Source organism: Paraburkholderia madseniana (assembly GCF_009690905.1).
GTDB classification, from domain to species: Bacteria; Pseudomonadota; Gammaproteobacteria; order Burkholderiales; family Burkholderiaceae; genus Paraburkholderia; species Paraburkholderia madseniana.
This window is the reverse complement of sequence record NZ_VOSW01000078.1, coordinates 1-43,490: the sequence shown is the minus strand read 5'-3', so window position 1 is coordinate 43,490 and position 43,490 is coordinate 1. Positions and strand designations below refer to the sequence as shown.

General features: G+C 62.8%; 40 protein-coding genes. 29 read left to right on the top strand and 11 right to left on the bottom strand.

Features of this window, described 5'->3' with window-relative positions; genetic code table 11:
- Positions 1-48 precede the first annotated feature (48 nt).
- Entirely contained in the window at positions 49-633 is a 585-nt protein-coding gene (locus FSO04_RS32365; RefSeq protein ID WP_154565661.1) for a GNAT family N-acetyltransferase, read from the bottom strand.
- Positions 634-760: 127 nt separating this feature from the next.
- Positions 761-2,206, bottom strand: coding sequence for an NAD-dependent succinate-semialdehyde dehydrogenase (locus FSO04_RS32360; protein WP_154565660.1), 1,446 nt, complete (start codon positions 2,204-2,206; stop codon positions 761-763).
- A gap of 311 nt (positions 2,207-2,517) precedes the next feature.
- Here FSO04_RS32360 and FSO04_RS32355 point away from each other — a divergent pair, with 311 nt between their 5' ends.
- Entirely contained in the window at positions 2,518-2,721 is a 204-nt protein-coding gene (locus FSO04_RS32355; RefSeq protein WP_007181784.1) for a cold-shock protein, read from the top strand.
- Between the two features lie 100 nt (positions 2,722-2,821).
- Here the strand turns inward: FSO04_RS32355 and FSO04_RS32350 are convergent, their stop codons facing one another.
- From FSO04_RS32350 to FSO04_RS32340, 3 genes are all read right to left on the bottom strand, one after another.
- Positions 2,822-3,547: an ABC transporter ATP-binding protein gene (locus tag FSO04_RS32350; RefSeq protein ID WP_233465047.1), complete on the bottom strand. Its 726-nt coding sequence runs from the start codon at positions 3,545-3,547 to the stop codon at positions 2,822-2,824.
- A 47-nt stretch (positions 3,548-3,594) separates the two neighbouring features.
- On the bottom strand, positions 3,595-4,434 hold the full coding sequence (locus FSO04_RS32345; protein WP_154565664.1) for an ABC transporter permease: 840 nt from the start codon (positions 4,432-4,434) through the stop codon (positions 3,595-3,597).
- Between the two features lie 101 nt (positions 4,435-4,535).
- Positions 4,536-5,597, bottom strand: coding sequence for an aliphatic sulfonate ABC transporter substrate-binding protein (locus FSO04_RS32340; protein ID WP_154565658.1), 1,062 nt, complete (start codon positions 5,595-5,597; stop codon positions 4,536-4,538).
- A 415-nt stretch (positions 5,598-6,012) separates the two neighbouring features.
- Between FSO04_RS32340 and hpnJ the strand changes: the two genes are divergently transcribed.
- The 3 genes from hpnJ to FSO04_RS32325 all read left to right on the top strand — a co-directional run bounded on the left by hpnJ (position 6,013) and on the right by FSO04_RS32325 (position 9,718).
- Positions 6,013-7,434: a hopanoid biosynthesis associated radical SAM protein HpnJ gene (hpnJ, locus tag FSO04_RS32335; RefSeq protein WP_154565657.1), complete on the top strand. Its 1,422-nt coding sequence runs from the start codon at positions 6,013-6,015 to the stop codon at positions 7,432-7,434.
- Positions 7,431-8,615, top strand: a complete 1,185-nt coding sequence (gene hpnI / locus FSO04_RS32330) for a bacteriohopanetetrol glucosamine biosynthesis glycosyltransferase HpnI (protein WP_168435923.1) — start codon at positions 7,431-7,433, stop codon at positions 8,613-8,615. Before hpnJ ends, hpnI (FSO04_RS32330) begins: the two co-directional genes overlap by 4 nt.
- A gap of 77 nt (positions 8,616-8,692) precedes the next feature.
- Positions 8,693-9,718 (top strand): flippase-like domain-containing protein, encoded by a 1,026-nt coding sequence (locus FSO04_RS32325; RefSeq protein ID WP_154565662.1) that lies wholly within the window; start codon positions 8,693-8,695, stop codon positions 9,716-9,718.
- A 10-nt stretch (positions 9,719-9,728) separates the two neighbouring features.
- Here the strand turns inward: FSO04_RS32325 and FSO04_RS32320 are convergent, their stop codons facing one another.
- Together FSO04_RS32320 and FSO04_RS32315 are read right to left on the bottom strand one after the other, a co-directional pair.
- Positions 9,729-11,132: an ATP-binding protein gene (locus FSO04_RS32320; protein ID WP_154565656.1), complete on the bottom strand. Its 1,404-nt coding sequence runs from the start codon at positions 11,130-11,132 to the stop codon at positions 9,729-9,731.
- Positions 11,132-11,791, bottom strand: a complete 660-nt coding sequence (locus FSO04_RS32315; protein WP_154565655.1) for a response regulator — start codon at positions 11,789-11,791, stop codon at positions 11,132-11,134. The genes FSO04_RS32320 and FSO04_RS32315 overlap by 1 nt, the downstream gene beginning before the upstream one ends.
- Before the next feature lie 354 nt (positions 11,792-12,145).
- On the opposite strand from FSO04_RS32315, the gene FSO04_RS32310 reads away from it, so the two are divergent.
- Genes FSO04_RS32310 through hpnK form a run of 3 tightly spaced genes read left to right on the top strand, consistent with a single transcriptional unit; the run spans position 12,146 to position 14,603 of the window.
- Positions 12,146-12,487, top strand: coding sequence for a hypothetical protein (locus FSO04_RS32310; RefSeq protein ID WP_154565654.1), 342 nt, complete (start codon positions 12,146-12,148; stop codon positions 12,485-12,487).
- A 12-nt stretch (positions 12,488-12,499) separates the two neighbouring features.
- The gene (hpnI, locus tag FSO04_RS32305) at positions 12,500-13,789 is read left to right on the top strand and encodes a bacteriohopanetetrol glucosamine biosynthesis glycosyltransferase HpnI (RefSeq protein ID WP_154565653.1); all 1,290 of its coding nucleotides are present in this window, start codon (positions 12,500-12,502) and stop codon (positions 13,787-13,789) included.
- Entirely contained in the window at positions 13,779-14,603 is an 825-nt protein-coding gene (gene hpnK / locus FSO04_RS32300) for a hopanoid biosynthesis-associated protein HpnK (RefSeq protein ID WP_154565652.1), read from the top strand. Before hpnI (FSO04_RS32305) ends, hpnK begins: the two co-directional genes overlap by 11 nt.
- A 785-nt stretch (positions 14,604-15,388) precedes the next feature.
- On the opposite strand, the gene FSO04_RS32295 is transcribed toward hpnK, so the two are convergent.
- Genes FSO04_RS32295 through FSO04_RS32285 form a run of 3 tightly spaced genes read right to left on the bottom strand, consistent with a single transcriptional unit; the run spans position 15,389 to position 20,959 of the window.
- Positions 15,389-18,439, bottom strand: a complete 3,051-nt coding sequence (locus FSO04_RS32295; RefSeq protein ID WP_154565651.1) for an efflux RND transporter permease subunit — start codon at positions 18,437-18,439, stop codon at positions 15,389-15,391.
- Positions 18,436-19,563 (bottom strand): efflux RND transporter periplasmic adaptor subunit, encoded by a 1,128-nt coding sequence (locus tag FSO04_RS32290; RefSeq protein WP_154565650.1) that lies wholly within the window; start codon positions 19,561-19,563, stop codon positions 18,436-18,438. Before FSO04_RS32290 ends, FSO04_RS32295 begins: the two co-directional genes overlap by 4 nt.
- The gene (locus FSO04_RS32285; RefSeq protein ID WP_154565649.1) at positions 19,553-20,959 is read right to left on the bottom strand and encodes a TolC family protein; all 1,407 of its coding nucleotides are present in this window, start codon (positions 20,957-20,959) and stop codon (positions 19,553-19,555) included. Before FSO04_RS32285 ends, FSO04_RS32290 begins: the two co-directional genes overlap by 11 nt.
- Before the next feature lie 214 nt (positions 20,960-21,173).
- On the opposite strand from FSO04_RS32285, the gene FSO04_RS32280 reads away from it, so the two are divergent.
- The 3 genes from FSO04_RS32280 (at position 21,174) to FSO04_RS32270 (ending at position 24,010) form a co-directional block, all read left to right on the top strand.
- Positions 21,174-21,833, top strand: a complete 660-nt coding sequence (locus tag FSO04_RS32280) for a response regulator (protein WP_154565648.1) — start codon at positions 21,174-21,176, stop codon at positions 21,831-21,833.
- Entirely contained in the window at positions 21,833-23,197 is a 1,365-nt protein-coding gene (locus FSO04_RS32275; protein ID WP_154565647.1) for an ATP-binding protein, read from the top strand. The genes FSO04_RS32280 and FSO04_RS32275 overlap by 1 nt, the downstream gene beginning before the upstream one ends.
- Before the next feature lie 96 nt (positions 23,198-23,293).
- Positions 23,294-24,010, top strand: coding sequence for a ProQ/FinO family protein (locus FSO04_RS32270; RefSeq protein ID WP_154565646.1), 717 nt, complete (start codon positions 23,294-23,296; stop codon positions 24,008-24,010).
- An 18-nt stretch (positions 24,011-24,028) separates the two neighbouring features.
- On the opposite strand, the gene FSO04_RS32265 is transcribed toward FSO04_RS32270, so the two are convergent.
- On the bottom strand, positions 24,029-25,372 hold the full coding sequence (locus FSO04_RS32265; protein ID WP_154565645.1) for a TAXI family TRAP transporter solute-binding subunit: 1,344 nt from the start codon (positions 25,370-25,372) through the stop codon (positions 24,029-24,031).
- Positions 25,373-25,525: 153 nt separating this feature from the next.
- Between FSO04_RS32265 and FSO04_RS32260 the strand changes: the two genes are divergently transcribed.
- The 19 genes from FSO04_RS32260 to hypB all read left to right on the top strand — a co-directional run bounded on the left by FSO04_RS32260 (position 25,526) and on the right by hypB (position 43,323).
- Positions 25,526-25,960: a DUF2946 domain-containing protein gene (locus tag FSO04_RS32260; RefSeq protein ID WP_154565644.1), complete on the top strand. Its 435-nt coding sequence runs from the start codon at positions 25,526-25,528 to the stop codon at positions 25,958-25,960.
- A 105-nt stretch (positions 25,961-26,065) separates the two neighbouring features.
- A complete protein-coding gene (locus FSO04_RS32255; RefSeq protein ID WP_154565643.1) occupies positions 26,066-26,962 on the top strand; it encodes a hypothetical protein in 897 nt (298 codons plus the stop codon).
- A 30-nt stretch (positions 26,963-26,992) separates the two neighbouring features.
- A complete protein-coding gene (locus FSO04_RS32250) occupies positions 26,993-27,373 on the top strand; it encodes a copper resistance CopC family protein (RefSeq protein WP_154565642.1) in 381 nt (126 codons plus the stop codon).
- 159 nt (positions 27,374-27,532) lie between these two features.
- Positions 27,533-28,588 (top strand): HoxN/HupN/NixA family nickel/cobalt transporter, encoded by a 1,056-nt coding sequence (locus FSO04_RS32245; RefSeq protein ID WP_154565641.1) that lies wholly within the window; start codon positions 27,533-27,535, stop codon positions 28,586-28,588.
- A 374-nt stretch (positions 28,589-28,962) separates the two neighbouring features.
- Positions 28,963-30,021 carry an NADH-quinone oxidoreductase subunit B family protein gene (locus FSO04_RS32240; protein WP_154565640.1) on the top strand — a complete coding sequence of 353 codons (1,059 nt, stop codon included), beginning with the start codon at positions 28,963-28,965 and terminating at the stop codon, positions 30,019-30,021.
- 48 nt (positions 30,022-30,069) lie between these two features.
- On the top strand, positions 30,070-31,884 hold the full coding sequence (locus tag FSO04_RS32235) for a nickel-dependent hydrogenase large subunit (RefSeq protein ID WP_154565639.1): 1,815 nt from the start codon (positions 30,070-30,072) through the stop codon (positions 31,882-31,884).
- Positions 31,881-32,483 (top strand): NifU family protein, encoded by a 603-nt coding sequence (locus FSO04_RS32230; RefSeq protein WP_154565638.1) that lies wholly within the window; start codon positions 31,881-31,883, stop codon positions 32,481-32,483. Before FSO04_RS32235 ends, FSO04_RS32230 begins: the two co-directional genes overlap by 4 nt.
- Positions 32,480-33,115: a DUF5947 family protein gene (locus tag FSO04_RS32225; RefSeq protein WP_154565637.1), complete on the top strand. Its 636-nt coding sequence runs from the start codon at positions 32,480-32,482 to the stop codon at positions 33,113-33,115. The genes FSO04_RS32230 and FSO04_RS32225 overlap by 4 nt, the downstream gene beginning before the upstream one ends.
- A complete protein-coding gene (locus tag FSO04_RS32220) occupies positions 33,108-33,755 on the top strand; it encodes a DUF6084 family protein (RefSeq protein ID WP_154565636.1) in 648 nt (215 codons plus the stop codon). Before FSO04_RS32225 ends, FSO04_RS32220 begins: the two co-directional genes overlap by 8 nt.
- Positions 33,752-35,200 (top strand): hypothetical protein, encoded by a 1,449-nt coding sequence (locus tag FSO04_RS32215; RefSeq protein WP_154565635.1) that lies wholly within the window; start codon positions 33,752-33,754, stop codon positions 35,198-35,200. Before FSO04_RS32220 ends, FSO04_RS32215 begins: the two co-directional genes overlap by 4 nt.
- On the top strand, positions 35,197-35,748 hold the full coding sequence (locus tag FSO04_RS32210; RefSeq protein WP_154565634.1) for a hydrogenase maturation protease: 552 nt from the start codon (positions 35,197-35,199) through the stop codon (positions 35,746-35,748). Before FSO04_RS32215 ends, FSO04_RS32210 begins: the two co-directional genes overlap by 4 nt.
- A 111-nt stretch (positions 35,749-35,859) precedes the next feature.
- Positions 35,860-35,961, top strand: a complete 102-nt coding sequence (locus tag FSO04_RS48835; RefSeq protein ID WP_372342547.1) for a DUF6893 family small protein — start codon at positions 35,860-35,862, stop codon at positions 35,959-35,961.
- A gap of 24 nt (positions 35,962-35,985) precedes the next feature.
- A complete protein-coding gene (gene hypF / locus FSO04_RS32205; protein WP_154565633.1) occupies positions 35,986-38,397 on the top strand; it encodes a carbamoyltransferase HypF in 2,412 nt (803 codons plus the stop codon).
- A gap of 129 nt (positions 38,398-38,526) precedes the next feature.
- On the top strand, positions 38,527-38,856 hold the full coding sequence (locus FSO04_RS32200) for a HypC/HybG/HupF family hydrogenase formation chaperone (RefSeq protein WP_154565632.1): 330 nt from the start codon (positions 38,527-38,529) through the stop codon (positions 38,854-38,856).
- Between the two features lie 30 nt (positions 38,857-38,886).
- Complete coding sequence (locus tag FSO04_RS32195; protein ID WP_154565631.1) at positions 38,887-39,603, top strand: D-sedoheptulose-7-phosphate isomerase; 717 nt, start codon at positions 38,887-38,889, stop codon at positions 39,601-39,603.
- Positions 39,600-40,871: a hydrogenase formation protein HypD gene (gene hypD / locus FSO04_RS32190; protein ID WP_154565630.1), complete on the top strand. Its 1,272-nt coding sequence runs from the start codon at positions 39,600-39,602 to the stop codon at positions 40,869-40,871. The genes FSO04_RS32195 and hypD overlap by 4 nt, the downstream gene beginning before the upstream one ends.
- Positions 40,868-41,959, top strand: a complete 1,092-nt coding sequence (gene hypE / locus FSO04_RS32185; protein WP_154565629.1) for a hydrogenase expression/formation protein HypE — start codon at positions 40,868-40,870, stop codon at positions 41,957-41,959. The genes hypD and hypE overlap by 4 nt, the downstream gene beginning before the upstream one ends.
- Positions 41,960-41,977: 18 nt before the next feature.
- Complete coding sequence (gene hypA / locus FSO04_RS32180; RefSeq protein WP_097392783.1) at positions 41,978-42,307, top strand: hydrogenase maturation nickel metallochaperone HypA; 330 nt, start codon at positions 41,978-41,980, stop codon at positions 42,305-42,307.
- Positions 42,307-43,323: a hydrogenase nickel incorporation protein HypB gene (gene hypB, locus FSO04_RS48370; RefSeq protein ID WP_154565628.1), complete on the top strand. Its 1,017-nt coding sequence runs from the start codon at positions 42,307-42,309 to the stop codon at positions 43,321-43,323. The genes hypA and hypB overlap by 1 nt, the downstream gene beginning before the upstream one ends.
- The last annotated feature ends 167 nt before the right edge of the window (positions 43,324-43,490 follow it).

Sequence of the window (43,490 nt, the reverse complement as noted above, 5' to 3'; positions counted from 1 at the left end):
TGTCTGGTCAATCCATCTTCCCTCCTCCACATGTAGCACTCTTAACTACTATATCATAATTGACTTCTGGTTTTTAGATTGGGTTGATTGTTTTTTCTTGTTTTTTTTTTTAGATGTGTATAAGAGACAGGAATTGCGCTTGCGCCCATCCGGCATGATCCGCTCGTGCCGGACAATCCCTTCCTGTTTCGCGCCGATCCGCAGAATCGCCGCTCTTGATTTCTCGTTGAGCTCGTCGGTAGTGAACTGCACGCGCACGCACTGCATCGCTTCGAACGCTTGACTCAGCAGAAGGTACTTGGCCTCGGTGTTCACCGCCGAGCGCTGTACCGATTCGCCCAGCCACGTGTGGCCGATTTCCAGCTTCCGGTTCATCCGATCGATCTTCCAGAACCGCGTGCTGCCGACAATCGCCCCGGTGTCGCGCCTCACGATCACAAACGGCATCACCGTGCCGGCCGCGCGCCCGTCGAGCGCGGTCGCGATATAGCTGCCGATGGTTTCAGGACCCGGCACGACAGTCAGCTTCATATTCCACAATTGCCCGTCCACGGCTGCGTCGAGCAGTGCCTGGGCGTGTTCCTGTTGAAGTGGCCTGAGTTCGACGGCCTGTCCGATCAGTGTGGGTTGCATGACGTGAGGGAAGTTGCAATAAACAAAAAAGTCCGCGAACGAGCGCTCGCGGACCTGGCACAGCAATCAATCAGGCGGGCGAAGTCAGAAACCTCGCCCTGAAAGCCTGATGACGGCCTTCGGCGTTTTAAGCCGCCGTCACCGAAACCGCCTTGGTAACCAGATAACCTTCCATCGCCTCCGGACCGCCTTCCGACCCATAGCCCGAATCCTTCACGCCGCCAAACGGCATTTCCGGCCAGGGCGTGGCAGGCTGGTTGATCCACAGCATGCCGACTTCCATCTGTTGCGACAGCAGATGCACGTTGCGGAACGACTTCGTGAACGCATAACCCGCGAGACCAAACGGCAGACGGTTCGCCTCGGCGATCGCTTCTTCGAGCGTGTCGAAACCGCGGATCGCGGCGATCGGGCCGAACGGCTCGTTGTTGAACACGTCCGATTCGAGCGACACGTTGGTCAGCACGGTTGGCGCGAAGAAGTTGCCTTCCGAACCCACGCGTTCACCGCCCGTCTCGACCTTCGCGCCGGTCTTGCGCGCGTCGTCGAGCACCTTGCTCATCGCGGTGAGACGGCGCGCATTGGCGAGCGGCCCGATGGTCGTGCCTTCCGCCAGACCGTCGCCGAGCTTGAGGCCTTCAGCATGCTTGACGAGCGCCGCGGCGAATTCTTCGCGAATGCTGTTGTGCACCAGAAAGCGCGTCGGCGAGATGCAGACCTGGCCGGCATTGCGGAACTTCGCGGCACCCGCGGCCTTGATGGCCAGCGCCACGTCGGCGTCTTCGGCCACGATGACAGGCGCATGACCGCCCAGCTCCATCGTCGCGCGCTTCATGTGCGTGCCGGCCAGCGCGGCCAGTTGCTTGCCGACCGGCGTCGAGCCGGTGAACGTGACCTTGCGGATCACCGGATGCGGAATCAGATAGCTGGAAATCTCCGCCGGATCGCCGAACACGAGGCCGACCGTACCGGCCGGCACGCCGGCTTCGACGAACGCCTGCAGCAGCGCCGCCGGCGACGCCGGGGTTTCTTCCGGCGCCTTGACGAGGAACGAGCAGCCGCACGCGAGCGCCGCGCTCAGCTTGCGCACGACCTGATTGACCGGGAAATTCCACGGCGTGAAGGCCGCCACCGGGCCGATCGGCTCCTTGAGCACAGTTTGCTGCACCGCCAGATTGCGCGGCGGCACGACCCGGCCGTAGACGCGGCGGCCTTCGTCGGCGAACCACTCGATGATGTCCGCCGCCGACAGCACTTCGACGCGCGCCTCGGCGAACGGCTTGCCCTGTTCCTGCGTCATCAGGCGGGCGATGTCGGAAGCGCGCTCGCGCACCAGGGCCGCGGCCTTGCGCATGGTGGTGGCGCGTTCGTTGGCCGGGATCTTGCGCCAGGCTTCGAAGCCGCGCTGCGCGGCGGCCAGCGCGCGATCCAGATCAGGGATGCCGGCGTGAGCCACCTTGCCGATGGCCTTGCCGGTGGCGGGGTTGATGACGTCGAGAGTTTTGCCGCTGGCGGCGTCGCACCACTCGCCGTTGATCAGAAGACGGGTGTCGGTATAGCTCGAGGTGGCCATGCTGGGTTCCTGTAAGTGGGGAGAACGATAGCTCGCGCGGTCGTGATGCATTGGGCTGACCCTGCGCGGCCAAGGATGGACTGCCGATACCAATCATCTTATCTGATTGCGCGCGATCGCATCGGCGCTGAGCCCACGGGCGGCGGGCGGCACGGGCTTTGCTACTCCGGTTGCCGCGGCGCAGAAACGGGTACCTGAGGGCTACCTGAGCGGTGCCGCGCAAACAGGCGTAAAGTCAAGCAGCAGTAGCACGAACCGGCGGGAGCCGGTGAATGCAACCCAATCAACCAAGGTGCAAACGAGGAATCGACATGCCAACCGGTACAGTGAAGTGGTTCAATGACGCAAAGGGCTTTGGCTTTATCACACCGGACGACGGTGGGGAGGATCTGTTTGCCCATTTCTCGGAAATTCGCAGCGAAGGGTTCAAATCGCTGCAGGAAAACCAGAAGGTCAGCTTCGAAATCAAGCAGGGACCGAAGGGCAAGCAGGCGGCGGACATCAAGCCGGTGTAAAAGCAGTGACCGGTCCGCACGCGCAGGCGGGCGGACCGGCAGTGGTTTTTCGCGTCCAGGCGCGATTCGCTCGCGCTTCTAACGCAAAACGCGAGTCGGGTTACGCGTAGGCGTTTCGCGCCTCACCCATCCCATCGAGCAATTCGTTTCGCACGCCGGCGAGCGCCGTGTCGCGCCGGTCACGCGGATACGGTGCGGCAACGTCGATGTCGCACACCAGCCGTCCGGCGCCACGCTGTCCCTCAGTGTTGAGCAGCAGGACGCGATCGGACAGATACAGCGCCTCATCCAGATCATGCGTGACGATCAGCGCCGCCGTGCCGTGCGCGCGCGTTAGCGACAGCAAGAGGTCCTGCAGGCGCATGCGGGTCATCGCGTCGACGGCGCTGAACGGCTCGTCGAGCAGCAACAGGTCGGGCTGGGAGAAGAGGCCGCGCGCGAGCGCCACGCGTTGCGCCATGCCACCCGAAAGCTGCTTGGGCAATGCCGCGCCGGTGCCGGCCAGACCGACCTCATCGAGCAGTTGGCCCACACGCGGGTCCGCGCCTCGCCGTGGACCGGCGGAAAACGCGATGTTGTCGGCCACGCTCAGCCATGGCAGCAGGCGGGGCTCCTGAAAGATCACGCCGAGGCGCGGCGACGGGCCGTGTTGAGCCAGCCCGTCGAGCAAAATCTCCCCCTCGAAGCCGCGATCCAGGCCCGCCAGCACGCGCAGCAGTGTGCTCTTGCCGCACCCGCTAGGGCCGACCAGACTGACGATCTCCCCGCGCCCGATACCGAACGTCACGCGTTCAAGCACTGTGCGCGCTTCGTAGCGCTTGCTCACGGCACGAACCTGGAGCAGCGGCGGCTGATTTAAGAGATCTGCCGCGTTCAACGCGCACCTCGTGAGGAAGACGGGTCGTTCGCGGTATCGCGCCATGACAGCACACGCGCTTCGATCGTTTTAAGGATGCTGTCGCTGAGCTTGCCGAGCAGGGCGAGCAGCAGAATTGCGCCGAACACGAGATCGGGCCGGCCGGTTTCCCGGCCATCGCTCAGCAGATAGCCGAGGCCGCGGGTGGCGGCGATCAGTTCGGCGGCGACCATGAACATCCACGCGAGACTCAAGCCCGTGCGCAGTCCGGTGAAGATCTGCGGCAATGACGCGGGTAACAGGATGCGCGTGAATAGCGCCCGCGGACTCAATCGGTTGACTTCGCCGAGTTCGATCAGTTTCCTGTCGACGCCACGAATGCCGGCCACGACGCTCAATTGCACCGGAAAAAACGCGCCGATGGCAACGAGCGTGATTTTCGGCGCTTCGTCAATGCCCATCCACAGCAGCAGAATCGGCACCCAGGCGAGCGACGGAATCGCGCGCAGTGCCTGAAACGCAGGGTCGAGAAGGGCGTCGAGGCGGCGGCTCAAGCCCATTGCCGCGCCGAGCAGAAGGGCGAGTGCGAAGCCGATGCCGAAACCCGCGAGTACGCGCATCGAGCTGGCGCCGATGTGGCGGCTGAGACGCTCGCCGCCCAGTTGCCACAGCGTTTCAGCAATCGTGCTCGGCGCCGGCACGAGGTGCTCCGGCAACACCGAAGCGCGCACCAGCACTTCGATCACGGCAAGAAAGGCAAGCGGCAGGATCAATCCGGCCATGCGCCAGCGCTTGAGCGGGTCGCGCGGCCGCGGCGCGGCGCGTGTTGCATCGGCGGCTTGCGGCGCGCGATGCATCGCGCGTTCATCCGTTGTGTGCGATCGGTGCTGAAGTCCGAGCGATTCGTCGGTAGCCATGGGAGTCGGTCGGAGGGTCCTCGGGCAGTGGGCGCGCCGGCTCACTGGCCGCTGTTCGCGGCGATAACAGGCTGCGCCGTCTTCACGTCGATCAAGGCGTCGATGACCTGATTCAGATCCGTGCCCGGTTTCACCAGTTGCTCCTGCGCGAGAATCGGCGCGGCCGCTTTGAGTGCGGCAAGTTGCTGCGTGCCCGGCTGCGGATGGCCGAAATCGTTGCGGCTCAGTTGCAGTCTGGCGACCGGCAGCGACAGCTTCGATTCTTCCGAGATGATCTTCGCGGTTTCCTCTGGATGCGCGGCGATCCACAGGCGCGCTTTCTCGTACACCTTGAGCACCTGCGCGAGCGTCTCGGGATGGTCGCGAATGAAATCCTCGCGGGCGTCGAGCAAGCCCCACGTATTGAAGTCGACGTTGCGATACAGCAGCTTCGCGCCGTCGTCGATTTGCGCGGCGGCCATGTGCGGGTCGAGGCCGGCCCAGGCGTCTACCTGGCCGTTGGCGAGTGCGGTGCGCCCGTCCGGGTGCTGAAGGTTGACGATCTCCACGTCGTCGCGCGAGAGGCCTGCGGTATGCAGTGCGCGTAAGGTGAAGAGGAACGGGTCCGTGCCCTTGGTGGCGGCGATCTTCTTGCCCTTCAGGTCCGCGAGGGTTTTGATCGGCGAGTCCTTGCGTACCACGAGCGCGGTCCATTCGGGGCGCGAGAAAACGTATACGGCGCGAATCGGATTGCCGTTGGCTTTGGCGAGCACGGCTGCAAGACCCGCCGTTGAACCAATGTCGATCGCGCCGCTGTTCAGATATTCGAGCGCGCGATTGCTGCCGAGGCTCAGCACCCATTTGACCTGAGTGTGCTGTGGCGCGAGTTCCTGCTCAAGCCAGCCATTGCGCTTGATGACGAGGCTTTCCGGTGAATAGTAGGCGTAGTCGAGTTTCAGTTCGGCAGGCGGCGCGGCGCGTGCGATACCCGGTGCAAGGACGGCGAGCGCGGCCGTTGCCGCGATCAGCAACGCGCTCAGGCCGGCTTGCAGACGTTTCGCATGCTGCGGGTGTGAGGAAATCGAAGAAAGCGAAAAGCGCGCCGTGCCCCGCGGGATTTTCATTGACTGGTCCTGTGATGGTCGTTTAGTTGTGACCGGTCAATGTAGTCAATGCGCATGCTGAACTGAACCAATAAAAACTCACAATCAAAGCAGATCGGCCGCTATGGCGGATGTAGGCCGCTCATTTTTCGTCCTCGGCTGGCTCGACTGGGTGAGACATGTTTCGCGCTGACAGGCAGCGGCACTGCAATTAATGTGTTTCGCCTATAAAATACGAAAGCGCATGCGGGGCGGAGCCCGGTATGAACCACTTAGAACAATGTGGGCCGGGAGTATTTTTCTTAAGGTTTCCTTCAGCTTTGCTCCGTAGTATTTGCGCGATTCGCTGTGCCCGCGCGCATCCCCACGGGCAATAGTTCCGATAGTTTTCCGACAGAAAACTGAAAGCGCCGATCAAAGGCTTGCTGGAGCATTAATGAAAACCCTCTTCTTGCAAGCGCCGTCGTACGACGGCTTCGATGGTGGCGCGGGTTCGCGCTATCAGGCCAAGCGTGAAGTGCGCTCGTTCTGGTATCCGACGTGGCTCGCGCAGCCCGCCGCGCTCGTCCCCGATAGCCGCGTACTCGACGCCCCCGCCGACGGCCTGTCCGTCGACGCATCGCTCGACATAGCACAGCAATATGACCTGGTGGTGATCCACACCAGCACACCGTCCTTTCCCACCGACGCCCTGTTCGCCGAAGACCTGAAGAAGCGCAAGCCTTCGGTGCTGATCGGCATGGTCGGCGCGAAGGTCGCGGTCGATCCGCACAATTCGCTGACCGCGAGCGAGGCGATCGATTTCGTCTGCCGTGAAGAATTCGACTTCACCTGCCAGGAAGTCGCCGAAGGCAAGCCGTTCGCCGGGATCAAAGGCCTGAGCTATCGCGCGGCAGACGGTTCGATCGAGCACAACGAAGCGCGCCCGATCCTGGAGAACATGGACGAGCTGCCGTTCGTGGCGCCCGTCTACAAGCGCGATCTGACGATCGACAACTATTTCATCGGCTACCTGAAACACCCGTACGTGTCGATCTACACGGGTCGCGGCTGCCGTTCGAAATGCACGTTCTGCCTGTGGCCGCAAACGGTGGGCGGGCATCGCTACCGTACGCGTTCGACCGAGAACGTGCTGGAAGAAGTGAAGTGGATTCGCGACAACATGCCTGAAGTCAAGGAGATCATGTTCGACGACGACACCTTCACCGACTTCAAGCCGCGCGTCGAGGAAATCGCCCGCGGCCTCGGCAAACTGGGTGTGACGTGGTCCTGCAACGCAAAGGCGAACGTGCCGTACGCGACGCTGAAGATCATGAAGGAAAATGGCCTGCGCCTGCTGCTGGTCGGCTATGAATCGGGCGACGACCAGATTCTGCTGAACATCAAGAAGGGCCTGCGCACCGACATTGCGCGCCGCTTCAGCGAAGATTGCCGCAAGCTCGGCATCAAGATTCACGGCACCTTCATTCTCGGCCTGCCTGGCGAGACGCAGGACACGATCCAGAAGACCATCGAGTATGCGAAGGAAATCAATCCGCATACGATCCAGGTGTCGCTTGCCGCTCCGTATCCCGGCACGACGCTTTACAACCAGGCGGTCGAGAACGGTTGGCTGGAAGAGAACAAGGTCATCAACCTCGTCAGCAAGTCGGGGGTGCAGCTCGCGGCGATCGGCTATCCGCATCTGTCGCGTGACGAGATCTACCACCAGCTCGAAAACTTCTATAAGCGCTTCTATTTCCGTCCGTCGAAGATCTGGGAAATTCTGCGCGAGATGCTCACGAGCTGGGACATGATGAAACGGCGCCTGCGTGAAGGCGTCGAATTCTTCCGCTTCCTGCGCGCCCACGAGGCGTGAGCGCCGTGCATCTGCTCGCCGTCACGCTGGCCTATGCGTGTGCGGCGGGGGCGGTTTTCGGCATCGCCTACACGGTGTTGGCGGGTGCCCTGATCGGCCGGTTCTTCGCGAGAGCGGTGTCCGAGCCGACCAGCTTTCCGCCGGTCACGATTGTCAAACCGCTGCACGGCAACGAGTGGGCGTTGCTCACTAATCTCTCGAGCTTCTGTCAGCAGGACTATCCGGGCCCCGTGCAATTCCTGTTCGGCGTGCATGATTCGGCCGACCCCGCGTTGCAAGCCGTCGAGGATCTGCGGCGGCTGCATCCGGAAGCGGACATCACCGTGGTCGCCGATGCGCGTCTGTACGGCCCGAACCGCAAGATCAGCAACATCCTCAATATGCTGCCGCAGGCCCGGCACGACGTGCTGGTATTCGCCGACAGCGACGTGAGCGTCGGTCCGGATTATCTGCGCAATGTAGTCGGCGAATTGCAGAAGCCTGGCGTCGGTCTCGTCACCTGCGTGTATCGCGGTGCGCCCGATCCCGGTTTCTGGCCGCGATTGTCGGCCAAGGCCACCAACTACCAGTTCCTGCCCGGCGTGGTGACGGGGCTTGCGCTCGGTCTCGCACGCCCTTGCTTTGGACAGAGCATCGCGATGCGACGCGACACGCTGGAAAAAATTGGTGGCTTCACGCCGTTCGTGCAGCACCTGGCCGAGGATCACGCGATCGGCGAGGCCGTGCGCATGATCGGCGAGAAAGTGGTGATTCCGCCGTTCACGATCTCGCATGCCTGCGTTGAAAACAGCGCGACGAAACTGATCGCGCATGAACTGCGCTGGAGCCGCACGATTCGCAGCATCGATCCGCTTGGCCACCTCGGCTCGGTGCTGATTTTTCCGCTCGCCTTTGCGTTGCTCGCCACCGCGTTCTCGGGTGGCGCATGGTGGGCGTGGTCGCTTGCGCTGGTCGCCGTCTGCGCCCGACTCGTTTTGAAACTGCTGTCCGACCGCGCGTTGCGGCAGGCGCATCGCGACCTGTGGCTGTTGCCGTTATGGGATATCGTATCGTTTTCGATTTTCGTGGCGAGCTTCTGGTCCTCGCGCGTGATCTGGCGCGGTTTCAGTTTCAAGGTGGATGGCGACGGCCTGTTGTCGGCGGCGCAGGACGGAATGACGGATGAACAGCAGGCTGGGTAAGCAATGAAGCGCGGGTATCTGGAAGGGAGTTGCGAGGACGATGCAGCGTGCCTGAAGCACGCGCGAAGGGTGGCCCCATGATGAAGCATCTCGGCCGCCTCGCCGCGCTTGCCGGCTTGCTGGTGTCACTGTGGCTGGTCTGGCAGGACAATCCCGGCGCCGTGCTTGGTGCACTGCGCGCGGCGGGCGCCGGCCTCTTGCTGGCGGCGATCGCGCACGTGCTGCCGATGCTCGCCAATGCCTGCGACTGGCGCTCGCTGATTCGCGGCGCGAACCGGCCCAGCATTGCCAATATGCTGCATCTGGTCTGGGTGCGCGAATCTGTCAATTGCATGTTGCCGGTGGCGCGTATCGGCGGCGAGGTGGTGTCGTTCCGGATGCTCAAGCGCTGGGGCGTGCGGCCGTCTACGGCGGTCGGCAGCATCATCGTCGATATGCAGCTCACGGTGATCAGCCAGTTGCTGTTTACGATGGTCGGCATCGGTTTTCTGTTCGCGCATGCGCACTCCGACACGCTGCGGCTCGCCGGGCAACTGGCGTGGGGCGTGGTGGTGCTCACGCCGCTACTGGTGCTGTTCGCACTCGTGCAGCATGCCAGCCCGTTCGAGCGCATCACACGCGCGCTCAATCGGATGACGAGCGGCAAGCTTGCCGCGCTCGTCGGACAATCCGCTCAGATCGACCAGGCCATCAAGCTGATCTGGCGCCGGCGCGGCGTGGTGCTGCGCTATCTGTTCTTCTGGCAACCGCTGCAGTGCTTCCTGACGTCGCTCGAAATCTGGCTCGCGCTGTACTTTCTCGGCGTGCACGTCACGCTGGTCGAGGCGGTGGTGATCGAATCGCTGATCCAGGCGATCAGCAGTGCGGCGTTCTTTGTGCCGGGCGGTCTGGGCGTGCAGGAGGGCGGTTTCATTCTGATCGGCGGCGCGCTGGGTCTCGATCCTTCCATCTGCCTCGCGCTCGCCGGCGCGAGGCGCATTCGCGATCTGCTGGTCTTCGTGCCCGGACTCATTGCGTGGCAATTTGCCGAGTCGGGCAATCGCGAGCCGAAGCGGGCGGAATCAGCAGGGCGGACGGTCGTGGGCGAAGCCAGCCAGCGCTAGTACAACACCTTCATTCTTCCGCTCCCGCATAAGCGGGAAACGACACTTCCACCGCCAGACCGCGCTCGCCGATCCCTGTGCCGAGATGCAGGTTCGCACCGAAATGCTCGGCGATCCTCGCGACGATCGACAGGCCCAGCCCGCTGCCGGTGGCCTGATTGCCGGTCGCGCGGAAAAACCGGTTTGTGAGGCGCGCGAGGTCGCTAGGCGCGACGCCGGGGCCGTCGTCGCGCACGGTGAGCTGCACCCGGCCCGCGTCATACTGCACTGCGACCTCGATGCTGCCGCCGGTGCGGCCATATTTGATCGCGTTATCGAGCAGATTGTCGAGCAGGATACCCATCAGCACGGGCTCCGCATTGATCTCTGCGCGCATGTCGCCGGTGAGCGCCACGCGAATGTCCTTTTGCTGCGCATTGGGTTCGTTGGCAAGCAGCGCGTCTTTCGCCACGGTCGCGGGTCTGAGTGGCGATGTGGCGAGCGTTTCGTGCGCATCCAGACGCGCGAGCAGCAGCAACTGCTCCGCGAGCCGCGCGCTGCGGTCGACGCCTTGCACCACGCGTTCCATTGCCAGCCGCTGTAACGCGGTATCCGATTCGGCCAGCGCGACCTGCGCCTGCACCTTGATGGCGGCGAGCGGCGTCTTCAGCTCATGGGCGGCGTCGGCGGTAAACGCGCGCTCGCGTTCGATAGAGTGCCGCAAGCGCGACAGCACCAGATTGATCGCGTCGACGAGCGGGCGCACCTCGGTCGGCGCGCGGCCAATATCGACCGGTTCCAGCCGGTTGATATCGCGCGCGCGAATGGCGCCGGAGAGGACCTTGAGCGGCACCAGGCTCCAGCCGATGCTGAACCATACCAGCAGCGCCAGCACCGGCAGCGCGAGCAGCGTAGGGCGGGCGATCCGGCTCGCGACGCCGCTCACCAGATCGCTGCGGGTATTGGCCGGTTCGAACACGCGCACCGTGTGGCCGAGCGCGGTGTCGCGCAAGGTGAACGTGTGCCACATCTGACCACCCAGCGTCATGTTTTGTGCGCCGCTGGCGGGCGGCACCGGTAAATCCCATGCTTGCAGCGCGCGCAATTGCGGGCTGCCCGCCAGCACCTCGCCGTTCGCGCCGCGCACCTGGAATAGCGCGTCGCGCGGCAGGGAATCGTCGTCGTCGCTGTTGTTCGCGCCGGGTTCGCCGCCTTTTTCTTCTTCGCGCACGTCGATGCGCGCATTGGCCAGGGTGGTCAGATTGCGCTCGTCGAGCAGCGCGAGGATTTGCGCGAGCTCCGCGAGGCGCGCTCCTTCCCATTCGCCGACTTCGCGCGTGGCCTGACGATAGCTCGAGATCAGCGCGATGCCCCACATCAGCACGATGCTGGCCAGGACCAGCATCATCAGACGGCGGCGTATCGATGCCGACATTACGCTTTCTCCACCACGTAGCCGATATTGCGTACGGTTCTGATCAGCTTGGCGCCGAGCTTTTTGCGCAGGTTGGACACATGGACCTCGATCGCATTACTTTCGATTTCTTCCTGCCATCCATACAAACTCTCTTCGAGGCGCGAGCGCGACTGGGGAATGCCCTGATTGGTCAGCAACTGCATCAGGATGGCCCATTCGCGCGAGGTGAGGGGCACGCGCGTATTGCCGACTTCGACGGTTTGCGCGGCGGGATTGACCGTCAGATCCTGATAGCGGATCAGCTCGACGCTGCGCCCCTGCGCGCGGCGCAGCAGGGCCCGGCACCGGGCAATCAGCTCGGTCAGGTCGAAGGGCTTGCCGAGGTAGTCGTCGGCGCCTGCTTCGAGGCCGCCGACGCGGTCCACCACGGTGCCCTTGGCGGTCAGCACGAGCACCGGCACGTCCTTGCCGGCGTCGCGCAGCCGCCTCAGCAGGTCCATACCCGAAACCCTGGGCAAGCCGAGATCGAGCAGGACCAGCGCATAGGCGGTGGTGTCGAGGGCGAGACTGGCCTTGTGGCCGTCGCGGGCCCAATCGACCGTGAAACCGGCTTGACGCAGTCCCGCTTCAATACCGCAGCCGATCAGGTCGTCGTCTTCTACGAGGAGTACGCGCATGGGGGAGAGATTCCGTTTTATGTCTATTGCATGGCGGTGACAGTTTTTTTAAGCAAGCGCCGAGTCACACACCCGAAGTGTAGCTATCATGTTCATTGGACGCTTTATACCTCTTTCTTGCTTAAGGTTTCCTTCAGCTTGAATCGCTACTATCGCCCCTCAGCAGGTAACTGTCGCGTGGCTCGACATGGGCGCGCGAACTACGTCATGTTGTCAGGTCATCGCAACTTAATCGTAAGCACATCGATGGAATGTACGGTTGGCGCTTCTGTCGGCGCGTTTTACCGGCGCAGGTGCCGGCGAATCGCGCCACTGCACGATGCCGCGCGTTCCTTCAGGTCACGAGACCACGCCATGAAGCCAGTCACCACCGACATGCTGCGAGCCCATCTAATGGCGGCTTCGCTTACGGCCATGGGTACCGAAGCGCTCGCTTTACTGGCACTGCTGGTGCTGCCGGTTTCGCAGCAGGTCTTCAGTTCCATGGGGTTTCAGACTCTTGCTCTCGCGCTGATCGTGAGCGGTGTCATCGTGATGCGCCTATTCGCGCAGGCCGCTTTCGACCTCGCGATTCAGGGCCAGTACGCCACGCTCGCCGGCCGGCCGGTGTTGATTGAGGCGGACTGTCCGCGGCGCTGGTTCGTCGTTCTTCATCTACGCTTTACCGGCAAACCGTTCGTGCTCGCCGGGCACTGACGGCTACAGGCGATGGTGGCGCACGCATTGACAGCATGCCAATGGATCCTGTTATCCGGCTGCGTCTCGGCCTCGCTCTATGCGATGCTGGCAGCGGTGGCGATGCCGTTCTTCACGGTGCGCCGCGGGGCGCGCGCAACGGTCGCTAGCGTCCCGGCTGCCGCCAGTGCCGCCGCCCGGGCTTCGCATTCTCTGCCTCCTTTCACGAATGTCGGCGTCAGCGTGCTCAAGCCGCTGTGCGGCGCCGAGCCGCGTCTCTACGAAAATCTCAGAACCTTCTGCGACCAGCGCCACGGGCATTTCCAGCTCGTCCTCGGTGTCTCTTCGCCGGACGATCCCGCCATCGCCGTGGTGCGCCGTTTGCAGGCCGCCTATCCGATGCACGACATCGAGCTCGCGATCGATACGCGCGTGCACGGCAGCAATCTCAAGGTCAGCAATCTGATCAATATGGCGGAGCGGGCGCGCCATGACCTGATCGTGATCGCGGATAGCGACATCGCCGTCGAAGCGGACTATCTCGACACCGTGGCGGCGCCGCTCGCCGATCCGCGCGTGGGGGTGGTGACCTGTCTCTACGTGGCGCAAGGCGTCGGCGGTTTCTGGCCGCGGGTCGGCGCGCTGTTCATCAACGAGTGGTTCGCGCCGTCGGTGCGGGTCGCGCATGCGGCCGGGTCGCGCCGCTTCGGTTTCGGCGCGACGCTTGCCTTACGCCGCGCGACGCTCGAGCGCATCGGCGGTTTCGCCGCGCTGAAAAACTGCCTCGCGGATGATTACTGGCTTGCCGAACACGTGCGTGCGCTTGGGCTGAGCACGGTGCTTTCGCGCGTGATGGTGGCCACCGATGTCATCGAGCCGACTTTTTCCGCCTTGTGGCAGCGTGAGACGCGTTGGCTGCGCACGATCCGCTCGGTGAACACGCTTGGCTTTGCATTTCTGTTCATCACGTTTCCGACGCCCTGGCTCGTGGCCGGCGCGTGGCTTACATGCAGTCTCGCGAACGGACCGTCCGCCGGCGTGCATCTGTGGGCGGCACTGGTGAGCGGCGCCAGCACGGCGGCCGGGCTTGCTGCGCGCATGCTGATGCATCTGCGTTCCGCGCGTCACGAACGTACTTTCTGGCGCGACTTGCCGCTCGTGCCGTTGCGCGATACCTTGCTGGCACTGCAATGGCTCGCGGGCGCGTTCGGCTCGCATGTGGTGTGGCGTGGCGCACGCGTGCCGGTTGAGGCCTCCGCATCGACGACGCGCGCGAAGGCATTGGGTGTGATTGATGTCATGGAGACTTCGGATGGCGGCTGAGCCACGCGGCCTGATCGTTACTGCCGACGATTTCGGCCTGCATCCCCGGGTGAATCTGGCGGTCGAGCAGGCGCACCGGCACGGCGTGTTGACGGCCGCGAGCCTGATGATCGGCGCGCCTGCCGCGGCCGATGCGGTGGCGCGTGCTCGCGAACTCCCGGGGTTGCGGGTCGGTCTGCATCTGGTGCTGGCCGATGGCGACGCGGTTACGCCGCGCGCGGGGATTGCCGCGTTGCTCGACGAGCATGGCCGCTTTGGCGACAACATGGTGCGGGACGGGGTGCGGTTTTTCTTTTTGCCGCACGTTCGCAGACAGTTGGCGCGAGAAATTCGCGCGCAGTTCGACGCTTTTGCGAGCACGGGGTTGACGCTCGATCACGTCAACACGCACAAGCATTTTCATTTGCATCCGACGGTGCTTGGGTTGATTCTGGAGATTGGCCGCGAGTACGGGATGCGGGCGATGCGTTTGCCGTTCGAGGTTGGTGCGCCGCTATGGTTGCGGCCGTGGATTTCATGGGTGCGGGCGAGGTTGGATCGGGCTGGGATCGTGCACAACGATTATGTTGTTGGGATTGCTAATAGTGGGCGGATGGATGAGGTTGCGTGGCTTGCTGCGCTTGCCGATTTGCCACATGGGGTGGGGGAGATTTATTGTCATCCGGCGTTTGCTGGTGATCGGGTTTTGAGTCATGGGATGAGGGATTATCGGCACGCCGAGGAGCTCCAGGCGCTGTTGTCGCCAAGGGTTGCCGATGCGATTCGGCATTTGGGGGCTCGGGTTGGTGGGTTTGGGGATGTGCTCAGGGTTTGATTTCTTTGCCTGCGCGGCGCTTGCTTGTCAGTGTTCTTAGGGCTTTGGCCTTTCCTTGTTTTGTTAGTGGTCTATTAGCGTTGCCCCTGTGCGGGGCGGCACTTACTTCTCTTTGCCGGCTGCAAAGAGAAGTAAGCAAGAGAAAGCAGCTCAAACCGCTACTACTAAGTGGGCACCGTGGTCTGCTACGGGTAGTGGTGCATCTGGAATCCGTGTTCTCGCACATTCCGCGTTAGTGACAAAGGACTCATCAGCTCCCACTCCGCACTACGTGCGTCGCGGACGGGTCTGCATGGGAAACCAGCGGCTTCGGTTGGGCGCAGCAGGGGCCGTCGGCTTCGCCTCGGCGAGGCGCTCCTGCATTCACCCGGGAACCTCCACTTCAAATGATTTGTCGGTGCCCCGCAATCACGGTCGCGGCTGCGGCGGTACAAGGACGACCCACGGCCCGGTGGCGAGGCGTGGGCGCCAAAACGCAGCGGGTGGTTTTAAGAAGTGCTCTTCGGCGCGCGCAGCGCCGCCGGAAGTATGACGCCCTTGTCACTGGCGCATGCAGGTGCACGAATCCAGATTCCAGATGCACCACTACCCGTGGCAGACCACGGGCCCCACTTAGAATTAGCGGTTTGAGCTGCTTTCTCTTGCCTACTTCTCTTTGCAGCCGGCAAAGAGAAGTAGGTGCCGCCCCGCACAGGGGCAACGCTAATAGACCACTAACAAATCAAGGAAAGGCCAACACCCCAGGAACACGGACAACAAGCGCCGCGAAGGCAAAAACCCGCCCATTAAATGGGCCCCTTCCTCATCAACAACTTCAACAAAACAGGCAACAACAACAACACCAACGGCAACTGCACAATCAACCCAGAAATAATAGCAACCGCCAAAGGCTGCTGCATAGCAGCCCCCTGCCCGAGGGCAAAAGCAAGCGGCAACAGCGCCAAAATAGCCGCAATAGTGGTCATGGCAATCGGCCGCAACCGATTCCGCCCAGCCGCGATCAGCGCCTCCTCAAACCCAATACCTTCATCCCGTATCAACCCCTGCAACTCCGATACATAAAAGATCGCCACCTCAGTCACGATACCGATAATCATCGTCATCCCCATCATTGCGGAGATGTTCAACTCGATACCGGTCATCCACAGCCCAATAAACACCGCACCGGCAGCCAGCAAAGGCATCGCCATCACCGCCAACGCAACCCGGAAGCGTTCGTACAGAAACAGCAGCAACCCAAACACCAACGCAATCGCAGCACCAAACACGGTCAACAAACCCTTGAAAGCAATCTGCTGCTGCTGGTACAAACCGCCCAGTTCGTAATACACACCGGTCGGCAACAAGCTCTTGTCGCTCAGCGTCTTCTGTACGTCAGCGATCGTCGAGCCCAGATCGCGGCCATCGATACGCGCCGTCACCGCCACCATCCGCTTGAGGTTGTCGCGGCTGATCTCCGGCTGGCCAGTCACCGTCACCTGATCGGCAACACGGTTCAGCGCGAACAGATGGCCGTCCGGTGCGCGAATCTGCAACAGCCCCAGTTGCGTATCGGTTAGCTTCAGTGCGCCCGCCACGCGCACCCGCACGCCCACCGTCTTCGGTCCGGTCTGGAATTGCGTCGCAACGTTGCCTTCCACCATGTCGGACACGGCCTGTGCAATCGACTGCGGGTCCATGCCCTCGGCCGCCGCGGCCTCCGGCCGGATGTGCAATTCGAGCGCGTCGCCCGCCGGATTGATGCCGTCGTTCACGTCCACCACGCCTTGAATCTTGCCGATCTGCGCGGCTACCTTGCGTGCGGTGGTGTCGAGCGTGTTCTGATCGTCGGAATAGATTTTTATCTGCACCGGCTGGGGCACCGCGGTCAGGTCGCCGATCAGGTCCTCCATCAGTTGCGCGAGCTCGATATTCACGCCGGGCACCTGCGTTTCGACCTTCGAGCGGATTTCTTCCATCACCGTTTCGATCGGCTCGCGGCCAGTCGATTTCAAGCGCACGAAGAAGTCGCCCTTGTTGGGCTCGTTCAGGTCGCCGCCGAGACCGGCGCCGGTGCGGCGAGAGTAAGTTGCAACGTTCGGATTCGCGCGGATGATGCCCTCGATCTGCTTCATCAAGCGGTCGGTTTCCGTGACGGACGTGCCCGGCTCGGTGTGATAGTCGAGCACGAAACCGCCTTCGTCCATGCTCGGCATGAAGCCGCTGCCTACTCGCGTGAAAGCGAACGCGGCCACCACGATCAGCGGCAGCAGGCCGAGCAGCACGAGAATCGGACGTGCCGTGACGTGCTCAATCAGATAGCCGTAGCGCCGGTTCATCCATGAAGCGAAGCGGGTTTCCTTGTGTTCCTCGGCGTCCTTCGGCTTCAGCCAGTGGTCGCACAGAATCGGCACCGCGAGCCATGTGACGAGAAACGAAATGAACAGGGCGCTTGCCATCGTCACCGAAAGCGCCTTGAAGAACGCGCCCGTCACGCCCGACAGAAACGCGAGCGGCACGAAAATGATCAGCGTCGCCGCCGACGACCCGGCAAGCGGCCGCGTGAATTCGAGCGCCGCCGCCATCACGCGGCCATGGAACTTGTGCGCGCCGCCTTCGCGCATGCGTCGCACGATGTGCTCGATCATCACGATGGCGTCGTCGATCACGAGGCCGACCGCGGCCGCCATCCCGCCAAGCGTCATGATGTTGAAGCCCATGCCGAACACGTCGAGCAGCAGAATCGTCGCGGCCATCACGACCGGCACCAGCGCGACCGCAATCGCGGTGATCTTCCAGTTGCGCAGGAAGGCAAACAGCGTGAACGCGGCCAGCACCACGCCGATCATGATCGCGTCGCGTACGCTGGTCGCCGAGGCGATCACCAGTTCGCTCTGGTCGTACCAGTTCGAGAGATGCACGCCCGCCGGCATCTGATGCTGGAAGTCAGCGAGCCTCGCACGGATCGCCTTGGCCATCGCCACGCTGTTCGCGCCTGGCTGCTGGAAGACGTTAAGCAACACGGCGTCGTGGCCATCGGCGGTGACGCGCATCCATTGCGGCGCGACACCCTGACGGACTGTCGCGATGTCGCCGAGGCGGATTTGCGTTGCACCGTTGGTCGACACCACCACGTTGCGCAGTTCGTCGAGTTGCGTGATCGTGGTGTTGGCAATCACGAGGTACAACTTGTAGTGATCCTCGATGCGGCCGGTGGCCATCAGCACGTTGCTCGCGCCGATCGCTTTCGACACGTCCGAGAGCGAGACCTTGTAGGCGGCGAGGCGCGCCGGATCGATCGCGACTTCGAATTCGTCCTGCGCGCCACCGGTCACTTCGACGCGAGCAACGCCTTCCACGGACGACAGCAACGGCCGCATCTGGAACTGCGCAAGATCGTGCAGCGCCGACAATGACTGCTGGTCCGACGTCAGGCTATACGCGAGCACCGGGAAAACGGTCGGGTCCATGCGCCGCACCTGCATCGAGGTGCCTTGCGGCAGCGTCGCGAGGATCTCGCTGATCGCCGACTGCGCCTGCAACGTGGCTTGCGCCATGTCGGTGCCCCAGTCGAAATTGATCGAGATTTCCGCCGAGCCGCGGCTCGTGGTCGATTCAACATCGCGTACGTTCGGCACGCGACGCAGCGCCTCTTCGACCGGCATCGTGACAAGCGTGGCCATCTGTTCGGCGGGGCGGTCGCCCGCGTCGAGCGCGACGACGGCGCGTGGAAACGCGACGTTCGGGAACAGCGAGATCGGCAGACGAAACGCGGTCAGCGCGCCTGCGATCGCCAGCAGCGCGATCACGAACAGCAGCGAACGCCGGTGCTTCTGCATCCATTGACCGAAATTCATCGCGGCGCGCCTCCAGCAGCCCGCACCGCCATGCCGTCCTTCAACTCATAGTTGCCGCTGACGACGAGGCCTTCTGCGCCGTCGATCGGGCCGTCCACGCCGTAGCGGTCGCCGTTCTCGACCTGCGTGACCACGGCCACGCGGCGCGCCTTGTTTTGCGGCGTGATCTGGAAGACGTACGCGCCTTTGTCGTCTTTCAGCACGGCGGCACGCGGCACCACCCAATGCGTGCCGCTGCGGGTCGCGATGTCGGCGCTGACACGCGTGCCCGGAATGAATGCGCTCTGTCCGAGCGGAACGTTCGCACCGACGTTGACGAGCTGGCTTTGCTGATCGACCGACGCCCCGACCAGCACCACGTGGCCGTCTGCCGCGGTCTTCGCGAGCGTGGTGGACAGGCCGTGCAACGTGACCGTGTCGCCGGCATGGATAGCAGGGATGTCCGACGGCTCGACGCTGAGCATGACGTTCGCGCGCGCATCCTTGCCGTTACCGCCGGCCAGTTGCAGGATCGCGGCGCCGGGCTGCACCTGATCGCCCTGTGCCGCCGATACCTGCAAAACCACGCCGTCGATCGGCGCCGCGATGATCTTGTTGCCGCCCGCGACACCGGTCTGGTTTTGCGCCGCGAGCGCCTGCTGCGCGTCCTCGGCAGCCTTGCGGGCCGTGGCGAGTTGCGATTGCGTGGCGAGCCCTTTGTCGTACAGCGATTGCGTGCGCGCCAGTTCGCCTTGCGCCAGCGTTACCGCGCTTTTCGCCTGGGTGGCGGCGAGCACTGCGGCTGGATCGGCCTGCACGACGAAAAGCGGCGTGCCGCGCGTCACGCTCTGTCCGGCTTGCACGCGCATTTGCGCGATACGCGCGACGTACGGCAGATTAACCGTGGTCAGGTTCGACGCGGACGCCGCGACGATGCCATACGCGCGGACCGGTTGCGCGATGACGGCGCGCTGCACCCGCACGGTTTGCACAGATACGACGGATTGGTCGGCCGCATCGTCGCCGGCGGACGCACTGGCCGCACCGGCCGCATGCGCGCCGATGCTCATCAGTGCAGCGCAGGCGAGAGAAGTCGCATAAGTGGCAATGCGCGGTCGCCGCGCCGCAAGTGGACTATTTCGCATGAGTGTCGGTGAAGGTCTGAGCGGAGGAAAAGGCGTCGGGGATCGCGCTGCCCAGCAATGCCTGCAAGCCGACGCGTTGTTCGGCGAGCGATTCGCGCAGCGTGGCGACGTCGACACGTTTGGTGAGCGCGGCGCTTTCTGCATCGGTGTAGGCACCGAGCACGAGTTCGTGCTGCGCGTAGGCCGTGGCTGCATGCTGCGCGGCAAGGTCGACATCGGGCAGCGCGGCCTCGGTCTGCTGCAACTGCCGCGTGAGAATCACGCTGTCCGCGCGCATATGAGCGACATCGGCATAAGCCTGATTCAGGCGTGACTGATATTCGTCGCGCAGGCGCTGACGCGTCGCTTTTTCGATCGCGACGTTGCCTTGATTGCGGTTGAAGATCGGCAAACTCAGATTGATCTGGAAGCCGCTGGTGTAGATGTTCGAGGTGTCGCGCGCGCGCACGAAACCCACTGAAAGACTCGGAAACTGGCTGAGAATCGCCGCGCGGTATTTCTGCTCCTGCGCTTCATAGCCCGCCTGCAGCGCGATCAGATCCGGACGGCGCTGCGCGAGTTTGGCGAGCGCCGCGTCGAGCGTCGCATCGGGCAATTCGGTCGCGTCTTCGTTGCCGGTGAGCTGCAACTGCACCCCCGGCGAGAGGCCGAGCAGCGCGTTCAGATCGTGATGCGTCTGTTCCGCGGCCCGTTCGGCGTCCGTGTATTGCTTGCGTGCGTCGCTGTAGGCGGTGAGCGCGGCGGTCAGCGTGTCGTCGGTCAGATTGCCGTCGCGGCGCGCTTCGGCCATGCGCTCGTAACGCGTGCGCGCGAGGTCGCGCTGCTGTTGCAGCAGCGGCAGCGTGTCCTGCTGGAAGCGCGTCTTGATGAACAACTGCCGCGCCTGGGCGACGATCTGCCATTCCTGCCACAGCAGCCCGAGATCGGTTTTGGCTACCGTCGCGTCGGCGGATTGTTTGTTCGCGCTGCGCAGCACGATCGCCATCACGTCGATGCTCAGACCGTAATTGAATGCGCGCGTCGCGCCGGCCGCGCCCGGATAATCGCTCGATACGCTCAGTTGCGGGTCGGGCAACAGTCCGGCTGAATAAGCCTGAGCCCGGGCAATGCCGAGATCGTCGCGGGCCAGTTTCAGGTCGGGATTGTTCGCCACTGCAAGCATCGCGACTTCGTCGATGTCGAGCCCGTCGGACGGATCGAAGCGATGCGCGGCCAGTTCGGGCAGCGGCATGGTGGACGGATCGATCTGGATGCGTTCGAGCGAGCGGGCCGAGGTCGACGTATCCTGCGGTGCGAGTGGCTCGCGGTGATACCACGAGCACCCGCCGAGCAGCATCGCGCAGATCGGCACGAGCACGCGCAACCGTGCGGCTGCGGCGGCGTTGAAAACGGGCAAAATCCGGCTCCTGAACAATAGATGGGGCAGCCGCGAGCGGATGTCGCAGAACAGGTGCCGATTCTGCTGATATGGAGCTTAAGGAACGCTTAACGGACATTAAGCGTCCCCTAAGCCTCCCTTCAGCGTCACCTAAGCGTCCGATAAGGAACGCATAAGGAAGCGTTAAGCTAACGGGCCGGACAATGCGGGCAAACTGGAGAGAGGAGAGGCCATGCGTCTGCTACTGGTCGAAGACGACGACATGATTGCGGAGACGGTGTTGGGCGCGATGCGCCGCTCGGGCTACGCGATCGACTGGGCCGAAGACGGCCGTGCGGCGGAGCTGTCGCTGGGCAACGGCGTGTACGACCTCGTGCTGCTCGATCTCGGCCTGCCGAAGAAGGACGGCATCGACGTGCTCAATACCTACCGCAAGAGCGGAGGCGCCGCGCCGGTGATCATCCTGACCGCGCGCGACGCGGTCGACGAGCGGATTCGCGGCCTCGATGCGGGCGCCGACGATTATCTGATCAAACCATTCGACCTCGACGAACTGGCCGCGCGGGTGCGCGCGCTCTTGCGGCGGCGCACCGGGCAGAAGCAGCCCGTCTATGCGCACGGCGAGCTCACGCTCGATCCCGCGGCGCACGAAGTCACCAAAGGCGGCGAACTGCTGCCGCTCGTGCCGCGCGAGTTCGCCCTGCTGCAGGCGTTGATCGAAGAGCCCACGCGCGTGTTCACCAAGCCTGAGCTGGAAGAGAAGCTATACGGCTGGGGCGAGGAGGTGGGCAGCAACACCATCGAAGTGCATGTACACAGCTTGCGGCGCAAGATCGGCGCGGAGCAGGTCGTGACCGTGCGCGGCGTGGGCTACCGTCTGAAGAGGTGCTGATGACGTCGATTCGCCGCTGGCTGCTGGGCTGGCTGATTTTCGGGCTGGCCGCGGCCTCGGGCGTGGCCGGCTTCGGCATCTTTCACACCGCGCGCGAAGAAGCGGGCGAACTGTTCGACTACGAACTGCATACCGTGGCGCTGTCGTTGCCGTCGAATCTGGCCGGTGCGGGCGACGGCGAGCATAGCAATCCCGACCTGGGCGATCTGGCCGACGACCGGGTCGTGATCGAAATCTGGGACCGGTCCGGCAAGCTCATCTATCACTCGATGCAGGCGCCGGTGTTCTCGCGTTTGCCTGCGGGTTTCAGCACGGTCGAGCGCGGCGAGAGTCACTGGCGCGCGTTCGGGTTGGAACAGCGTGACCGTTATATCCAGGTTGCGCAACCGATCTCCGTGCGCGAGGACCTTGCGCTGACTCTGGCGCTGCATACGCTCTGGCCGCTCGGCCTGCTGGTGCCGGTGACGATCGTGCTGGTGCTGCTGGTGGTGGCAAGGGGGCTGGCGCCGATCGGCGGGCTGACGCGCGCGCTGACGACCCGTTCGCTCGATTCGCTGGAACCGTTGCATCTGGACGGCAGCGTGCCGGTCGAAATCAAGCCGCTGGTACAAGCGCTCAACGATCTGCTGCAACGTCTGAACGTTGCTTCGCAGGCGCAGCGCACGTTTATCGCCGATGCCGCGCATGAGTTGCGCTCGCCGCTTGCGGCGCTGAAGCTGCAATTGCAGGCGGCTTCCCGTGACGGCTCGCTAAAGGGCGAGGGGCAAACGCTGGAGCGCGTCGAGGGGCGGGTCAACCGGATCATTCACCTGGTGCAGCAATTGTTGACGTTGGCGCGTGAGGACGCGCATCCGGTGACGTCGATGGTGCCGGTGAGTTTGCGCCGGATCGGCGAGCAGGTCGTCGGCGATTTTTCGCTGCTCGCGGAGACGAAGGAGATCGATCTCGGGCTTGTGTGTGAAGACGCTCGAGCGAACTACGATGTCTATACGGCGCTGGCTGAGCCGCATGGGATGAGTGTTCTGTTGGGCAACCTGATCAACAATGCGATCCGGCATACGCCGCGGGGTGGGCGTGTCGACGTGATTCTGAAACGGTCGGGCGAGCGGGTGGGATTTGATGTCGTGGACAGCGGGTCCGGGATACCGGAGGCTGAGATCGAACGGGTTTTCGACCGGTTTTATCGAGGGCAAGAGGCGAAGGGCGAGGGCAGCGGACTTGGATTGGCGATTGTGGCGCGGATCGCCGCACGGCATCAACTGCGGCTTTCCCTGCGCAACAACACCGGCGGGCTCGGCTTGTGCGTGTCGGTTTTTGGCCTGACGGCGGTTGAGGTTGCGGCGCCTGTGGCGGTTAGAAGCTGACCGTTCGCCACGGCTGGCCCACGGCGCCGCGCGGCCTCTCACGAGCATGTTTCAACACGCTGCTACAATCTTGTCTTTCTCGATTGATTGTGCGCTATGGGTTTCGAACAACTCGCTGAATTGAAGAAGCAACTGGCTGCGGCACGCGCCGAAGCTGCGCCTGCGGCCAAGCCGGTCGCCAAGCCCGGTGCGAAGCCTGCGCGCAAGCCGTCGCCGCCGCGTCGTGCCGCGCCTGGTCACAAGCCAGCGACCGACGCCAAGCCGGCGGCTGACGCCAGGCCCGCGGCCGACGCGAAGCCGGTGGACCCGGTGGTGAAATCGATCGGGAGACTGCAAAAGCGCTTCCCGAATGTTTTCCCGAAGAATCCGGCGCCCAAGCTGCCGCTGAAGGTCGGCATCTTCGAGGATCTCGTGGTTCACGCGAAGGAGCTGTCGCTGAGCGAAGCCGAGTTGCGCGACGCGATCAAGACCTGGTGCCGTGGCAGCCGCTACTGGAAATGCCTGGTTGAAGGTGCCGCGCGCGTCGATCTGACGGGTGGCGAAGCAGGCAAGGTGACGGCCCAGGAAGCGGCCGGCGCGCAGCGTCTGCAGGCGCATCGTGCGGGTCGGGGCGCGGCGAAAGCTGCGGCTTCGTCGGCTGACGCGTCCGCCAATGCCTCTGCTGCATCGGTCGTTTCGGTTGATGATGCAGCGCAAGCAGCGGCCACCCCGCAAGCCGAGGCGGAGAGCCAGCCGCAGGCTGCCTCGCCGGACACCCCCGCCGCTGAATCGACAACGCCGCCGGCAGCACCGTCGGCCACTGCCGAAGCGTAAATAAGGCCGGCCGCCCCGTTAAGGGGCGCTGCCTTGTGCCGCCAGCCGGACCCGCACGAAGCCGACGTGCTCGCGCAGCACATAGAACGCGTCGGCGTATGCCAACGGCATACGCAAGCGGTTAAGCGACACCTCGATTTGATCGAGCTCCGCGAAAAGCTGCTTGCGCTCCTCCTCGGTCGAGTCGGCGAGCGCGCCGCGCTCGATCGCAATCAGCGCACCGTAATAGCGATAGATGCGCGAGCGCACGCGCCAGCGGTACAGCGCCGGGATCAGCCGCATCGCCGGAAACAGCAGCACTGCCATCGGCAGCAGCAGAACGAGCGTGCGGTCGCCAATGCTCGCGAGCCAGAACGGCAGCGCGCGGTACAGAAAACTCTTGCCGGTCTTGTAGTAGCGCTGGGCGTCTTCGCTGATCTGATATTCATGGGCAACCGGGCTCGGGAACTCCCCCGCGTGCTGCAACAGCCCTGGCATGCCATGCACCTCCTGCGCGGCCTCGATCAATAAGTCGGAAATGGCCGGATGCAAATTGCTCCGGGCCACGAGTTCGGCCGTTGGACTGATCAGATGAATGGTGTCGGGCGGAATTCTGCGCTTGAGATCCAGCACGCCGGGCGGTAGGTCGAGCTCCTCGAGATAGGGAAAGAGGCGCGTATAGGCGGTGGCTTCGTCGAAATTCATCGCGGAGATGCCGGGCACTTTCAGGAGCCGCAGCATCAAGCCGCGCGTGGCCGAGTCGCCGTTCAGGATCGCCGCGTCGACATCGCCCGCCACGAGTTGCGTGGCGGCCTGCATGCCGTCGCTCGGCACCAGCACGGTGTCACCGCCCGGTCTGATGCCATTTGCTTCCAGCAGTTTGAGCGAGAGGAGGCGCGTGCCGCTGCCTTCGCGGCCGATTGCAATCCGTTTGCCTTCCAGTTCTGAAAGCTCGCTGATACCCGTGCCGCGATAGAACACCACCACCGGAATATAGAAAACGCTGCCGAGCGACATCAGCGATGACGTGTCGAGCCCGTCGGCCACGCCCCCTTGCACGAGCGCGAGATCGACATGCTGTTTCGGGTCGAGCAGACGATGCAGGTTCTGCACCGAGCCGTCGGATTCCAGCACCTTCAGCGTGATGCCGTTGCGGGCGAGGATCTTCTTGTACTGATCCGCGGTGACGAGGAACGAACTGTCGTGCGGGCCCGCGCTCATCGTGATGGTTTTCGGCGGCGCCGGATCGACCAGCCAGACGATCAGCGTGACCATCAGCACGAAAAGCGCTGCCACGATGACGTAAGGCAGGGTGTGATCGCGCCACTCCACATGCGAATGATCGCCGGGTAAGTGCGGGAGACGCGGGCGATGCGCTTTCATGGGCACTCCATGCCGATAGCCGGAATGAGGCATTGTCCACTGTCTGCAGCATATAGGCGAAATGTTCGGCATAACCGGCGCCTTGCCGGCCAGGACACGCGATAGGCCATGGCATAATCCACGACAGCTTCTAATCGTGTCGCCGGGCGCATCTTGAGTCGTTTCCATCGGAAGATCGGCAGTTGGCTGGGATTGTTTGCGATCCTGATGGCCACGCTCGCGCCAACGATCTCGCATTCGCTCGCCGCACGCAACGGCGGTGAAGCCGGAATGGAAGGCGAGCATTGCTCGATGCCGTCAATGGCTTCCATGCCGGGAATGGAAGCCATGTCCTCGATGCCCTCCATGCAGGATCAGGCATCGGACGACCCCGGCAGCAAACACGCTCAACACGCTGCCATGTCCGACGGCGACGCCTGCGGCTATTGCAGTCTGCTCGCCCACATGCCGGCGGTGCCCAGCGTCGAGGCGCTGTTCTTCGTCACCGTCCGTGCTGTCCAGCACACCGTCGCGACCCGCTTCGAGCGGCTTCGCCGCGTCGAACCGCTCACCTTCGCGCAGCCTCGCGCTCCTCCGTTCCCATCCTGATTCGAGTCATACCGTTGCGATGCCATGACCGCATCGCGATGCCGCCGCACGTCCGTCTGTCGAGGCGTGTGCCGGCATTGTCACAACCTATGAACAGGATGAACCATGCAAACCCAGACAACGCGCAGCGCGATATCGCTGCGCGCGGCGTCGCTCGTTGCGGCTACCGCCGGCGTATTTCTCTTCGCTCCTTCACTCGCCAGTGCTCACGCGATTGCGGGTAATCGCATCTTTCCGGCGACGATGGCCGTCGACGATCCCGGTGTCGGCGACGAAGCCAACCTCGAATACGGCCACCAGCGCGTACCGGGCGACGCCGGCGATCAAAGCATCAATACCTTCGACTTTGAGTACGACAAGCTGATCACGCCGCGGCTGGCGGTCTCGGTAGACGGCACGTACGCGATGCAAAACAATCCGAAGGCGCGCGGCTTCGACAACTTCGGCGTCGGTTTGAAGTACCTGCTGTACGTCAACGATGAACACGAATTCATGACCTCGGTCGGTGTGAACGCCGAACTTGGCGGCACGGGAAGCCGCGCGATCGCGAGCAACTTTTCGACGATCTCGCCGACGATTTTCGCCGGCAAGGGTATGGGCGATCTTCCGGCATCGCTCGCTTATCTGCGGCCGATCGCGATCACGGGTGAAGCCGGCCCGGCACTGACCACCGGTGCGGGGCAGCCGAACGCGTTCAACTACGGCTTCACGGTGCAATACAGCCTGCCGTATCTGCAGCAGCACGTGCATGACATCGGCTTGCCGCAACCATTGGCGAACGTGATTCCGCTGGTGGAAATTCCGCTCTCGAGAAGCCAGGGCCAGACAACCGGCACGGTCAATCCGGGCTTCATCTGGATCAACCGTTATGGCCAGTTCGGCGTTGAAGCGCAAATCCCGATCAACCACGCAAGCGGCTCGCACGTGGGCATTCTGGTTCAGGCGCATATCTTCTTCGACGATGTCGCGCCGACCACGATCGGCAAACCTCTTTTCCAGTAACGCATCAACACCATAACGCAGGAGCACGCGATGAAAAACGATCGATATGACTGGCTGCGCGCCGCGGTGAAGGTGCCGTTGCTGATTGCCGGGTTCGCGTTCGCGAGCGCCGCTTTCGCCCATGTATTTCCGCAGAAGCAAGAGCCGGGCGCGGGCGCGACGGTGGCGTCGCCCGCTCAGGTGCGCGTGATATTCGACGGGCCGCTCGAGCCGTCATTCAGTTCGTTGACGGTGACCGACGCGAGCGGCAAGCAGGTCAACACGGAAAAATCCGCGGTCGACACGCATCAGGCGGCGGTGATGGCGGTGCCGCTGCCGCCGCTAGCGGCGGGCCACTACACAGTGCACTGGGTGGCGGTGGCCTCCGACGGGCATCGCACGCACGGCGACTATGCATTCAACGTGAAGTAGCGCTGAAACCGTGCCGCGCCGCGTCATCGCAAGAATGATGGCGCGGCGTGTCCAATCTCGCCGGGGATCGGATGCGCGGGAAAAGTACTATCATCGAATGCAGGCTTCAAGCGCCTGGCTGTGCAACGCAGCCGGCCCAGGCCTCCCGGGAGAGAACCCATGGCGGAGTTTGTTAAGGCGCTCCTCGGCGAGGAAAACGGCCATCAGCGCCGGCAGATCGGATGGCTCTACGCGTTACTACTTACTTTCAATATCGCGGCGTGGGTGGCGGCCTTTGTGGCGTTCCGCGGTTATCCGCTGCTGATGGGCTCCTGCCTGCTGGCTTACTCGTTTGGTCTGAGGCATGCGGTGGACGCGGATCATATCGCGGCCATCGACAACGTGACGCGCAAGCTGATGCAGTCCGGCCAGCGTCCGGTGACGGTCGGGCTGATGTTCTCGCTTGGACACGCCACCATTGTCGTTCTCGCGACCATCGGCATTGCGGCGACCGCCATGGCGTTGCAAAGCCGGATGAGTGGTTTCAAGGAAACCGGCGCCATGATCGGCACACTGGTGTCGACGTTCTTCCTGTTCGCCATCGCGCTTCTGAATCTGATCGTGCTGCGCTCGGTGCTGCGCGCTTTTCGGCGCGTCCGCCGAGGCGAGCCTTACGTCGATGAAGATCTCGACATGCTGCTCGCCGATCGCGGCTTTCTCGCGCGTATTTTCCGGCCGTTGTTCCGCCTGATCAGCCAGAGCTGGCACATGTACCCACTCGGCTTTCTGTTCGGGCTGGGTTTCGATACCGCAACGGAAGTCGGGCTGCTCGGCATATCCGCCGCCGGCGCCGCGCAAGGCATGTCGATCTGGTCGATCCTGGTGTTTCCGGTGCTGTTCATGGCCGGCATGACGCTGATCGACACGACCGACAGCATCCTGATGCTGGGCGCCTATGGATGGGCCTTCGTGAAGCCGGTCCGCAAGCTCTACTACAACGTCACCATCACGACAATCTCGGTGCTCGTCGCGCTTCTTGTCGGCGGCATAGAGGGCCTCGGATTACTCGCGGACAGGCTGCATCTGAATGGCGGATTCTGGCAGGCGGTGGGCAGTCTGAATGAGAACTTCGGCATGATCGGCTACGCGATCATCGGCGTATTTCTGGCGAGCTGGTTATTGTCGGTCGCGGTTTACAAATGGATGCGATTCGAAGAACTCGAGATCCGCTCATGAGCGTTGCGGCATATCAACGATTGCGATTGATGGCGCTTACGCGGCAATGACCTGAACCCGTAAGGGCTATCGTCAGAGAATTTCAACAAGCGCGCCGCTCGAATCCTTATCGACCCAATACGCTGCGCGATGTTTAGTGAGTTAGTTACGGAAATTGGGTTATTTCGTATCGCTGAACTATACTCAAAAAAGTTTTTCGGGCTCATCACGGTGGGCACCTATCCCCAACAATACATGCAGCAAATCCGATCCTTTTAACCGCATCGGGCGGAACCGTTATCGATCGATTGCTGGACACGTGACTGCCGTGCGGCACTCGCCACGTATCTTTGCCTGACCTGAAAAGAACGTGGTTCGCAGTGGAGACACTCATCATGGCAGAAGCAGACAACGTCCCCTATGGGCGCAAGACTCAGCACGCGCCGGCTCTCAAGGAAGTGCACATCATCTGGATTACCGCCGGCCTCGGCTGCGACGGCGATTCGGTATCAATTACCGCGGCGACTCAGCCGAGCATCGAGGACGTGATTCTCGGTGCGATTCCCGGCCTACCGAAGGTGCATTTGCATAATCCCGTACTGGCGTATGAAAACGGCGACGAGTTTCTCAAGCCGTTTCACCAGGCCGCGCGTGGCGAGCTTGAGAACTTCGTGCTGGTAATGGAAGGGTCGATTCCAAACGAACGTATCAATCGCGAAGGATATTGGGCCGCATTGGGCACCGACCCCGATACGCAGGAACCGATCACGATTCCGCAATGGCTCGACCGGCTTGCGCCGCGCGCGCTGGCGGTGGTCGGCGCGGGCACCTGCGCGACCTACGGCGGCATTCACGCGATGGAAGGCAATCCGACCGGCTGCATGGGTCTCGCCGACTATCTGGGCTGGGACTGGAAATCGAAAGCGGGCCTGCCGATCGTCAACGTGCCGGGCTGTCCGGTGCAGCCGGACAACTTCATGGAGACGCTGCTCTACCTGCTCTATCAACTGGCGGGTCTCGCGCCGATGATTCCGCTCGACGAGGCACTGCGGCCGAAGTGGTTGTTTACGCGCACCGTTCACGACGGTTGCGATCGCGCGGGCTCCTACGAACAGGCGATCTTCGCCACCGAATACGGCAGCCCGAATTGCATCGTCAAGCTGGGCTGCTGGGGGCCGGTCGTGCAGTGCAACGTGCCCAAACGTGGCTGGATGGCCGGCATTGGCGGCTGTCCGAATGTGGGAGGCATCTGCATTGGTTGCACGATGCCAGGCTTTCCCGACAAGTTCATGCCGTTCATGGATGAGCCGCCGGGAGCGGTGCTGTCGTCGAATCTCATCAAGAGTTATGGGCCGCTGATTCGCAGTCTGCGCAAGCTGACCAAGAACACGCTCAACGACGAGCCGAAATGGCGTCACAACGGTTCGAAACTCACTACCGGCTACCGTCGCTGATCTGGCGGCGTAGTTGGCGGAATTCGACTTGTCAGCAGGGAGAAGGTCATGGCCGTTAGTACCGCACCTGAAGCGACCACCAGTACCCAGGCAGCGCCGGGCAAGCTGGTCGACATGAACTGGGATCCGATTACGCGGATCGTCGGCAGTCTGGGGATTTACACCAAGATCGATTTTGCGAACCGCCGTGTGGCGGAGTGCTACAGCACGTCGTCGATCTTTCGTGGCTACAGCATTTTCATGAAGGGCAAAGACCCGCGCGACGCGCATTTCATCACGAGCCGCATCTGCGGAATCTGCGGCGATAATCACGCGACCTGTTCCGTGTACGCGCAGAACATGGCATACGGTGTGAAGCCGCCGGCGATCGCCGAATGGATCGTCAATCTGGGTGAAGCGGCCGAATACATGTTCGACCACAACATCTTCCAGGACAACCTCGTGGGCGTGGATTTTTGCGAGAGGATGGTCAAGGAAACCAATCCCGGCGTGTGGGACAAGGCGCAGAAAACACCCGCGCCGCACGCGGACAAGCACGGCTATAAAACCATCGCGGACATCATGACTGCGCTCAATCCGTTCACCGGCGAGTTCTATCGCGAGACCTTGATGGTCAGCCGCTATACGCGCGAGATGTTCTGCCTGATGGAAGGACGCCACGTGCATCCGTCGACGCTTTATCCGGGTGGCGTGGGTACAGTACCGACCATTCAGTTGTTCACGGATTACATCACGCGCTTGATGAAGTACGTCGAATTCATGAAGAAAGTCGTGCCGCTGCATGACGATCTGTTCGACTTCTTCTATGAAGCGCTACCGGGTTACGAAGAAGTTGGCCGCCGTCGCGTTCTGCTCGGGTGCTGGGGGTCTTTCCAGGACCCGAACGTGTGCGACTACAACTACAACACGATGACGCAATGGGGCCGCGGCATGTTCGTCACGCCCGGCGTGGTGGTGGACGGCGAACTGGTGACGACCGATCTCGTCGATATCAACCTGAATATCCGCATCCTGCTGGGCAGTTCCTATTACGACGACTGGGATCACGAAGAGACCTTTGTCAAGAACGATCCGCTCGGCAATCCGGTGGACCGTAAGCATCCGTGGAATCAGACCACGCTGCCGCATCCGCAGAAGCGGAAATTCGACGGCAACTACACGTGGGTGATGTCGCCGCGCTGGCTCGACAAGCGCACCGGCGATCACCTTGCGCTCGATACCGGCGGTGGACCGATCGCGCGCTTGTGGGCCACCGCGTTGGCGGGGCTGGTCGATATCGGGTATATCAAGGCGACTGGTCACAGCGTGAAGATCTACTTGCCGAAGACCGCGCTCAAGCCCGAAGTCGAATTCGAATGGAAGATTCCGAAGTGGAGCAACGCGATCGAACGCGATCGTGCCCGCACCTATTTTCAGGCGTATTCAGCGGCTGCGGCCTTGTACTTTGCCGAGCAGGCGCTGGCCGAGTTGCACGCGGGACGCACTCGCACGTTCAGCGACTTCACGGTGCCGGAAGAGAGCATCGGTTGCGGTTTCCACGAAGCGGTGCGCGGCGTGCTCTCGCACCACCTCGTGATCCGCGACGGCAAGATCGCCAACTATCACCCGTATCCGCCCACGCCGTGGAATGCCAATCCACGAGATATCTACGGTACGCCCGGACCGTATGAAGACGCGGTGCAGAATACGCCGATCTTCGAAGAGAACGGACCGGACAAGTTCAAGGGCATCGACATCATGCGCGCGGTGCGCAGCTTCGACCCGTGCCTGCCGTGCGGCGTTCATATGTACGTCGGCAATGGCAAGACGATCGATACGTCGCACTCGCCGACCTTTGGTGTGATGCAGGGAGCGCACACGTGAGCAACGAGAGCGCGGTCGTCGCCCAGCAACGCCGCATCGACGAATTGATTGCGGCGCTGGAAGCGCTTGAGGATCCGCGCGCGCGTGAGCCTGCCAAAGAACTGCTGCAGGTCGTTCTCGATCTGCATACGAACGGGCTCGCACGGCTGATGGAGATCGTGTCGGAGGCGGGCGTGATGGACGTCGCCATGATCGAAGCGTTCGAGCGCGACGCCGGCGTGTCGGCGTTGCTGCTGTTGCACGGCCTGCATCCGCAGGACCTACCGACGCGCGTGTCGCGTGCGGTCGAAAAGATGCGGCCGTTGCTTGGCGTACAGGGCATCCAGATCGAGTTGCTCGACGCGGCGGAAGAGGCCGTGCGTGTGCGCGTGGCCGGCCGGCTGCAGGGCAAGCACAACTCAGTAGGCGAATTGCAGCAGGAAATCGAACGCTCGATTTTCGAAGCGGCGCCGGAAGCGATGCGCGTCGAGATCGCAGGTCTGCCGGACGTCAATGTGCATGAACTGCGCTTTGTGCCGCATCACGCCGAGTCGGTGAATGACGTAACAAAGGATGTGGCAAATGAGGTAGCAAGCCGGACCGAGGCCGGCGCTCAATGACGCCCGCCGCACCGACACGCGGCTGGGTCGCGCGGCTGCGCCAATTCGTGCGAAAAGCCGACGACATCCAGTGCGAGTTGTGCGGCCTGCCGCTTCTATCCGATCATCCGCATCTGTTCGAAACCGCCAAACGGCAGCTCTTTTGCTGTTGCCGCGCGTGCGCGCTGCTGTTCGGCAGTCAGCAGAATGCGCGCTATCGTCCGGTGCCGCGCGACGCGCACTATCTCGGCGGCTTTCGCATGAGCGATGCGCAATGGGACGCGCTGGCGATTCCCATCGATATCGCTTTCTTCTTTCATGACAGCGCGGCGCAACGCGTCGTGGCGCTGTATCCCGGACCGGCCGGCGGCACGCAATCGCTACTGGAATTGCAGGCGTGGGATGAGCTGGTCGCGGAAAATCCGTTGCTCGCGCAACTGCAACCCGACGTCGAAGCGCTGCTGGTCAACCGCAGCGAAGGCGCGCGCGATTATTACCGTGTGCCGATCGACCAGTGTTACGCGCTAACCGGCGTGATCCGCGCGCGTTGGCGCGGACTGTCCGGCGGCAGGGAGGCGTGGGATTCGATTCATCGATTCTTCGCCGCGCTGAAGACCCATGGCCGGGTACCGGAGGGCTTGCTCCATGCCTGATCTCGGGTTCACTGTCGAGTCGGCGGAAGTCGTGCCGTTCGCCGCAGCACCGCTGCTAACGTTCAGGCTGCGTATCGCCAATACGCCGGCGCAGGAAGAGATCGCCAGCATCACGTTGCAATGCCAGATCCAGATCGAAGCGACGCAGCGCCGCTACGCGCCCGCCGAGCAGTACGGACTCGAAGACCTGTTCGGTTCGCCGCCGCGTTGGGGCGAGACGCTGCGTACGCTGCTATGGGCGCATACGTCGATAGTCGCGCCACCGTTTGCCGGCGAATGCACGCTCGATTTGCCGGTGCCATGCAGCTACGACTTCAATGTGGCCGCAACCAAATATTTTCACGGCCTTGAAGAAGGCGAGATTCCGCTGATGCTGCAATTCAGCGGCACGGTGTTCTATCGCGAAGACGACGGCGCGTTGCAGGCCGCGCCGATTCCCTGGCACAAGGAAGCGGCGTACCGGCTACCCGTTGCGCTATGGCGCGACATGATGACCCGCTACTACCCGAACGGCGCCTGGCTGTGTTTGCACCGGGATGTGTTCGATCGCCTCTCGCGTTACAAAAGCAGGCGGGGTCTCACGAGCTGGGAGCAGGCGGTGTCGAGCCTGCTTGACGGCGTCGAGGAGGACATATCGTGAATGCGGTCGAGAGCGTGGTTCAGGCGGTGCTGTACGAAGGCTACATGTTGTATCCGTACCGGCCGACCTCGGTAAAGAACCGGCAGCGCTGGACCTTCGGCGGCGTGTATCCACGCGACTATGCCGAGGCGTCGGGTAGCGATCCGTGGGTGACGCAAACCGAGTGTCTGCTGCGCGGCGACAAGCACACCCGCGTGGCCGTGCGGCCCGGTTTTCTGCAGGTGATCGAGCGAATGGTGCTCGATGTGGACGAGGGTTCCGCCGCGCGGCCGGAGTCGGGTGAGCCGGCCTGGCGCACCGTGCCCGTGCTCGATATCGACGAGCGGCGCTACACCGCATGGCAGGAGGCGGCAGAGCGGCACATCGCCGTACCGGTTCTGGTGATGGGCGAACTGCTTGACGCACCGCTGCAGATCGCGTTTTCGTTCGACGCCGCCAGCGATCTCGAACCGCTCGCGGACAGGCAAGGCACGCTGCGTGGCGCTCTGCGCCGTATCCGCGCTTCGCTGCAAGGCCACGTCGAATTGAGCGCCGCGAGTGTGGCCGCCGGGGTTTATCGTTTGACGGTGCGCATCGTCAACGAGACACCGCTCGACAATGCCCACGGCTTGAAGCGCGATGCGGCTTCGCTGTACGCGCTGGTGTCCTGTCATACGGTGCTGACCATCGCGGGCGGCACTTGGATTTCTTCTATCGATCCGCCCACGGAGCTGGCCGCGGCCGCCGCCGCGAGCCGCAATATCGGCGTGTGGCCAGTTCTCGTGGGTGACGAACAACAGCCCGACACGATGCTCGCCTCGCCGATCATTCTCTACGACTTCCCGCAGATTGCGCCTGAAAGTGCCGGCGATCTATTCGACTCCACGGAGATCGACGAAATCCTCACGCTGCGTATTCTCACCATGACCGACGACGAAAAGCGCGAAATGATCGCCACGGACGAGCGCGCGCGTGCCTTGCTGGCACGTACCGAAAGTCTCGGCGCCGAGCAGATGGAAAAGCTGCATGGCACGTTGCGGCAGGTGCGGGTACTCGACGGGGCAAGTGTCGGCGGATTTTCACCGCTGGAAGCGCCCGCCATGCCGGTCTCGCCATGGGCGGAGCTCGACGCACGGCCGCATCTGGCTTGCGTGCGGGTGGCGGGCGTCGAGATCCGGATCGGCGATCAGGTGCGTTTGCGTCCACGCGGTCGCGCGGACATCTTCGATATCGCGCTGAGCGGCATGGTTGCCACGATCGAATCGATCGAGCGCGATTTCGACGATCACGTGCACGTTGCCGTGACGGTCGACGACGACCCCGGCAAGGACTTCGGCCTGCAGCGCATGCCAGGCCATCGGTTTTTCTTCGGCCCGGACGAGATCGAGCCGCTGGTCGATGGGGCCAGCCCGTCCCGATCATTCGGCTCGCCCAGTCACGCGAGTCGTAAAGGAGGGCACGCATGAGCGCGATTCTGGTCGCAGGCATCGGCAATGTGTTCCTCGGCGACGATGGCTTCGGCGTCGAAGTGGTGCGTCGTCTGCGGGAGAAACTGGCGGCCGGTGAGTTGCCGGCGTTCGCTGACGGCGTGAGCGTGGCGGACTTCGGCATTCGCGGCATCGATCTCTGCTATGCGCTGCTCGACGGCGTGGACAGCGCGATTCTGATCGACACGACGCAGCGCGGCGGTGCGCCGGGCACGCTGTATGTGATCGAACCGTCCGTTGAAGAGGCCGTCGGCGATGAACCCGGCGATCCGTATGCGGTGCCGATCCTGATATCGCCGCACGAAATGGATCCGGCCAAAGTGCTGCAAACGGTGCGGATGCTGGGAGGGGGCTGCGAGGACATTGTCGTGCTCGGTTGCGAGCCGCAAGACTTCGGGTTCGAGGATGGCGAGGAAGGCAGGATGGGCTTGAGCGGCACGGTGGCAGCGGTCGTCGAGCAGGCGGTCGAACTGGCTGTGACGCTTGTGATGGCAAGGACGGAGCGGTTGCCCGCACGGGCGGTTTGAGCGACCGGGCAGCCTGGCGGTTGAGTGGCCGTCCGCACGCGCTGACGGACGGAGCGGTTAAGCGGTGGACCGTCCCGGATACGGTGTGAAATAACTGAAGTGGGAGGCGTCATGAAAGGCTTTCTGAAGTACCTCTTGTTGCCGGCGTTGGTGCTCGGCGTGATCGCGAATATGAAGGACATCAAGCGCTATATCCGTATCCGCAACATGTAGGCGACAACAGTCAGGGAGGTGGCCATGAGCACGCAAACACAACCTGCCGGACAGTCTTCACCTCCACTCCCGGCGGTCCACGGACCTCTCGGCGAGGAAATCCGTGTGCGCGGACTGGTGCAAGGCGTCGGCTTTCGCCCGACCGTATGGCGGCTTGCGCATGCGTGCGGCGTGGTCGGCGACGTGCGCAACGATAGCGACGGCGTGCTGATTCATGCGTGGGGCGATGCGTGGACGCTGCAGCGCTTCATCGAAAGCCTGAGCGCGGAGTGTCCGCCGCTCGCACGCATCGACGCGATCGAGCGGCATCAACTGAGTGAAGCGGCCCAGGGCAGCGATTTCCGCATCGTGGCAAGCGAGACCGGCCATGTGCAGACCGGTGTCACGCCTGACGCAGTGATCTGCGCGGACTGTGCCGCCGAGATCGCCGATTCGGCGAATCGCCGTTACCGTTATCCGTTTACGAACTGCACGCATTGCGGGCCACGTCTTTCGATCGTTCAGGCCATACCCTACGATCGCGCCAACACAACCATGGCCGCGTTCGACCTGTGCGAAGCGTGCCGCGCCGAGTATGAGAATCCCGCCGACCGGCGCTTTCACGCGCAACCGGTCGCGTGTCCTGTATGCGGCCCGCGTGTCTGGCTGGAAAGCCGGCACGGCGCACGGGCTGACGGCGACGATCCCTGTCGTGCGGCAAGCCTGCTGTTGCGGCATGGTTCGATCGTCGCGATCAAAGGGCTGGGCGGCTTTCAGCTTGCCTGCGACGCTTGCGATGAGGCCGCGGTCGCCCGTCTGCGTCAATTGAAACGGCGCGAGCGCAAACCGTTCGCGTTGATGGCGCGCGATCTGCAGGCCGTACGCCGCTATTGCAAACCCGACGAGACGGAACTCGCGTTGCTGCATAGCGCGGCCGGACCCATCGTCATCCTGCGTGCCGACGGCGCGGAGTGCGTTGCACCTGGCGTCGCGCCGGGTGTGGGTACGCTCGGTTTCATGCTGCCGTCCACGCCGTTGCATCGTTTGCTGATGGAGTCGATCGACACGGCACTCGTGATGACGAGCGGCAACACGAGCGACGAGCCGCCGTGCATCGATAACGCCGATGCCCGAGCACGTCTCGGCCGCATTGCCGATGTCTTCCTGATGCACGATCGCGATATCGCACGCCGGGTCGACGATTCGGTGGCCCGCGTGGTGCAGGGCGAACCGCGTGTGTTGCGGCGCGCGCGCGGCTATGCGCCGGCACCGTTGCGGTTGCCGGCGGGTTTCGCCGAAACGCCGGCGGTGCTGGCAATGGGCGGCGAACTCAAGAACACCTTCTGTCTTGCGGGCAATGCACAGGCGATCGTCTCGCACCATCTCGGCGATCTGGAAGACGCGTTGACCTATGCGGACTATCGTCGCTCGGTGGCGCAGTATCTGCGCCTGTTCGAACATGAGCCGCAGGCGGTGGCGCTCGACTTTCATCCCGAGTACCTGTCGCGCAAGATCGGCTATGAACTCGCACAAACGTGGCAGGTCCCGGTGGTCGAAGTGCAGCATCATCACGCGCATCTCGCCGCGTGCATGGCGGAAAACGGCGTGGCGCTCGATGCGCTGCCGATGCTCGGCGTCGCACTCGACGGTCTCGGTTATGGCAACGACGGCACGCTGTGGGGCGGAGAATTCATGCTGGCGGATTACCGCAGTTTCACGCGTCTCGGCATGTTCAAACCCGTTGCGATGCCCGGCGGCACACGCGCGATCGACGAACCGTGGCGCAATGCTTACGCGCATCTGATGGCGGCATTCGATTGGCGCGGCTTCACGCGGCAATACGCTGGGCTCGACGTACAGCAGTTCCTCAGCAGCCGTCCGCGCGACGCGCTCGATACGATGATCGCGCAACGCGTCAATAGTCCACTGGCAAGCTCAGTGGGCCGTCTGTTCGACGCTGTGGCGGCGACACTCGGCGTGTGCCGGGAACGCGTGCTTTACGAAGGGCAGGCGGCTATCGAACTTGAGGCGCTGGTCGATCTGAACGCGCTGCGGAACGACAGCGACGCCCATGCGTACCCGTTTGAAATCATCAGCACCATGCCGGACGGTCTGCGTTGCATCGAGCCGCGGCCGATGTGGGAGACCTTGCTCGACGACCTGTTGCGCGGCACATCCGTGCCGGTCGTCGCGGCGCGGTTTCACAAGGGGCTGGCCATTGCGATCGTCCGAATGGTCGAATGCCTGGCCGACCTGCTGACAGGCCCGGTCGATGCACGCAGTGTGGTGTTGTCTGGTGGTGTTTTCCAGAATCGTATCCTGTTCGAACAGGTAGCCGGGCGGCTCGGCGCTGCGGGTTTTCGGGTGCTGACGCACCGGCAGGTGCCGGCCAACGACGGCGGGTTGTCGCTAGGGCAGGCGGTTGTGGCGGCGGCCCAGGGGCGCGAGGGGTTTTGAATGTGGTGTAGAGGCGGCGTGGAAGTAGCGATGTAGAGCCGGCCGTTCGGACGTAGCGGTGCAGAGGTCGCTGGGCGGAAGTAGCGGTGCAAAAGTAGCAGCACAAAAGCGGGCTGATGGGAGAACACCATGTGTTTGGGCATCCCGGGACAGATCGTCGAAGTGACCGACGCGGCGAACGATCTCGCGCTCGTCAACGTCGGCGGTGTGCGGCGCGTGATCAACATTGCCTTCGTGATCGGCGAGGGACGGACGGCGAACTCGTGCATCGGCGAATGGGTGCTGGTGCACGTGGGCTTCGCGATGAGCCGGCTCGACGAGCAGGAAGCGGCGCGCACGCTCGCGTTATTGCACGAACTGGGCGTCGCGCAGGGCGAGATGAATGACATCGCCGGGATGGGCGAACTGCGGGACGAACTGCGGGACGAACTGCGCGAAGAATTGCGCAGCGCGCCTTAAGCGTCTGATCGGAAGCCAACGGAGGCCGGCATGCCCGAACATGAATCCCTGCAGACGCTGTATCCGTTCCTGCACGGCGCACGCCAGGACGCGGACAAGCTCGACGCGGCGCTGCTCGATTCAGTGCGTCTGAAAGCAAAGGACAGCGTCGACACCAAACAACGCTTCTTCGACGAAAACGGCCCAGTAGTGGTGCGAATTGCTCACGCGCTTGCCGAGATGTACCGCCGCGACGGCAGGCTCTTCACCATGGGCAATGGCGGTTCGAGTTGCGACGCCTCGCATATCGCCGTCGAATTTTTGCATCCGGTGACCACGGGTCGCCCGGCACTCACCGCCATCAACCTCGTGGCTGACACGGCCATGATGACCGCGGTCGGCAACGATGTCGGCTTTAGCCATATTTTCGTGCGGCAGCTGGTGGCGCAAGGCCGGCGTGGCGACGCGCTAATCGGCGTGTCGACCAGCGGAAATTCCGAAAACCTGCTGACTGCCTTTGCGAAAGCGAAAGAGATGGGTCTGCTGACTATCGGATTGTCCGGTCACGATGGCGGACGCATGGCCACCAGTGCCGCTGTCGATCATTGCCTTGTGGTGAGGAGTGACAGCATTCATCGCGTGCAGGAGACCCACGTCGCGATTTATCACATTCTGTGGGACCTCGTGCACACGCTGCTTGCGGACGACCGCGGCGGCCTCGCCGGTTCGGCTGGCCTGGCCAGCTCGGCGGAGGGAGGTGCACCATGAAATACGTCGATGAGTTTCGTGACCCGCACAAAGCAAAAACGCTGGAGAAGGAAATCCGCGCGCTGGTGTCCCGCATCGAGCGTGCCAAACAACGGTCGCTGCAAATCATGGAAGTGTGTGGCGGCCATACGCATACGATTTTCCGCTACGGCATTCAGCAAATGCTGCCCGATACGGTGGAGTTCGTGCATGGCCCAGGTTGTCCGGTGTGTGTGCTGCCGATGGGCCGCGTCGACGATTGCGTCGCGTTAGCCGAGCGTCCGGAAGTGATCTTCACGACCTTTGGTGACGCGATGCGCGTACCCGGTTCGAAGAAGAGCCTGCTGAAAGCGAAAGCCGACGGCGCGGACGTGCGGATGGTCTATTCGCCGCTCGACGCCTTGAAGATCGCGCAACAAAACCCGGACCGGGAGGTGATCTTCTTCGGTCTAGGCTTCGAGACGACCATGCCCAGCACCGCGATGACGGTTCTGCAGGCGCATGCGCAAAAGATCCACAATTTCTCGCTGTTCTGCAATCACATCACGATCATCCCGACCATCAAGGCGATTCTCGATTCGCCCGATTTGCATCTCGACGGTTTTCTTGGCCCGGGGCACGTCAGCATGGTGATCGGCACACGGCCCTATGATTTTATCGCCCGGCACTATCGCAAGCCGATCACGGTGGCGGGATTCGAGCCGCTCGATATATTGCAATCGATGTGGATGGTGTTGCGGCAGATCGAAACAGGGCGCTGCGAGGTGGAGAACCAGTATGGCCGGATCGTGACCGAGGACGGCAATGCGCAGGCTTTGTCGGCGGTGATGCGCGTGTTCGAGACGCGCGAGTTCTTCGAATGGCGCGGACTGGGTTCTATCGATCACTCGGGGGTCAGGGTCCGTGAGACGTTTGCCGCTTTCGACGCGGAGCGCAAGTTCGACGTGCCAAACCTGAAGATCGCGGACCCGAAAGCATGCCAATGCGGTGAGGTGTTGAAGGGCGTGATCAAACCGCATCAGTGCAAAGTGTTCGGCACCGCCTGCACACCGGAGTCTCCGCTCGGCTCGTTGATGGTGTCGAGCGAAGGCGCCTGCGCGGCTTACTACAACTATGGGCGTATCGATACGTCGCGGATCGATGAGCGGCGCGTTGCGCGGCAGAGCGTGAAATCAGCCGACGCGACGGCCCCGGCGTGCCTTGGCGCAAGCGGCGTGGCCGTTATGCCTGATGTGCCTGCGCTGATCGACGATGCAGCCTATGCGTCCACCACGCGAGGCCATTCATGAACGACCGCGTGCCCGATCCTCAGCAGCCGATGGCACCCCGCCGCGTGGCGCACATACGCGACGCTTCCGTCAATCTCGCACATGGCGGCGGTGGCCGCGCGATGCGGGATTTGATCGAAGACGTTTTCGTCTCGACCTTCGACAATCCCACGCTCGCGGCGCTGGAGGATCAGGCCGTTTTCGCGCTCGCCGATCTTGCGACGCATGGGGACCGTCTCGCGTTTACGACCGATAGCTACGTAGTCGATCCATTGTTCTTTCCAGGCGGCGACATCGGCACTCTGGCTGTATCGGGAACGGTCAACGATCTTGCCGTATGCGGAGCAACACCGTTATATCTCTCATGCGCGGTGGTGATCGAAGAAGGCCTTGCCGTCGATATCTTGCGACGTGTTGCCGCGAGCATGCAGCGGGTCGCGCTCGAAGCGGGCGTCGCGATCGTGACGGGCGATACCAAAGTGGTCGAACGCGGCTGCGCGGACAAGCTCTTTATCAACACCGCCGGCATCGGCGTGGTGCGCCGCGACGTGTCGATTTCGGCTCGCAACGCGCGCCCTGGCGACGTTGTGATCGTCAACGGTTATCTCGGCGATCATGGCGCGGCGATTCTGGTCGCGCGCCAGCAACTTGCGCTGGAAGCCGATGTGGAAAGCGATTGTTGTCCGCTCAATGGGTTGATCGCGGTAATGCTCGATGCGTGCCCACAGATTCATTGTTTGCGCGATGCGACTCGCGGCGGCGTCGCGACCGTGTTGAACGAATTCGCACAGAGTTCGAACGTGACGATACGGCTGCGTGAAGCGGACCTGCCGTTGCGGGAGGAGGTCAAGGGCGCGTGCGAGATTCTCGGCCTCGATCCGCTGTATCTGGCTAATGAGGGCAAGCTGGTGGCCGTCGTGCCCGCCGATGCAGCCGGGCGGGTGCTCGCTGCCATGCGCGCGCATCCGGCTGGGCGCGAGGCGGCCGCAATCGGTACCGTAGAGGCAGGTGAGGCAGGTGCCGACGGTCTAGTCGTCATGCAGACCGCGTTCGGCGGCCAGCGCATCGTTGATATGCTGGTTGGCGAGCAGTTGCCACGTATCTGCTGATCGCTGGAGGAGTGCGCCATGCATGAGTTGAGCATTGCCAACAGCGTCGTCGAGATTTGCGCGGAACAGGCCAACGGCGCGCGCGTGAGAAGGGTGACGCTGGAGATCGGGCGATTGTCGGCGGTGATGCCGGACGCGATCCGGTTTTGCTTCGACGTCTGCGCGAAGGACACGGCGGTGGAGGGCGCGACCCTGGAAATCATCGAGATGCCAGGGCAGGCACGTTGCCTCGCGTGCGGCGAGACGCTCGACATCGATGTGCCGTTTGGGCAGTGCGAATGCGGGAGCGACAATCTCGAACTGATTTCGGGGCAGCAGTTGAAGATCCGGCAGATGGAGGTGGTGTGATGTGTACGACATGCGGATGCTCGAATACGCAGGGCGCGGCGGTGACCGATCTGGATGCGGAGGAGGCGGCGCAGGCGGAAGCGCAATCGCAAGCTACGCGAGAAGGCGCGGCAGTCGGCACGCGTGAACCGTCGTATCGGCGAGTGAGTGAACATGAGCAGGAGCATGCACACCTGCATCCGCAGAGCCACTCGCACGTGCACGGCCAGCCACATTCACACGACTCGCAGCATCCGCGCCATCACGAGCATGAACATTCGCACGACGGTGTCCTCGCGCATTCACATCCGCATGAGCATTCACATGACGGCGACCACGCGCACGGTCATACCCACACGCATGATCACCCGCACACCCACGGGAGCGAGCACGTCACGTCAATCACCTTGGAACAGGACATTCTGGCGAAGAATCAATTGCTGGCTGAGCGTAATCGCGGCTGGCTGGCGGGGCGATCGATTCTCGCGTTGAATCTGATGAGTTCACCGGGCGCGGGCAAGACTACATTGCTCGAGCGCACGATCCACGATCTTGGCGAGACGTTGCCGCTCACGGTGATCGAAGGCGACCAGGCGACGCTCAACGACGCCGAGCGGATTCGCGCAACGGGAGCACGTGTGGTTCAGATCAACACCGGCACGGGGTGTCATCTGGATGCGGAGATGGCGTCGCGAGCACTGACGCAGCTCGATCCGCCGATGCATTCGGTTGTGATGATCGAGAATGTCGGCAACCTGGTGTGTCCCGCGTTGTTCGATCTTGGGGAAGGGGCCAAGGTGTTGATTCTTTCCGTCACGGAAGGCGAGGATAAGCCGATCAAGTATCCGAATATGTTTCGGGCTTGTTCGTTGTTGTTGTTGAACAAGATCGATCTGTTGCCGTATTTGCGGTTTGATGTCGAGCAGTGTATTGGCTATGCCCGGAAGGTCAATCCTGGGATTGAGATTTTGCGGGTGTCGGCGCAGAGCGGTGAAGGAATGGACGCCTGGTATGCGTGGCTTCGGGCGATGCGGTAGGGGTTTTTGTGCCTGCTCGGCGCTTTTGTCAGTGTTCTTGGGGCTTTGGCCTTTCCTTGTTTTGTTAGTGGTCTATTAGCGTTGCCCCTGTGCGGGGCGGCACCTACTTCTCTTTGCCGGCTGCAAAGAGAAGTAGGCAAGAGAAAGCAGCTCAAACCGCTAATGCT

Coding starts and splice junctions, on each gene's coding strand:
- FSO04_RS32255 (WP_154565643.1), top strand. CDS start 26,066: ATGCAAACCCAGACAACGCGCAGCGCGATATCGCTGCGCGCGGCGTCG.
- FSO04_RS32290 (WP_154565650.1), bottom strand. CDS start 19,563: ATGCGAAATAGTCCACTTGCGGCGCGGCGACCGCGCATTGCCACTTAT.
- FSO04_RS32275 (WP_154565647.1), top strand. CDS start 21,833: ATGACGTCGATTCGCCGCTGGCTGCTGGGCTGGCTGATTTTCGGGCTG.
- hypE (WP_154565629.1), top strand. CDS start 40,868: ATGAACGACCGCGTGCCCGATCCTCAGCAGCCGATGGCACCCCGCCGC.
- FSO04_RS32210 (WP_154565634.1), top strand. CDS start 35,197: ATGAGCGCGATTCTGGTCGCAGGCATCGGCAATGTGTTCCTCGGCGAC.
- hpnI (WP_154565653.1), top strand. CDS start 12,500: ATGGTGGCGCACGCATTGACAGCATGCCAATGGATCCTGTTATCCGGC.
- hpnK (WP_154565652.1), top strand. CDS start 13,779: ATGGCGGCTGAGCCACGCGGCCTGATCGTTACTGCCGACGATTTCGGC.
- FSO04_RS32310 (WP_154565654.1), top strand. CDS start 12,146: ATGAAGCCAGTCACCACCGACATGCTGCGAGCCCATCTAATGGCGGCT.
- hypD (WP_154565630.1), top strand. CDS start 39,600: ATGAAATACGTCGATGAGTTTCGTGACCCGCACAAAGCAAAAACGCTG.
- FSO04_RS32220 (WP_154565636.1), top strand. CDS start 33,108: ATGCCTGATCTCGGGTTCACTGTCGAGTCGGCGGAAGTCGTGCCGTTC.
- FSO04_RS32235 (WP_154565639.1), top strand. CDS start 30,070: ATGGCCGTTAGTACCGCACCTGAAGCGACCACCAGTACCCAGGCAGCG.
- FSO04_RS32280 (WP_154565648.1), top strand. CDS start 21,174: ATGCGTCTGCTACTGGTCGAAGACGACGACATGATTGCGGAGACGGTG.
- FSO04_RS32265 (WP_154565645.1), bottom strand. CDS start 25,372: ATGAAAGCGCATCGCCCGCGTCTCCCGCACTTACCCGGCGATCATTCG.
- FSO04_RS32270 (WP_154565646.1), top strand. CDS start 23,294: ATGGGTTTCGAACAACTCGCTGAATTGAAGAAGCAACTGGCTGCGGCA.
- FSO04_RS48835 (WP_372342547.1), top strand. CDS start 35,860: ATGAAAGGCTTTCTGAAGTACCTCTTGTTGCCGGCGTTGGTGCTCGGC.
- FSO04_RS32325 (WP_154565662.1), top strand. CDS start 8,693: ATGATGAAGCATCTCGGCCGCCTCGCCGCGCTTGCCGGCTTGCTGGTG.
- FSO04_RS32345 (WP_154565664.1), bottom strand. CDS start 4,434: ATGCATCGCGCGCCGCAAGCCGCCGATGCAACACGCGCCGCGCCGCGG.
- FSO04_RS32295 (WP_154565651.1), bottom strand. CDS start 18,439: ATGAATTTCGGTCAATGGATGCAGAAGCACCGGCGTTCGCTGCTGTTC.
- FSO04_RS32365 (WP_154565661.1), bottom strand. CDS start 633: ATGCAACCCACACTGATCGGACAGGCCGTCGAACTCAGGCCACTTCAA.
- FSO04_RS32200 (WP_154565632.1), top strand. CDS start 38,527: ATGTGTTTGGGCATCCCGGGACAGATCGTCGAAGTGACCGACGCGGCG.
- hpnJ (WP_154565657.1), top strand. CDS start 6,013: ATGAAAACCCTCTTCTTGCAAGCGCCGTCGTACGACGGCTTCGATGGT.
- FSO04_RS32195 (WP_154565631.1), top strand. CDS start 38,887: ATGCCCGAACATGAATCCCTGCAGACGCTGTATCCGTTCCTGCACGGC.
- FSO04_RS32240 (WP_154565640.1), top strand. CDS start 28,963: ATGGCAGAAGCAGACAACGTCCCCTATGGGCGCAAGACTCAGCACGCG.
- FSO04_RS32360 (WP_154565660.1), bottom strand. CDS start 2,206: ATGGCCACCTCGAGCTATACCGACACCCGTCTTCTGATCAACGGCGAG.
- FSO04_RS32320 (WP_154565656.1), bottom strand. CDS start 11,132: ATGTCGGCATCGATACGCCGCCGTCTGATGATGCTGGTCCTGGCCAGC.
- FSO04_RS32315 (WP_154565655.1), bottom strand. CDS start 11,791: ATGCGCGTACTCCTCGTAGAAGACGACGACCTGATCGGCTGCGGTATT.
- FSO04_RS32355 (WP_007181784.1), top strand. CDS start 2,518: ATGCCAACCGGTACAGTGAAGTGGTTCAATGACGCAAAGGGCTTTGGC.
- FSO04_RS32250 (WP_154565642.1), top strand. CDS start 26,993: ATGAAAAACGATCGATATGACTGGCTGCGCGCCGCGGTGAAGGTGCCG.
- FSO04_RS32340 (WP_154565658.1), bottom strand. CDS start 5,597: ATGAAAATCCCGCGGGGCACGGCGCGCTTTTCGCTTTCTTCGATTTCC.
- hypF (WP_154565633.1), top strand. CDS start 35,986: ATGAGCACGCAAACACAACCTGCCGGACAGTCTTCACCTCCACTCCCG.
- hypA (WP_097392783.1), top strand. CDS start 41,978: ATGCATGAGTTGAGCATTGCCAACAGCGTCGTCGAGATTTGCGCGGAA.
- FSO04_RS32225 (WP_154565637.1), top strand. CDS start 32,480: ATGACGCCCGCCGCACCGACACGCGGCTGGGTCGCGCGGCTGCGCCAA.
- hypB (WP_154565628.1), top strand. CDS start 42,307: ATGTGTACGACATGCGGATGCTCGAATACGCAGGGCGCGGCGGTGACC.
- FSO04_RS32245 (WP_154565641.1), top strand. CDS start 27,533: ATGGCGGAGTTTGTTAAGGCGCTCCTCGGCGAGGAAAACGGCCATCAG.